The organism is Flaviflexus equikiangi, assembly GCF_014069875.1.
In the GTDB taxonomy this organism is placed as follows: domain Bacteria; phylum Actinomycetota; class Actinomycetes; order Actinomycetales; family Actinomycetaceae; genus Flaviflexus; species Flaviflexus equikiangi.
Genome location: NZ_CP059676.1, coordinates 857,170 through 914,840 on the forward strand (window position 1 = coordinate 857,170; position 57,671 = coordinate 914,840).

49 protein-coding genes and 1 other RNA gene (2 of these 50 only partly in view) are annotated in these 57,671 nt (G+C 61.6%); 25 read left to right on the top strand and 25 right to left on the bottom strand.

The features are described from left to right. Positions 1-245, bottom strand: partial view of a DNA-processing protein DprA gene (locus H2O75_RS04100; RefSeq protein WP_182174013.1) — the beginning only. 823 nt of this gene lie to the left of the window's left edge; the window shows 245 of its 1,068 coding nt (coding positions 1-245); it begins with the start codon at positions 243-245; its stop codon lies beyond the left edge, outside the window. Between the two features lie 154 nt (positions 246-399). On the opposite strand from H2O75_RS04100, the gene H2O75_RS11000 reads away from it, so the two are divergent. The 3 genes from H2O75_RS11000 to H2O75_RS04115 all read left to right on the top strand — a co-directional run bounded on the left by H2O75_RS11000 (position 400) and on the right by H2O75_RS04115 (position 3,110). After that, positions 400-603 carry a helix-turn-helix domain-containing protein gene (locus tag H2O75_RS11000; protein WP_182174016.1) on the top strand — a complete coding sequence of 68 codons (204 nt, stop codon included), beginning with the start codon at positions 400-402 and terminating at the stop codon, positions 601-603. A gap of 108 nt (positions 604-711) precedes the next feature. Then, positions 712-2,232: a ParB/RepB/Spo0J family partition protein gene (locus H2O75_RS04110; RefSeq protein WP_182174019.1), complete on the top strand. Its 1,521-nt coding sequence runs from the start codon at positions 712-714 to the stop codon at positions 2,230-2,232. Beyond that, positions 2,229-3,110 carry a DNA adenine methylase gene (locus H2O75_RS04115; protein WP_034511003.1) on the top strand — a complete coding sequence of 294 codons (882 nt, stop codon included), beginning with the start codon at positions 2,229-2,231 and terminating at the stop codon, positions 3,108-3,110. The genes H2O75_RS04110 and H2O75_RS04115 overlap by 4 nt, the downstream gene beginning before the upstream one ends. A 34-nt stretch (positions 3,111-3,144) precedes the next feature. Here H2O75_RS04115 and H2O75_RS11005 read toward each other — a convergent pair whose 3' ends face one another. After that, positions 3,145-3,669, bottom strand: coding sequence for a helix-turn-helix domain-containing protein (locus H2O75_RS11005; protein WP_374971577.1), 525 nt, complete (start codon positions 3,667-3,669; stop codon positions 3,145-3,147). 1,256 nt (positions 3,670-4,925) lie between these two features. Between H2O75_RS11005 and H2O75_RS04125 the strand changes: the two genes are divergently transcribed. Beyond that, positions 4,926-6,386 carry an NAD(P)/FAD-dependent oxidoreductase gene (locus tag H2O75_RS04125; RefSeq protein ID WP_259365307.1) on the top strand — a complete coding sequence of 487 codons (1,461 nt, stop codon included), beginning with the start codon at positions 4,926-4,928 and terminating at the stop codon, positions 6,384-6,386. Between the two features lie 665 nt (positions 6,387-7,051). Here H2O75_RS04125 and H2O75_RS04130 read toward each other — a convergent pair. Continuing rightward, the gene (locus tag H2O75_RS04130; RefSeq protein ID WP_182174022.1) at positions 7,052-8,770 is read right to left on the bottom strand and encodes an ABC-F family ATP-binding cassette domain-containing protein; all 1,719 of its coding nucleotides are present in this window, start codon (positions 8,768-8,770) and stop codon (positions 7,052-7,054) included. 235 nt (positions 8,771-9,005) lie between these two features. Between H2O75_RS04130 and H2O75_RS04135 the strand changes: the two genes are divergently transcribed. Then, positions 9,006-9,635 carry a GyrI-like domain-containing protein gene (locus H2O75_RS04135; RefSeq protein ID WP_182174025.1) on the top strand — a complete coding sequence of 210 codons (630 nt, stop codon included), beginning with the start codon at positions 9,006-9,008 and terminating at the stop codon, positions 9,633-9,635. 48 nt (positions 9,636-9,683) lie between these two features. Here the strand turns inward: H2O75_RS04135 and H2O75_RS04140 are convergent, their stop codons facing one another. The 3 genes from H2O75_RS04140 to H2O75_RS04150 form a co-directional block, all read right to left on the bottom strand. Beyond that, on the bottom strand, positions 9,684-11,123 hold the full coding sequence (locus H2O75_RS04140) for a basic amino acid/polyamine antiporter (protein WP_182174028.1): 1,440 nt from the start codon (positions 11,121-11,123) through the stop codon (positions 9,684-9,686). Positions 11,124-11,143: 20 nt separating this feature from the next. Then, a complete protein-coding gene (locus tag H2O75_RS04145) occupies positions 11,144-11,503 on the bottom strand; it encodes an META domain-containing protein (RefSeq protein ID WP_220462784.1) in 360 nt (119 codons plus the stop codon). 196 nt (positions 11,504-11,699) lie between these two features. Then, positions 11,700-12,665: a DUF5692 family protein gene (locus tag H2O75_RS04150; RefSeq protein ID WP_182174031.1), complete on the bottom strand. Its 966-nt coding sequence runs from the start codon at positions 12,663-12,665 to the stop codon at positions 11,700-11,702. A gap of 190 nt (positions 12,666-12,855) precedes the next feature. Here H2O75_RS04150 and H2O75_RS04155 point away from each other — a divergent pair, with 190 nt between their 5' ends. After that, entirely contained in the window at positions 12,856-13,443 is a 588-nt protein-coding gene (locus H2O75_RS04155; RefSeq protein WP_182174034.1) for a TetR/AcrR family transcriptional regulator C-terminal domain-containing protein, read from the top strand. Between the two features lie 11 nt (positions 13,444-13,454). Here H2O75_RS04155 and mgtE read toward each other — a convergent pair whose 3' ends face one another. The 5 genes from mgtE to H2O75_RS04180 form a co-directional block, all read right to left on the bottom strand. Further along, entirely contained in the window at positions 13,455-14,813 is a 1,359-nt protein-coding gene (gene mgtE, locus H2O75_RS04160; RefSeq protein WP_182174037.1) for a magnesium transporter, read from the bottom strand. Positions 14,814-15,020: 207 nt separating this feature from the next. Next, positions 15,021-15,599: a hypothetical protein gene (locus H2O75_RS04165; RefSeq protein WP_182174040.1), complete on the bottom strand. Its 579-nt coding sequence runs from the start codon at positions 15,597-15,599 to the stop codon at positions 15,021-15,023. 139 nt (positions 15,600-15,738) lie between these two features. Continuing rightward, the gene (locus tag H2O75_RS04170) at positions 15,739-18,360 is read right to left on the bottom strand and encodes an MMPL family transporter (RefSeq protein ID WP_182174043.1); all 2,622 of its coding nucleotides are present in this window, start codon (positions 18,358-18,360) and stop codon (positions 15,739-15,741) included. A 29-nt stretch (positions 18,361-18,389) separates the two neighbouring features. Next, positions 18,390-19,007: a TetR/AcrR family transcriptional regulator gene (locus tag H2O75_RS04175; RefSeq protein WP_182174048.1), complete on the bottom strand. Its 618-nt coding sequence runs from the start codon at positions 19,005-19,007 to the stop codon at positions 18,390-18,392. 214 nt (positions 19,008-19,221) lie between these two features. After that, the gene (locus tag H2O75_RS04180; RefSeq protein WP_240161714.1) at positions 19,222-20,178 is read right to left on the bottom strand and encodes a bile acid:sodium symporter family protein; all 957 of its coding nucleotides are present in this window, start codon (positions 20,176-20,178) and stop codon (positions 19,222-19,224) included. 202 nt (positions 20,179-20,380) lie between these two features. On the opposite strand from H2O75_RS04180, the gene H2O75_RS04185 reads away from it, so the two are divergent. After that, positions 20,381-21,106, top strand: coding sequence for a zinc ribbon domain-containing protein (locus H2O75_RS04185; protein ID WP_182174054.1), 726 nt, complete (start codon positions 20,381-20,383; stop codon positions 21,104-21,106). Here the strand turns inward: H2O75_RS04185 and H2O75_RS04190 are convergent. Next, on the bottom strand, positions 21,096-21,848 hold the full coding sequence (locus H2O75_RS04190) for a YaaA family protein (RefSeq protein ID WP_182174057.1): 753 nt from the start codon (positions 21,846-21,848) through the stop codon (positions 21,096-21,098). The two genes, H2O75_RS04185 and H2O75_RS04190, sit on opposite strands and share 11 nt — an antisense overlap. A 1,231-nt stretch (positions 21,849-23,079) precedes the next feature. Next, on the bottom strand, positions 23,080-24,324 hold the full coding sequence (locus H2O75_RS04200; RefSeq protein ID WP_182169453.1) for an IS256 family transposase: 1,245 nt from the start codon (positions 24,322-24,324) through the stop codon (positions 23,080-23,082). A 302-nt stretch (positions 24,325-24,626) separates the two neighbouring features. Here H2O75_RS04200 and H2O75_RS04205 point away from each other — a divergent pair, with 302 nt between their 5' ends. The 4 genes from H2O75_RS04205 (at position 24,627) to H2O75_RS04220 (ending at position 31,650) form a co-directional block, all read left to right on the top strand. Next, on the top strand, positions 24,627-27,593 hold the full coding sequence (locus H2O75_RS04205) for a YhgE/Pip domain-containing protein (RefSeq protein ID WP_182174063.1): 2,967 nt from the start codon (positions 24,627-24,629) through the stop codon (positions 27,591-27,593). Further along, positions 27,590-29,776: a YhgE/Pip domain-containing protein gene (locus H2O75_RS04210; RefSeq protein ID WP_182174066.1), complete on the top strand. Its 2,187-nt coding sequence runs from the start codon at positions 27,590-27,592 to the stop codon at positions 29,774-29,776. The genes H2O75_RS04205 and H2O75_RS04210 overlap by 4 nt, the downstream gene beginning before the upstream one ends. 719 nt (positions 29,777-30,495) lie before the next feature. Continuing rightward, positions 30,496-30,838, top strand: an RNA gene (gene rnpB / locus H2O75_RS04215) — RNase P RNA component class A. Positions 30,839-30,927: 89 nt separating this feature from the next. Beyond that, positions 30,928-31,650: a Nif3-like dinuclear metal center hexameric protein gene (locus H2O75_RS04220; RefSeq protein WP_310650323.1), complete on the top strand. Its 723-nt coding sequence runs from the start codon at positions 30,928-30,930 to the stop codon at positions 31,648-31,650. A gap of 8 nt (positions 31,651-31,658) precedes the next feature. On the opposite strand, the gene ppgK is transcribed toward H2O75_RS04220, so the two are convergent. Both ppgK and map read right to left on the bottom strand, forming a co-directional pair. Next, positions 31,659-32,411 (bottom strand): polyphosphate--glucose phosphotransferase, encoded by a 753-nt coding sequence (ppgK, locus tag H2O75_RS04225; protein WP_182174069.1) that lies wholly within the window; start codon positions 32,409-32,411, stop codon positions 31,659-31,661. Then, the gene (map, locus tag H2O75_RS04230) at positions 32,408-33,313 is read right to left on the bottom strand and encodes a type I methionyl aminopeptidase (protein WP_182174072.1); all 906 of its coding nucleotides are present in this window, start codon (positions 33,311-33,313) and stop codon (positions 32,408-32,410) included. The genes ppgK and map overlap by 4 nt, the downstream gene beginning before the upstream one ends. Here map and H2O75_RS04235 point away from each other — a divergent pair. After that, positions 33,312-33,503, top strand: a complete 192-nt coding sequence (locus H2O75_RS04235) for an SPOR domain-containing protein (protein ID WP_182174075.1) — start codon at positions 33,312-33,314, stop codon at positions 33,501-33,503. The two genes, map and H2O75_RS04235, sit on opposite strands and share 2 nt — an antisense overlap. A 31-nt stretch (positions 33,504-33,534) precedes the next feature. Here H2O75_RS04235 and panB read toward each other — a convergent pair whose 3' ends face one another. Beyond that, positions 33,535-34,356, bottom strand: a complete 822-nt coding sequence (gene panB, locus H2O75_RS04240) for a 3-methyl-2-oxobutanoate hydroxymethyltransferase (protein ID WP_182174078.1) — start codon at positions 34,354-34,356, stop codon at positions 33,535-33,537. A 224-nt stretch (positions 34,357-34,580) separates the two neighbouring features. On the opposite strand from panB, the gene glnA (H2O75_RS04245) reads away from it, so the two are divergent. From glnA (H2O75_RS04245) to H2O75_RS04255, 3 genes are read left to right on the top strand one after another with little or no spacing between them, the layout of a single operon-like run. Beyond that, a complete protein-coding gene (glnA, locus tag H2O75_RS04245; RefSeq protein ID WP_182174081.1) occupies positions 34,581-35,918 on the top strand; it encodes a type I glutamate--ammonia ligase in 1,338 nt (445 codons plus the stop codon). Position 35,919: 1 nt separating this feature from the next. Further along, positions 35,920-38,853, top strand: a complete 2,934-nt coding sequence (locus H2O75_RS04250; RefSeq protein ID WP_182174084.1) for a bifunctional [glutamine synthetase] adenylyltransferase/[glutamine synthetase]-adenylyl-L-tyrosine phosphorylase — start codon at positions 35,920-35,922, stop codon at positions 38,851-38,853. Positions 38,854-38,880: 27 nt separating this feature from the next. Beyond that, positions 38,881-39,468, top strand: a complete 588-nt coding sequence (locus H2O75_RS04255; protein WP_182174087.1) for a histidine phosphatase family protein — start codon at positions 38,881-38,883, stop codon at positions 39,466-39,468. Between the two features lie 24 nt (positions 39,469-39,492). Here H2O75_RS04255 and H2O75_RS04260 read toward each other — a convergent pair whose 3' ends face one another. Further along, the gene (locus H2O75_RS04260; RefSeq protein WP_182174089.1) at positions 39,493-39,888 is read right to left on the bottom strand and encodes a hypothetical protein; all 396 of its coding nucleotides are present in this window, start codon (positions 39,886-39,888) and stop codon (positions 39,493-39,495) included. A gap of 123 nt (positions 39,889-40,011) precedes the next feature. Continuing rightward, positions 40,012-41,436, bottom strand: a complete 1,425-nt coding sequence (gene glnA / locus H2O75_RS04265) for a type I glutamate--ammonia ligase (RefSeq protein WP_182174092.1) — start codon at positions 41,434-41,436, stop codon at positions 40,012-40,014. A 133-nt stretch (positions 41,437-41,569) separates the two neighbouring features. On the opposite strand from glnA (H2O75_RS04265), the gene H2O75_RS04270 reads away from it, so the two are divergent. Next, entirely contained in the window at positions 41,570-41,920 is a 351-nt protein-coding gene (locus tag H2O75_RS04270; RefSeq protein ID WP_182174095.1) for an RDD family protein, read from the top strand. A gap of 99 nt (positions 41,921-42,019) precedes the next feature. Here the strand turns inward: H2O75_RS04270 and H2O75_RS04275 are convergent, their stop codons facing one another. Genes H2O75_RS04275 through lpdA form a run of 4 tightly spaced genes read right to left on the bottom strand, consistent with a single transcriptional unit; the run spans position 42,020 to position 47,119 of the window. Next, positions 42,020-42,739: a DUF4191 domain-containing protein gene (locus H2O75_RS04275; protein ID WP_182174098.1), complete on the bottom strand. Its 720-nt coding sequence runs from the start codon at positions 42,737-42,739 to the stop codon at positions 42,020-42,022. Positions 42,740-42,749: 10 nt separating this feature from the next. Then, a complete protein-coding gene (locus H2O75_RS04280) occupies positions 42,750-43,940 on the bottom strand; it encodes an MFS transporter (RefSeq protein WP_182174101.1) in 1,191 nt (396 codons plus the stop codon). A 54-nt stretch (positions 43,941-43,994) separates the two neighbouring features. Next, positions 43,995-45,719 carry a 2-oxoglutarate dehydrogenase, E2 component, dihydrolipoamide succinyltransferase gene (gene sucB / locus H2O75_RS04285; protein ID WP_182174104.1) on the bottom strand — a complete coding sequence of 575 codons (1,725 nt, stop codon included), beginning with the start codon at positions 45,717-45,719 and terminating at the stop codon, positions 43,995-43,997. Between the two features lie 20 nt (positions 45,720-45,739). Beyond that, positions 45,740-47,119, bottom strand: coding sequence for a dihydrolipoyl dehydrogenase (gene lpdA, locus H2O75_RS04290; RefSeq protein WP_182174107.1), 1,380 nt, complete (start codon positions 47,117-47,119; stop codon positions 45,740-45,742). 141 nt (positions 47,120-47,260) lie between these two features. Here lpdA and H2O75_RS04295 point away from each other — a divergent pair, with 141 nt between their 5' ends. Beyond that, positions 47,261-47,563 (top strand): oxidoreductase, encoded by a 303-nt coding sequence (locus tag H2O75_RS04295; protein ID WP_182174110.1) that lies wholly within the window; start codon positions 47,261-47,263, stop codon positions 47,561-47,563. 188 nt (positions 47,564-47,751) lie between these two features. Here the strand turns inward: H2O75_RS04295 and H2O75_RS04300 are convergent, their stop codons facing one another. Continuing rightward, a complete protein-coding gene (locus tag H2O75_RS04300; protein ID WP_220462785.1) occupies positions 47,752-49,233 on the bottom strand; it encodes a leucyl aminopeptidase in 1,482 nt (493 codons plus the stop codon). Positions 49,234-49,268: 35 nt separating this feature from the next. On the opposite strand from H2O75_RS04300, the gene H2O75_RS04305 reads away from it, so the two are divergent. Continuing rightward, entirely contained in the window at positions 49,269-49,706 is a 438-nt protein-coding gene (locus H2O75_RS04305; protein WP_182174113.1) for a hypothetical protein, read from the top strand. 17 nt (positions 49,707-49,723) lie between these two features. Further along, on the top strand, positions 49,724-50,740 hold the full coding sequence (locus H2O75_RS04310; protein ID WP_182174116.1) for a quinone-dependent dihydroorotate dehydrogenase: 1,017 nt from the start codon (positions 49,724-49,726) through the stop codon (positions 50,738-50,740). A gap of 49 nt (positions 50,741-50,789) precedes the next feature. Here H2O75_RS04310 and H2O75_RS04315 read toward each other — a convergent pair whose 3' ends face one another. Both H2O75_RS04315 and H2O75_RS04320 read right to left on the bottom strand, forming a co-directional pair. Continuing rightward, complete coding sequence (locus H2O75_RS04315) at positions 50,790-51,812, bottom strand: aldo/keto reductase family protein (RefSeq protein ID WP_182174119.1); 1,023 nt, start codon at positions 51,810-51,812, stop codon at positions 50,790-50,792. A 56-nt stretch (positions 51,813-51,868) separates the two neighbouring features. After that, positions 51,869-52,450 carry a DUF3043 domain-containing protein gene (locus H2O75_RS04320; protein WP_182174122.1) on the bottom strand — a complete coding sequence of 194 codons (582 nt, stop codon included), beginning with the start codon at positions 52,448-52,450 and terminating at the stop codon, positions 51,869-51,871. Between the two features lie 37 nt (positions 52,451-52,487). Between H2O75_RS04320 and H2O75_RS04325 the strand changes: the two genes are divergently transcribed. The 6 genes from H2O75_RS04325 to ctaD form a co-directional block, all read left to right on the top strand. Then, complete coding sequence (locus H2O75_RS04325; RefSeq protein ID WP_182174125.1) at positions 52,488-53,846, top strand: dipeptidase; 1,359 nt, start codon at positions 52,488-52,490, stop codon at positions 53,844-53,846. After that, positions 53,843-54,802 carry a glycerate kinase gene (locus tag H2O75_RS04330; protein ID WP_182174128.1) on the top strand — a complete coding sequence of 320 codons (960 nt, stop codon included), beginning with the start codon at positions 53,843-53,845 and terminating at the stop codon, positions 54,800-54,802. The genes H2O75_RS04325 and H2O75_RS04330 overlap by 4 nt, the downstream gene beginning before the upstream one ends. 115 nt (positions 54,803-54,917) lie before the next feature. Continuing rightward, positions 54,918-55,262, top strand: a complete 345-nt coding sequence (locus H2O75_RS04335) for a HesB/IscA family protein (protein WP_182174131.1) — start codon at positions 54,918-54,920, stop codon at positions 55,260-55,262. Next, the gene (locus H2O75_RS04340; RefSeq protein WP_182174134.1) at positions 55,262-56,254 is read left to right on the top strand and encodes an FKBP-type peptidyl-prolyl cis-trans isomerase; all 993 of its coding nucleotides are present in this window, start codon (positions 55,262-55,264) and stop codon (positions 56,252-56,254) included. Before H2O75_RS04335 ends, H2O75_RS04340 begins: the two co-directional genes overlap by 1 nt. A gap of 209 nt (positions 56,255-56,463) precedes the next feature. Continuing rightward, positions 56,464-57,348 (top strand): aa3-type cytochrome oxidase subunit II, encoded by an 885-nt coding sequence (gene ctaC / locus H2O75_RS04345; RefSeq protein WP_182174137.1) that lies wholly within the window; start codon positions 56,464-56,466, stop codon positions 57,346-57,348. Beyond that, a protein-coding gene (ctaD, locus tag H2O75_RS04350; protein ID WP_182174140.1) for an aa3-type cytochrome oxidase subunit I crosses the window boundary here: on the top strand, positions 57,335-57,671 show its beginning. It continues 1,379 nt past the right edge of the window; 337 of the gene's 1,716 nt are visible here — the first part of the coding sequence; the start codon lies at positions 57,335-57,337; its stop codon lies off the right edge, out of view. Before ctaC ends, ctaD begins: the two co-directional genes overlap by 14 nt.

Sequence of the window (57,671 nt, forward strand, 5' to 3'; positions counted from 1 at the left end):
CGTTTACGCCACAGCTGAGCTTCCACGTTATCCAAACCGGGAACCGGTGCGTCGTCGGCAAGCAGCATGACAGTGTTGACTGCGCCGTGAACCGCAAGGAGATGCCCCGTTGTCGCATCAGTGGGGTCCATGATCACGGTCAGGGCGATCCGTGCCGCACGTTCATCCGGCGCGAATGTCAAGAGCGTGTCCAAGTTCCCGGTCCCTTCGTCGTTGAAGGGAAGGTGAGCTACCAACGCCATCATTACCTAACGTTCAGAATCTTTCATCAGACATTATTTGGCCATACTCGCATCGAACAACCGCCCCAGTTTTTACAGCGGCTGGCTGTCAGGCTGGTGGGAAAATCTGTCGTCCAGTAGGGTGAAGGTAAGTCCAGTTCACGGAAGATGCGGGAAGATGCCAGAAGACAACGAAATCTTGACGGCTGACGAAGCTTCGGCTTTGCTGCGGGTGTCGACTAAGACAGTCCTTGCGCTTGCACGAGCAGGTACATTGCCTGGCGAAAAAGTAGGACGTGCTTGGCGTTTTTTGAAGAGTGACGTTTTGAGATACGTGAGTGGGTCAAGTGAGTCGAGGGGTGGAGTGGCGGATGATAAATAGATTCAGGTCGACTTTTCGACGCTACGACACCACAAACCTTTGCAGAATACCTCTCTGTTTTCAGCGTCCGATTCTACCCACCTTTACTCTCGGAAGAGGCTGCTGCTCATGTTAGACACTTCGACTTGGCCAATCGTTGAACTTGATGTGCTGAAAGACATACGTTTAGATCCGAAGAATGTTCGCCTCGAAATCGCTGATGCGAAAGTCGAGGCAGATATTATTGAAGACCTATTCGTCAATGAGGACGCTCTAGGACTTGTTGAAGGCATCTGCAAAATTGGGTATCTGACGCATGAAACGCCTGTAGTTCTTGATCGGCAAGGTAAGTACGTGATGGTCGAGGGGAATAGACGACTTGCCGCGCTTAAGTCAATTCAAAACCCTATGTTGGTGCCAGATTACCAAGCTCGAATTAGCGCTTTGGCAAAACAGTTACCTGATAGGTCGTCTCTGGCGAAAATTCGGGTCATGATTGCTCCTAGTCAAGACGAAGCGGACCAACTTATCGCTGCCATACATACTGGAAACTTAAGGCGAGCATGGACCCCCAGCAGGCAGGCAGCGTTTTTTCAAGCTCAGATCGACTCTGGCCGCACTCTGAATGAGCTGGTTTCTCGCTATCCGACGATTGACGTCACTAAGTTTGTTCGTCGCGCGTTATTCATTAACTTGTTCAAGTCCGTGCAATTTGACGATCCTGAGTTGCAAGACTTCTTGAATACTAAGAAGTGGGCTCGCGGACTTTCTACACTCGCGCGTATCTATGAGTCGAAAGAATTCGTTGAGCTGATTGGCCTGACAATGCAGTCAGATGGGACGCTCTCGAAAATAGTGTCCGACGAGGTTTTCAAAGAGGTGGCGACCGAAATTGTACGAGGCATGTTCGAAGAGAACATCAACACTCGAAGCCTGAATTCAGTAAAAAGTCCTCGATACACCCAATTAATGGCCGAATTGCGGCGAATAGTAGCATCAGCTCCAGATACCCAGCTCGCCGGTTCGTCTTCAGGAGATCCTGACCATACTGTCGGGGCTGGTGCCAACTTGGGTGTCGCGCCGAGTGGAGGGGACGGCAGCTCATCTGCGGCAAGAGCCACAGGTAGTGGATCGTCGCCTACCGCGAATACCTCCCGGACAAAGTCACCTGCGAGAAATTCACCGGTGAAGAAGAAAGCTAAACCCCGAAACTTAGATTTGGGTCAAGTAAAGGCCCCAGATGCCTACCCGGAAGCCTTAAAACTTCTCCTAGGAGAGCTGTCTGAAGTTGACGTGCAAAAGTTTCCGAATGTGACATTTCTGGCGATTCGAGCAGTCCTAGAAAAATCAATCAAGGCTTTCGCGGAATACAAAACGATCGACATAGGTAAAACTAAACACAACAATAAAGGTCGCGTGCAATTAGGTAACGCGTTGAGTTGGCTTCTCGACCACGTAAACACCAACGGTCCGAGTCATTTGAAGCAACCAATCAAGAGGGTCCAAACCGGCTTCCTTGTAACCTACACCTCGACCGCTGACTCGTTAAACGCTATAAATCACAATCATCATTTTAATGTTGACAGAGATCAAGCATTTGCGATGTGGTCGTCGATTGACTCAATCATGAGATATTTGATGAAACCATGAGCGCTGTAAATATTAGTGTGACGAGCAGGCGCCCCCGCATTTCCCCGCTACGTTACCCAGGCGGGAAGTCCGCCCTATATTCCCGACTGAGGAAACTCATTCGAGACATGGACATGGCGGGCTGTACTTACGTTGAGCCTTACGCCGGTGGAGTTGGGGCAGGTCTAAGCCTACTTGTTACAGGGCAAGTGGAGAAGGTCGTCATTAATGATCTCGATCCGGCGATTTACTCGTTCTGGCTGACGGTCAAGGAGCATCCAGAGTACTTGATCGAACAGATTCAAAGCGTCTCTTTAGACGTGAACGAATGGCGTAGACAACGCGAGATATATCGAGCCGTCGACACAAGCAATACCAAAGAATTGGGTTTCGCTACATTTTTCTTGAATCGAACTAATCGTTCGGGCATCCTCAACGGTGGCCCAATCGGTGGGCTGGAACAAACCGGAAATTATAAGATCGATGCTCGGTTCAATCGCGACGGTCTCACAGAGCGAATGCGAATTCTGGCACTTTACGCCGACAGTATCATCGCAACTAGACAAGACGGCAAAGATGTGATCGCCCAATTTGCAAGCCAGAATGATGCTTTTATATATGCCGACCCACCCTATTTCGAGAAGGCTGGCTCTCTCTATCTCAACGCTTTTACAGCAGAGGATCATGTTCACTTAGCGGAGATATTAAATAATTTCGCTACTAGTCGATGGATTTTAACCTACGATAACGCCCCTCAGGTCGCTGAACTATATGCCGAGCGACGTCGGAGAGAGTTCCAGTTGAATTACTCCGCTCACCGAGTCGTGAAGGCTACTGAAGTAGCAGTGTTATCTGACAGCCTTCCAGAGATTGGAGAAGGTTGGAAGATTGACGCATAACACTAGAAGCTCCTACTTTAGAGTGTTGAGTTATCTAGAAATATGCACTCATCTTTCGACGACCTTTGGGTCGAATTGTGCCCCCATTAGCTACCACTGCTGAGCGAACTGCTTCGTCGCCGATTCCCAACTGCGCTGCTACTTGACTGAGCGTGAGGCCCCCGGCGTAGAGGCGTGCCGCCTCACTTCGTAGCTGTTGTGAATGTTCCGGTGCTCTGCTCGGATGACCCGCTCGCCGAGCAATCTCTCGCACCGTCGCCCGATGGACGTTGAACCTTGTTGCCAGCTCCTGAACCGGTACCCCCTCGGCGTACCCAACGAGTAGTTCTTCACGATTCGAGGCACTCAAACGGGTTTGAGACTGACTCGAATTTTCACGCACTGGACCCCTAGAATCTGTCGTGTGAGGGGTACCAGTGCGCTGCCGCTGTGTCTTCGATCCCTTGAGGACACGCGAAATCAACGTTCTTCGCGGTTTGCTGGGGTTTGAGAAGTACCTACGAAGGCCCACTGTGAGCACCCTGGTATTGATACCCGGGTGCTTTTCATTTTTCTGCATGGGCGCAGCGAATCTGATCTGACGGGATAGTCCGGCCTGGTTTAGTCGCTGGATATCGTCACACGTGATGGGGTCGAGTCGATATTGAAGTTGAGTAGCCGACTCCTATGACACCGGTCCTACGACTGTCTTTTCCCATGTTCTAGCGTGAACGATCTGGTCCACGTCGTCAGTGGGTTAATGCACCTCACTGCCGCCAGTGCGGGCAGGCGCTGGTGCATGGGAAGACCAGCGCTGGATGTCAGCGCTACCGGTGCTCGTTCTGCGGTACGGGCCAGCATCTTCGCCTCGCTGAAAGCCCCAGTTTGTGACCTTCCTATTCTCGTGCCAGCATCGACGCGGCGCTTCGGAAACGGACCCTCAATCGGTTGACGGTGCGATTCTGGCCGCTACAGCCATTCCCCCACGCTGTCGACGAAGTCGACCGCGTGGGGGCAACGTCGATGGCGTCAACCTTGGGCGCTCAGCGGTGATCCTGGTCCGTCGCACCGACCTTTTTGGGTTGGTATCTGGCGCGAGGGGAGCGCAGCGGTGCATGGGTGTGCTCTGGCCCGGATCATACCGCCCGATGTGGTGAGGGTGCCTCGTTGCCAAAGCCCGTCGAGAGCACTGCGGCCGGACAAGGGTCCAGCTCTGCGCCTGGCGCAGCCGGGCACTGACCATGGACAGCGTTCCCGGAGTGCAACGACCAGTTCTTTCTCTCTCTCTCTCTCTCTCTCTTTCATCGTCGATGTCCTGGCGCTGCAGGCGTTGGAGATGGCTGCCCGGCATTGGAGTCATCCGCCGCAACGATCATGGCTCGATCTGCATGTGCCTCATGCCCACCAGCCGAGTCGACGGGCGCGGAGCGATGACATCGGTGCAGGGAATGCGATAGTCCAGGCTGTGAAGACGATCTGCAAAGCGAAGCCCATTCGTCAATGTGGGCCACGGAAGACCGTGGAGGAAGTCAAGATGGCAATCCTGCCATTCGTGTGGTGGTGGAGCAGCACACGCTCCCACGGTGAGATCGATCTATGCATTCCTCTCACGGTCGAATCGGCCTGCTCTTCTGAACGAGAGTCCCTTCTGGCTCCAGTGACAGGAAGAACAGTCGGGCCAAAGCGCTTGCCGAATCAGCAGCTTCCGGGTGGCAGGCCAAACCCTCCGCAAATTTTTCAAAACCAACACAATTAAATGCCCCCGGGGGTATACTGTTTTTGTAGGTGCCTGCTGATCAAGGCCACCTATTCACGTGTACATCATCAAGGGAGAGGATGCGCATGTCCAATGTAGTGGTGCTTGGCGCCGGCGTCTCCGGGCATACAGCCGCCCTGCATCTGCCTCGGATGCTGAGCAAGAATGACAATGTCACCGTCGTCACGCCGAACAGCAACTGGAACTGGATTCCATCGAACATTTGGGTTGGCGTGGGCACAATGCCTCAGTCGAAGGTGCTTTTCCCACTCGCCCCTGTCTACAAGAAGAAGGGCATCGACTTCGTTCAGGCCAAGGCTACCGAGATTTGGCCAAATGGTGGGGAAGGGGTTGAGTCAGGCTTCATCGAAGCCGAAAGCACTCTCCCCAGTCAGGCCGGTGCGAAGGTTCGAATCCCGTACGACTTCTTAATCAATGCCACGGGCCCAAGGCTCCGCTTCGAAGCAACACCGGGGCTCGGCCCTGATGGCGGCGAGACGGTCTCCGTATGCACGGCGGACCATGCGACTCACGCAGCGAAAGAACTGGAGGCATTGATCGTCCAGGCCCGCGCTGGTAAGAAGCAGGTAGCAGTCGTAGGCACCGGACATGGCACGTGCACCTGCGAGGGTGCTGCCTTTGAGTACGTCTTTAATGTGGATGACCGGCTTCGCAAGGCGGGCGTGAGGGACATGGTTCGCCTCGTCTTCCTGACCAACGAAGCCCAGCTGGGCGACTTCGGTGTTGACGGAATGACTTTTGTCGATCGTGGATTCGAGACCTCGTCAGAGCTATGGACCGCTTCGCTGTTCCGAGAACGAAATGTTGAAGCGATCGTGGGCACAGCTGTGGAGAAGATCAAGGATGGTGTGATCACCTACGAGACTCTCGATGGGGAGAAGCACCGGCTGTCCTTTGACTTCGCCATGCTCCTCCCGCCTTTTGGTGGGGTGCCGCTCAAGGCATTCGACTCAGATGGAACAGAGATCACCGCGCGGATGTTTGCCCCTTCTGGTTTCATGAAGGTCGACGCAGACTACTCGCCGAAGCCCCATGAAGAATGGAGGGCTGAGGACTGGCCCAAGACGTATGAGGCTCCCGGCTTCCCGAACGTCTTTGCCGTGGGCATTGCCTTTGCCCCGCCGCACCAGATCTCTCGACCGAGGACAACACCGAATGGGACGCTGATTGCACCCGCCCCGCCACGTACCGGCATGCCGTCCGGTGTCATGGGTAAGGCGGTCGCCGAAACAATTGCCAAGCGAATCAAAGATCCGAAGGCCGCGGCAGTGTCCGCTTCGATGGCGAACATGGGTGCTGCCTGTGTCGCTTCTGCCGGAACCGGCATGACGAAAGGTTCCGCTGCCGCGATGACCATGATGCCCGTGGTCCCTGACTACGTGAAGTACCCGACCGGTCGCGATATCAAGGACACCCGCGGAGACATCGGACTGTCGGGCCATTGGGTGAAGCTGATGCTTCACTACCTCTTCATCTACAAGGCCAAAGCCAAGCCCTTCTGGTTCCTGATTCCGGAGTAATTGCGATGACAAAAGAAATAGAAGAAACAATCTCTGATCATCCCGCCGCGCCACGGTATGAGGGAGGTCCAGTAGCTGACCTGTCCGCGGCCCCCCTTCCGACTCCTCAAACTCTTCGGGCAAGGCAGTCCCTAGTGCCGCAGTTCTTCAAGTTTGTCGGTTTCGACCTCACCATCATGCGCATGGTTCTCAAGGGGCATGCTCACGACTAACAGTTCATTGAACGTGCGGGCGGACGGTCAGTCCCTTCGAGCCCACCCGTCGGGTGCGGCGATGAGTGAATATGACCGTCCGCTCGTTCTCGCCAGCGGTAAACGCCACACTCTGCCGCCGTTCGTGGAGAACCAGTGTCGTCTGGACACGAGGGTCGAAGCCTGCGCTAAACCATTCCAACGGCTCGCAGTCTGCGTCGAGGATGACCGGTGTGATCGTGTCATGCACCAGCGTGAGCGTTGCGTCGATGCGTGCGAGGTCTCGGCCGGGCCAGTCACGTAGAGCGCAGGTGGACACGTGCTGCCACATCCGGGAGACATCCGCGCAGAGTCATCAGCTTTGACACACCAGACGAAGCTCTGTTGACAACGATGATCCAGGGGGCGGCACACGCCGTCCGGCAACCATCAAGACCGCACCAGGTGACGATGCTGGAGAGAATCACACGCTTCCTATGTACCTTCGAGGTGCAGGCGCTGCCCCGACCATCGCCCGCGCAGCCACCGGTCGTGTGATGCGACGATGACGGTTCCGGGGTAGTGAGTCAGCGCGCTTTCGAGAGCTGTGACCAAGCTGAGCGAGAAATGGTTGGTGGGTTCGTCGAGGAGCAGGATCTCGGGCGGGTCCGCCAGGAGGATAGCGAGAGCCAGTCGACGCTGCTGGCCGACACTGAGGTCGAGCACGCTGCGGTTCTGGTCTCGCCCTGCGAGTAAGCCGAAAGTGCTGAGGGGAACCTTTTCTGCAAGGTCCACTCCGACGAGATCGCTGTAGGTCTCCCGTGCGGTGCGTGATGATCCGCGATCGCTCGGGTCTGGAATGAAGATGTCTTGCGACAGGAGACGGACTCGATCCTCGGGGGAGTGGGTGACCTGACCGTGTGACGGCTCGAGGGTGCCTGCGAGCAGCCGAAGCAGGGTGGACTTGCCGGACCCGTTGGCGCCGGTGATGAGCCACTTCTCGCCCCGACTGATGCTGACCGACGTCGCCGGGAGACGGCCTGTCACCGCCGCATTGACCGCGGTCAGGACAGGCCCGGGAGGTCTGTTGTCTCGCGGGTTCCCGCCGGCGGTCAGTCCGCGGAACTCCAGGTCCACAGGAGGCTTGCGGATCTGTCGTTGCTCGAGATCGGACAGGCGGCTTCGAGCGTCATTCACTCTCCGAGAGACGACGGTGGCATTGCGATCGGAATAGAACTTCCGTGCTGACCGCGCCTCCGTCCGAGGACCCCGATCCGAGTGCCCAACAGTCTGCTGTTCCCGGACCGCGGCTCGCAGGCGGGACAGCTCCTCCCGTTCATCCCGATACTGCCGTTCCCAGCGCGCGTGCTCCTTGGCGCGTGTCGCCAGGTAGTGACTGTAGGTGCCGGTGAACCGGGTGACCCCGATTCCCGTTCCCGTACCGTCGTGGACGAGTTCCCCAGTCAGCGCGTGTGGCAGCGGTGACGGGTCGAGGTCGAGGAGAGAGGAGGCAGTCGTATCGAGGAACGCACGGTCGTGACTAGCGATCAGTACCGGCCCCCGCCATGCAGTGAGGACGCGGGCGAGGTAGTCAGCCGCACTATCATCAAGATGGTTCGTCGGCTCATCGAGAAGCAGCACATCCGGTGCGCTGAGGAGGAGCCACGCCAGGGCAAGTCGAGCTCGTTGCCCGCCCGAGAGCGTCCCGACCTGACGGTTCCGGTCAACGGCGCCGAGTCCGAGACCGGTCAGCATGGTGGATATTGTGGCATCGACGCCCCAGGCGTCGAGACGCTCGGCCGTGTCGAGTGAGCGTGCGAAAGCGTCTGCCGCCTCGTGATCGTGAGGCCGGGAGGCCAGTGCGCTGGCGAGAGTCCCCACGGCTTCTGCCGCGTGGCGGGCCGGGGCAACCGCCGATTCGATAGCGTCAGAGACCGACGCATGCTCGGGGAACGGGGGTTCTTGATGGAGGAGGCCGACGGACGGCGGATGGACCGCATTGACGGTGATCGTGCCAGCATCCGGCTCCAAGGCGCCGGAAATCAGCCTGAGCAGTGTTGATTTGCCGCAGCCGTTCTCGCCGATGAGGCCAACTCTGTCGCCTGCGGCGGCGACGAACGAGACGTCTGTGAGTACTCGGCGATCACGGTAGGAGAATGACAGTCCGTCCACACGCACGTGGGTGGACATGGGAGAAGGGAATGTGTGAGACATGGGATCCTCAGGCGTGACGAAACCTTCCGGGCCATAGCCTCGGAAGGTCAGGAGCGCGCTCACATCTTCACCCGTGCAGTGTATCAAGTCGTCCCCATTCTCGCGATGGTCTTTGTGTATCGGCCTGGCCTGTCGCAGTCCCCGAGAAGTGCTTCAACCTCCGCCCGCACCCTGTCGAGCATTCGCCCCTGATCCGTCCGTTCGCGCTGAGACTGGAGAGATCTACGATAGGGAAATGAGCGTGAAGATCGATCTCAAGAAGATATGCCCGTCCTATCGGGCGAAGCGCGGCGTCGTCGACATCATCGAGGTGCCGACCATGAGGTACCTGACCGTGACGGGGCATGGGGATCCGAACACGGAGCAGGGCTATCAGGAAGCGGTCGAAGCGCTCTACACCGTTGCCTACAAAATCAAGTTCGCCAGCAAGAGGGAGCTGGAGCGCGACTACGTCGTGCCGCCTCTCGAGGGACTGTGGTGGGCAGACGATATGGATGCCTTCACGGGCAGGCTCGACAAGTCGCAGTGGACATGGACCATGATGATCCTCGTGCCCGAATGGGTCAGCGACAGCATGGTCGCCCATGTCATCGCGGCAGTCGGCGAAAGCAAAACGCCGCCGCCGCGCCTCATGGACGTGAGTCTTGACCGGCTTGACGAAGGGCTCTGCGTCCAAACCCTCCACGTCGGCTCTTTCGACGATGAGGGGCCGGTACTCGACGCGATCCACCACGATGTCATCCCGCGCCACGGTCTGATCATGACGGGAAGGCACCACGAGATCTACCTCAGCGATCCGCGCCGCACGGCTCCCGAGAGGCTGAGAACGATACTCCGCCAACCCGTCGCACACGCGTTGTCATAGACAGCTGCTCGATGCCTAGAGGGATCTCGGCAAGGGAGATGTTCAGGTCTACAGGACGACCCATCCCGCACTGAGGCTCACGATCGCACCGACCGCGAGTGCGGTGATCATCGCGAAAGTGGCGAGTTCGCCCCTCGCGAAGGGACGCTTGCCAGCCTCTTTGCGCGTGAGGATGAAGAGGATGGAGACGGGGGCGTAGAAGATGAAGGAGATGAGGAGGAGGTGCGGGCCTGCCGCGACGACGAGGAAGCCCGTGTAGGCGACCGCGAGGCTTGCCACGATGAGGTCGTTGCGGCGAATCCTCTGGTTCTCCGTCTCGTATGTCTCGTTGCGCAGTCGGATCTTGAAGGCGTAGAGCGCGGCGAGGAAGAAGGGGATGAGGGTCATGACGGCCGACATGTCGAGTGCGAAGTCGAAGGCGTCAGTCGAGAAGTAGGTGAGGATGAGGACCACTTGGGCGAGACTCGAGGAGAGCAGGAGTGCATTGACCGGTGCTTGACGGTGGTTGAGCTTCGAGAGGAAGCGCGGCATGTCGCCCCCGCGGCTTGCCATATACAGCACCTCGGCCGCCATGAGAGTCCACGCCAGGTAGGCGCCCAGCACCGTGATGATGAGGCCCGCTGAGACGAAGCCGGATCCCCAGGGGCCGACTGCCTCATTGAGGATCCCTGCCATGGAGGGCTGGTTGAGTGCGGCAATATCAGCCATGGGCATGGTGCCATAGGAGACGATCGTGACGGATGCGAAGATCGAGAGGACTGTCAGGAAGCCGAGGACGGTGGCCCTGCCGACGTCTTCTCTCCGCCTCGCATACCGTGAGTAGACGCTTGCTCCCTCGACGCCGAGGAAGACGAAGACCATGACGAGCATGGTGCTACGCACCTGGGTGAAGAACGAGCCGGTGTACTCTGCGCCGTGCATGTTCCCGACGAACGTGTCCCAGTCGAAGATGGAGACTGCGAGAACGATGAAGACGAGGATGGGGACAACCTTCGCCACCGTCACGACGCGGTTGATGGAGGCGGCCCTGCCGGTTCCTCTCTGCACCATGAAGAAGAACAGCCACAGGCCTGCCGAGGAGAGGGCGATCGCGGGGATCGTGCCGCCGTCTCCGAGGGCTGGTATCCACTGTCCGAGGGTGGACATGATGAGGACCCAGTAGACGACGTTGCCAATGCAGGCACTGGCCCAATATCCGGCTGCCGCGATGAAGCCCGTATATTCGCCGAAACCTGCCTTCGCGTAGGCGTACACGCCGGCGTCGAGGTCTGGTTTGCGCATGGCGAGGCGCTGGAAGACGAAGGCAAGCATGAGTGTGCCGGTGCCGGCAATCGCCCATGCTGTGATCGCCCCGAGGGCGCCCGTTTCTTGCGCGAAACGTCCGGGCAGGGAGAATACTCCCGCTCCGACCATGGATCCGACCACCATGGCGGTCAGAGTGAAAACAGAGACGCGCGGCACGCTGGCCGTGCCGACATCGCTCGTCATAGCAGTGCCCTTACGGTGGGTTAACGCTCCAGTGTGCCGATCGTCGTGCCAGCATCATCAAGCACGGTCATCGTGTCACCATCGATCTCGGCGGTGGCGAGGCCCGATAGCCACGTGTCGACACCATCGCAGAACATCTTCGTCGAGGCGACTTCGCTGAACGTGATGACGCCGTCAGTCTCGGACCAGGTGCCCATGAGCCGGTTGCATCCGTCCGTACCGGACAGCGCACCCTCATCAGCAAGCACGAGTTCGCTGCCGGCCGTGTCAGCCCACGTGCCTTTCGCTGTTTCGCCCGCTTCAGCATCGGATGAGCATCCTGACATGAAGCTGCCCGCGAGAAGCGCAGCAACACTGACCATATACAGATTCTTTTTCACGAGTTGTGTCCTCTCCAGCAGTGGCGGCGCCATGCTCTTCACCCAAGACTACCCTCGAGCGATCCCAGTTCCGAACAGAATCCGGGGGGATCTGTGTCTCGCAATCACATCGTGATATTCACTGGTGATCTCGCGATTTCGGGGACCATCTGCCGGCCGCACGACGTGCAGCCGGCAGATGCCCAAAGATAGGGTTTCAGACGCGTTCTGGAACCTTCGCGGTGGGAGCCTCGACCGCGGCCGTGTTCGCCGCGACGATCGCCTTGTACTGGGGGAGGTGGGTGTAGAGCTCGTCGGTCAGCGGGTTGAGGCGCTTCCTCCGGATCGTCGCGATCTGGTAGATGATGACCGCGATGTTGACCGCGAGGGACAGTGCGGAGATGACGAAGAGCGCGACGGGGCTGCGCGAGGTTTCGACGGAGAACATCGAGTCCGACACGAACATCGGCACCGCCATCGTGAACATCATCCACAAGGCAAGCGTGTTGGCGCGATGCTGGAGCCAAGCGCCCTTCTTGATGAAGAAGGCAGGAATCGTGCACGAGATGAGGAGGGCGGCACCGGCGTAGAACGAGTGGTCACCGACGCAGTTGTAGACGTAGGCGAAGTTCCACAGATCGTAGGCGATGATCCAGAACCACATCATGTCGGGCCAGATCATGTCCTTCGACTTGTCGCTCGAGATGAAGATGCCGAACCAGCCGCAGATGGCGACGAGATTGAGCAGGCCTGCGATGCCGTTCATCCAGTTCCACGAGCCGGAGAGCATGTAGACGCCGTCGACGATGCCGTCCGCTCCCATCGCACCCACCTGGAAGTCGCGGATGCAGGCCTCGAGGATGTTGATCGCGAGAATCGCTGCGGGGAAGATGAGGACCTTCTTGTTGGCGGCAACCTTGGGGAAGTAACGGATCGCCATGAAGCCGAGCGAGCCGGCCAGCGCCGAATAGACCTTCACCCAGTGGAACCAGGTCCCGGTCGATGAACCGGCGCCCGCCGTCGTCGGGAACACGAAGATCGTCAGGACGATCGGGAGGATGATGAAGAAGGCGATTCCGCCCCACTTCCAGCGGCGAGTCACCTCGTTGAGGCCGATGAGTGCGCCGAGAACGACGAACCACATGAGCCACGAATACCATGGGATCGATTCATAGAAAAACACGGTGTATCTCCTCAAGTACTATCGCGACTTCCTTGCCGCGCTTCTCCCTGAGCGTAGAATCGGGTGGGTGAAGCCGGATATAGACACAACGCGAGAGGTGTCGTAAAACGGCCTCCCGGCATCGCATCGATCATCGCCGCATGCCCACCATCGGGACCTCCGTCCCACAGAATGACCAGCGAGGGGGAGAATGTCACTGTCGACGAGGGAGCTTCTCTCCCGCGCCCTCAAACAGCAGCTCCTGACCACGCGGCTCAATCGCGTGACCGTGTCGAGCCTGTCGGCCCAGGCCGGCATCAACCGGCAAACCTTCTACTACCACTTCTCGGATGTCTACGACCTTGCGGCCTGGGTCTTCGAACAGGAGATCGCCAACCACATCCTCGACCACGCCACGTACGGGGAATGGGCGGAGGGCTACCGGACGCTCCTGCGATACATGCAGGACCATCGCGAGGAGACGCGGGCCGTTCTCAACTCCATCACCCACCAGCGCAGAGACGAGTTCTTCCTCGGCCAGTTCCGGTTCATGATGGAGGCGATCGTGACCGAGCTGCAGGGCGATATTGTGCTCCGCGATGAGGACCGCCAGTTCATCATCGATCACTATGCCTCGAGCATCCACGGGCACTTCCTCAGGTGGCTGGCGCGCGACGGCCAGGACGATCCGGATATCCTCGTGAGCAACATCGAGAAGATCCTCAAGGGATCGGTGACAGAATCCCTCGAACGGTTCGCCCAGCCGCGGCCGTCCACGAGCCGCACCCAATCCGGCTAGCGTCTCGCGGATCAGATTCCGAGGATCGCTTTTGCGATGAGGAAGTAGATGATGAGGCCCGTGGCATCGACAAATGTTGTGATGAACGGGTTGGAGAAGACTGCCGGATCGACGCCGATGGCTTTCGCAATGAGGGGCATGACGCCGCCGACGGTTGCCGCCAGCGTGCAGACAGCCACGATCGTGAGGCCGATGACGACACCGAATCGGGGTTCGAAGACGATGCCGACGATGAGGGCTCCGACGGCTCCGAGGAGCAGGCCGAGACTGAGCCCGACCATGAACTCTCGTCTGAAGACCCGGGCAAGATCGCGCAGGCCCACATCTCCGAGAGCCATCGCCCGCGTCACCGTTGTGGCGGCCTGGTTGCCGGTGTTGCCGCCGGTGCCGATGAGGAGGGGCACGAAGAGAGCGAGGGCGGTGACCTCTGCGAGAGTCGCCTCGAAGAGGGACAGCACCTGCACGGTGAGTGCCGCGCCGATGGCGAGAACGAGCAGCCACACGATACGGGACGTGACAAGGCGGCGCACCGGGGTCGCGAAGTAGGGGCGGCGGAGGGGTTCCACTCCGCCCTGGCGGGAGGAATCTTCCGTCTCCTCGTGCTCGAGTATGCGTACCGCATCGTCGATCGTCAGAATGCCGACCAGCCGATTCTCGCGATCGACAATGGGCAGGGCAAGGAGACCGCGGTCCGTGCAGGCACGCGCCGCATCCTCATCCGAGTCGTATGCTGTGCGCACGGCAGGCTTGTGCATGATCTCGGCGATTGTCTGCGCCGGCTCGGCTTTGAGGAGGTCTCGCAGGCTGACGACTCCGACGACGTGCCGCGTCTCGTCCAGGACCGGCAGGGTGTAGATCGTCTCCGCATCGTCCACGTGTGCGCGGACCCGCTCCATCGTCTGCGCCACCGTGTAGGTCGTCTTCGTCGAGACATATTCGGGAGACATGCGCCTCCCGACAGAACCTTTCGGGTAGCCGAGTACCTCGTTCGTCAGCTGACGTTCCTTGGCTGTCAGGCCGTGGAGCATCCGTGAGGCGAGAGCGGCGGGGAGCTCTTCCAGGATCCAGGCGCGATCATCGGGATCGAGTCCCGCAAAGATGTCGGCGACGTCAGCAGCCTGCAGCCCTGAGATGATATCGCTCTGCTGGCCGGGGCTCAGCCGTTCGAAGACTGACATGGCACGGTCTTTCGGCAGGAGCCGGAAGACGATGGCCTGATGGGTGATGGGAAGGCGTTCGAGCAGGGTGGCTGTCAGGCCAGCATCGAGAGGTTCGAGGTGGCGTGAGAGTGCCTCCAGATCCCCGCTGTTGACCAGTGCAGTCGTCGACACAAGAATGTCGGAGGGATCGAGTCGTGGCTGAGAGGGCATGGTGGTCCTTCATGGTCGACGTCGTCGACCGGCGGTTGTCACCCTCCGCCGACACGAATCGCGTGCACGGGGAGGGAGGCGAACGGTCTGTGAGGCGAACTGTCACTAGGCACTGCATCCACCTCGCTTTCCGTCACTCGCACCTTCACCGTATCAGGATCTGCCCGTCAGGTCTCGGTGGCCGGGACCCCCTGTGATGAGTTCCTGTCAGAAGGCGATGTCTGTCGCGCCCTCGGGAAGGAAGAGGACGCCCACGACAGCATCATCCTTGTCGAATGCGACTCGTCCCATGATCTCCCCAGCCTCGAGCCGGAGAGTCGTCACGCCGATGGCGATCCCGAGGAGCTTGCCGTTGATCTTCCCGAGCAGATTGCCTTCTGGTTCGGTGCTCTTCGGGGTGGTGACGAAGGTGTTGTCACACCCTTCCAGCTCGCCGTATTCGCCGACGACGCTCGCCCACACCTCGATGATCGTGGGCCATGGGAGCTCCTTTCGCGTGCGGTGGTGAAGCATGCCCATGGCCGCCTCCTCGTCTCCTTCGGCGACGAGGGTGAAGAACTTCTCCGTGAGTGCGGGCAGGTGATCTGTCATGCGAGCTGACATGGTCTCTCCAGTCGTCGGATTCTTGGGTTTGCCGAAGCGTTTGAACGCGGCCTGCCGTGACATCCCGAGGGCTGCCCCGATCTCGGCCCAGGTTGAACCGTCGAGCCGTGCACGGGCAACAGCCTCATCGAGGCGGCGGTGTGCTTCGGCGACGTCTCGGTGCGCGGCTCGTATCCTCTCCATGCCACAAGTCAACCAAAGGTTGACAACACTGTCAACTGTTGGTTGACGTCTTGTGGCTGTCTTGAGCGGTTTCTTCGACGAGTGAGGGGCGCGGTCTCAGCGACTGCGCCCCTCAGCAATGCCCTACTGCTCTATGTCGTCACACCTCTATGCTCACATTGTCCGCCGGGCGCGCGTGCTTGCCGCCCCGCGACGCGGTCTCTCGGTCGATCGATGCGCCTTCCACATCGACCTGCGGGAGGATCTTCTCGAGCCAGGAGGGGAGCCACCAGGCCTTCTCGCCGAGGATGGTGAGAAGGGCGGGGATGAGTGTCATCCGGACGACGAATGCGTCGAGGGCGACGCCGATCGCGAGGCCGAAGCCGATGGGGCGAATCATCGGCATCTCCGAGAAGATGAATCCGGCGAAGACGGAGAACATGATGAGGGCTGCGGCGATGACAACGGCGCGTCCTGCGTACAGTCCGTCCACGACGGCCTTCTTTGCGGGCCTGCCGTGTGACCAGGCCTCCCTCATGCCAGTCGTGAGGAACAGCTGATAGTCCATGGCCAAACCGAACAGGATGCCGACGAGGATCGTGGGGAGGAAGGACAGGATCGGGCCGGGGGTATGGACGCCGAACAGGTCACCCAACCAGCCCCACTGGTAGATCGCGACAACGGCTCCCATCGCCGCGAGCGACGAGAAGAGGAAGCCGAGAGTCGCGGCGAGCGGGACGAGAATGGAGCGGAACACGAGGACGAGCAGGACGAATGAGATCGCGATGATGATTGCCAGGTAGACGGGTAGGGCGCCGGCAAGGTTCTCCGACACGTCGATCTGCATCGCGGTCTGTCCCGTCACCTCGAGTTCGACGGTGCCGCCGTCGACAGTGAGCGGGGACATGTCGCGAATGTCGTGCACGAGGTTCTCTGTCTCCACGTCTGACGGGCCCGTCGTGCCGATGACCTGGAAGACTGCCAGGTCGCCGCTGTCCGAGGCGCCGGCGGGAAGCACTGACACGATCTCGTCGAGGCCGGCGAGCTGTTCGCCCACCTGGAGGATGGTCTCCGCCCGCTCCTCGTCCGTCAGATCGGAGGGAAGGTCGGCGGCCACGATATGGGGCCCATTGAAGCCGGGCCCGAAGGCGTCGGCCGTGATCATGTAGCTCTCGTACGCGTCAGTCCCCGGATCTTCGGTCGATCCATCAGGCAGGCCGAGCCGCATGGAGAAGAACGGGATCGCAAGGACCGCAAGGAGGGCGATCGCGGAGACGGAGGTGAGCCACGGGTGGCGTGCAGGGATCGGCACCCGGCGGGAATCGTTATCCTCGTGGGGCGCGACAATGCTGTCGAGGGACTGCGCCTGCGCACGCTTCTTGACGGGCAGAACCCGGTATCCGAGGAAGTGGAGCAGTGCCGGGGTGAAGGTGATCGTCAGCGCGACGGCGAAGAACACCGCCATGGCTGCCACGTTTCCGAGAACCCCGAGGAAGGGGATGCCGACAACATTGAGGGACACGAGGGCCGTGATAACGGTCAGGCCGGCAAAGACGACCGCATTGCCGGACGTTCCCACAGCCAGGCCGATCGACTCATCGATGCCGTGCCCGCGCATGAGCTGCTGCCGGTGCCGGTTGACGACGAACAGGGTGTAGTCGATGCCGACCGCGAGACCGAGCATGATGCCGAGAATCGGGGAGATCTGGTGCATGTCGATGAACCCTGCCAGTCCCATCGTCACCATGACGGTGAGCGCGACGCCGACAAGGCCGGTCAGGATCGGCAGGGCCGATGTGACGACGGTGCGGAGCATGATGAAGAGGACGAGGCCCGCCACCAGCAGGCCGATGATCTCGGATGGGCCGACGATGTTGGAGATGTCGGAGGCAATGGCCTGAGAGTAGTAGACCTCGACCGTGTCCAGCTCAGAGTTGATGGCATCCTGCAGGCCCGTCTTCGTTTCCGTCGTCACCGACATGGCGTCGACATCGAACGTGACGGTGGCGATGGCAGTCGTCCCGTCGTCGGAGACGACGGCGTAATCCCCGAGAATCTCGAGCGTCCGCATGCCGTTCTCAAGCTCGACCCGCCCCTGTGCGAGCTCCGCTTCTCCCGCCTCGAGTTCCGCAAAAGCTGCGTCAAGCTCTGCCTGCTGGGCAGAGAGTTCCGTCTCTGCCGCGCTGAGCTCTGTCTCGGCCGCGTCCAGTGCGCCGACCTGGGCGGCAACCTCCGGAGGCAACTGATCAGCCGGAACGTCCGGAATCTGTGCGCGTGCCGCGTCGATCTCAGCCCGCGAAGCCTCGAGCTGGTCCCGGCCAGCATCGAGGGCCGCCTGTCCCTCCTCAGCCTGCTGACGTGCGGCGGCCAGTTCCGCCGCACCCGCGTCCAGCTGCTGGCCGGCGGCTTCAGCTTCGGCGATCTGCGCCGACATCTCAGCCTGCGTCTGGAACGGATCAAGCGTGTCGTAGCTGCCCTCGACGGACTGTGCCGCGACAAGTGCGTCAGAGATCTCGGCCCGCTGCTCCTCCGTCAGGGACGCCCCGTCTGGAGACGTGAATGTCATGGTTCCCGTGCCGCGAGCCGCGTCGGGCAGTTCGTCTTCGAGACGGTCGGCCAGATCCTGCGAGCGGGTGCCCGGAATCGTGAGGTTGGTGGAATACTCCCCGCCGCCCACGGTGCCGAAGAGGATGGCGGCAACGAGTGCTACCACCCACAGGACGATGGTGACAGGTGCATGCTTGGCACTTGAGCGGCCGAGCCGCTGCAAGAGTTTCGCCATGATGGGGGACCTTTCGGTTGAGTCGAGAGCTAGGAGAGTGCGCGGTGGCCCACGCGGACGAGCTCGAGGGCGCGAATCAGAAGAGCCGACCATTCTTCCCTCGTGCGTTCGTTGGGATAGTCCCGGAACCACAGAGTCTGAGAAGTCTGCACGGCGGAGATCAGGGCGTGGGAGATGAGCTCCACATCCCGCCGATCGATCGACGGCAGCTGGTCGCCGACGACGTCGCTGAGCAGACCGGCCGTCTGGTCGACGATCTGGCTCGCCCACAGCACCGTATCGGTGCACCGGCTGTCTCGCGACAGCACGTCACCGACGTGATGCAGGATGGTGTAGGCCTCCTCGCTTCGCGCCATCTCCTCGAAACGGATGATGAGTTCGTCAAGGGACGTGAAGCTGTGGGGGAGGGCGCCGAGAGTGGCGATGAGGGGGTCGATGCAGGACGTGAGATAGGCGTACACGGCGTCGTCCACTGTCGGGAAGTGGTTGAAGATCGACCGGCGCGATGTTCCTGCCCGCTCCGCGAGCTCGGTAACCGTGAAGCTCCCCATTCCCCGCGTGCTCGCAAGCTCACCGGCCGCGCTGATGATGGCGCGCCGGTTGCGTTCCTTCACCGTCTCGCGGGGCAGGGTCTTGTCGTCTGGCACGCGGTTCACTATAGAGAGCGATTTGCACTCAGTGCAATGTGGTGCCCGGTGCGTTACCCCACTGTTCGCGGAGAGTGGAGACGCGGGGCCTTCCTGCAGTCAGTCCGATCTGCCATCTGCCACTCCGACCACGCGCGACAGGCATGCAGGTCGGGTTGACGTCCCGGCGCGGCATGAGGAGCGCGCCCCACATATCGCCGCGTCGAGAGCCCCGCTACTCGCTGACGGCTTCCTCGGGCGTCGGCTTGGCACGGTAGATGAGGGAGAGGATGCCGCCGGAGATGTTGTGCCACACCGAGAACACGGCCGCGGGAAGCGCAGAGATCGGTTCGAAGTACTGGCCTGCAAGGGTTGCCGCCAAACCCGAGTTCTGCATGCCGACCTCGATGGACATCGTCCTCGACTGGCGCTCGCCCGTCTTGAAGAGCCTGCCCGCGCCGTAGCCCAGGAGGTAGCCCAGGCCATTGTGGAGGATGACGACAATGAACACGAGGAACCCTGCCTCGACGATCGAATCGGCGGAGCGGGAGACCACGGCGATCACGACGTAAGTGATCCCGAGGACGGAGATCCAGGGAAGGGCCGGGAGTGCTCGGTCGATCCATGACCTGGCTGCGTAGCGGACTGCGAGACCTGCGACGATCGGGATGATGACGAGCTTGACGATCGACAACGCCATGTCTGATGCCGACACATCCAGCGTCCGGTCCGCCAGCCACAGCGTGAGAAGCGGCGTGAGGAGGGGAGCAAGCAGTGTGGACACGGACGTCATGGTGACAGACAGCGCCACATCGCCCTTCGCCAAGTAGGTGATGACATTCGAGCTCGTTCCGCCGGGTGCGCAACCCACGAGGATGACGCCGACAGCAAGCTCGGGGGACAGGTTGAAAGCCCACGACAGCAGCACCGCAAGGCACGGCATGATGACATATTGGGCGACAACCCCCAGCAGGACCGGCAGCGGATGCTTCACGACGAGCACGAAATCGGGCAGGGTCAGCGTCAGTCCCATGCCGAACATGATGATGCCGAGCGCGATCTGAGTCTGGCCCGTCCACGGGATCGCCGCCTCTGGCGCGATGAAGGCAAACAGGAAGCCTGCGATGATGATGAACGGAAAGACCGTCACCGCGAGCATTGATGATCGATCCTCAGAAGTGCGCTGAACCATGCCACTATCCTCCACCATCACCGCCGACCATCACCGCGCACCTCCCCTCACGTCTCACGCTGTGACATGCGGCAGGCGGGCGAGAGGCGGATGTCCACACCGGGCCTCGTCCCGTACCATGGCCTGTATATCCACGTTCGCGGCGGGGCACACCTGCACGAACGCCATCTAGCCGTGCGCAGCGAAGCGCTTCGAGGGGATCATGAAGGCAACACGCGAAGAACAGCAGGCACTCCTCACCCTCGCGGAGATCGACCGCGAGGCGGGAAAACTCAACTATGCCCTGTCGGCCCTGCCGATCTACTCCGAACTCGAGGCCGCGGAAGCGGCGCTCTCCTCACACGCGAAGCGCGCGCGAGAGACCGCCGACAGAAGGCCCCACATCGAGACCACCATCAATGACTGCGGGGCCAGGGTCGAGCAGCTGAGCGCCACGATCAACCGCAAGCAGGGCCAGCTCGAATCGGGCGAGAACATGGACTCGCGTCAGCTCATCGTCCTCCAGGGCGAGATCGACGGGCTGAAAGAGAGCCGCGAGAGGATCGAACTCGAGGAGCTGGAGGCGATGGAGAGGCTCGACGCGCTCGAGAGCGAGATCGAATCCGACGCCTTAGAGCTGAGCCGGCTCGCTTCGGTGCGCGATGATCTGTCCGGCCGGCGAGATCGCGATGTCGCATCGCTGCAGTCCCAGATCGACGAGGTCCGCTCCCGGCGCGATGCGCTCGCGCGAAGGATCCCTTCTGACATCCTCGATGCCTACGAGGAATCTCGGAGCGTGGGCGGATCCGGTGTGGTCGTCATGAGAGAGGACGGCAGCGTAGACGGGGGGATGGACCTGTCGATGATCGAGATCGAGCGTGTGAAGGCGCTGCCGGCCGACCAGGTCTATGTCACGGAGGATACCGGCGCCGTCGTCATCAGAGGCTAGATTCCACCACCGTCAAGACGAAACTGCTTCCGCTTCCGGTGAGCTCGACCGTGCCGACGCGGCCGGCTTCATGGGCGAGATCATCGGCTGTCCGCGGGGGCGTCTCCGCCTCGAGTGCGAGCCGCGCGATCAGGCCCCGGTAATGCTTCGCATTGTGGGTGATGACCTTGCGTTGACCATTCGTGTCCCGAACGGCGTTGATGGCGACACGAACGGCCGTCACGGGAGGCTTCCATGCCGCATAATCGGCTGATCTGCCGTCGATGACAAGCTGCCCATCGGCCCGCTCGTCCAAACGCCGCCACAGGGGGCGCCACCTGGATGCCGGAGTGCCCCCGGGAAGCTTCACTCCCATCGTCAGCCTGTACCTGGGAATCAGATCGCGGGGGGAGACTGCGCCGAACAGTGCGGAGAAGATCAGCACCTGATCGTCTGCCCGCGCCCTGGCCGCGTCGCTGAGCGTCGAGAAGTCCGCCGCCTGATAGAGCACTCCCGTATAGACATCGTGGGCGGGTGCGCACGGCAATGCCGTAAGGTTGCGCTGCGCATGGACCTCGTGCTCGACGCGGGCACCCACGCCCAGCAGGTCAGTCGCGGACGGAAGCTTGCTGACCTCTTCGAGTTCACGGACGAGTTCGCGCCGCTGAGCGGTGAACGGCGGGATGCTCATGGAATCGAGATCGAGCGGCGGTCCCGACTGGGGAGCCGCCTTGCCTTGGGAGGGTGGTAGGGCGATAAGCACCGAAGTATTCTACGACGAAACGGTTACGCAGTTTCCTCCCTGCACGGTGTTGGGCACGGACGTTACGGTCCCGGCTGGGGCCGGCAGTAGACGGTGCGATTATGTGGCATCAGCACTCGGCGCTACCACGAAGATCGTCACCGCGCTGGCAAGAGTAGTTTCCGCGTCCGAATCGGAACCCGCCTCGAAGATCATGACGGACCCTACGTTCGGACACTCGCATCCCGCGTCGCCTACTACGAACGCTGGGCGAAAGACTAGGAAATCCAGGCACGCCCCAAAGCACGCGCCGTCGCAGGAGACCCCGACCTCGGCGCAGCCTTCGTCGATGCCATCCAGCCTTTCATCTGGTCCGCCTCGGGTCGAGACAACGCGTCATATGAGGGGGTGCGTCGAATCGACCATCGCCAGTAGAGATACCGCGCGACAGATCAAGCTAGGCGCCGGGGGATTGAGGAACGTCGAGTTCACAGTCCAGCTACTCGACAAGGATGGTGGCCTCGGTCGAGTGGCGATTCCATGAACTCCGCCGGGCAGTGAACAACTGTCGTCAAGCTCAACACGAAGATGAGTTGTTCCGACACTTTTGAGACAAAGAATCACCGAACGCACTTCGTTGCCGAGACTGCGTGGATCGTTGCATAAGTTAGCAAGATCGGGGGCCACCCGGCCGAGAACGAGAAGCGACAGGACGCGCGTCGCGGAGAGTCGCAGCTTCTTCGACGCGGACGGTTCACAGTTCCAGCATATGTGGCACGAAAGGGCTCCGAGGAATAGCGATATCTGCGTTAGAAACCTGCCTGGTCTCCAGCAATAGTTGAAACGATTGAGACCGCCGGGATTTGCCGGACCGTCATTGCGGGCTTATCACGAAGAATCACGGCCGTCATCAGACGTGAGTCGTCAGAAAGGAACGGGAGGATGCCGCCTGATTCAACGAACACTACGATGCCTTTCCCCGCAGGGCTGAGACGAGACCTGTCACCACTTTTCTCCCATTCTTCCAACCTCTTGAGCATATGGATAGATCTGCCGGTTGATTCTTCTTGCCACTGTGTGAGGGCAGTTTCAGCATTTCTCAGCTAGTCCGACTCTCGATGGCGGGACAGGCATTCAGCATCGAGGGAGAGAGAAAGCGCTTAACCGTGCTCAATGAAAGAAACAAAGAGTAGCGTCGGTCAAGTCCCTTTGAGTGGTGTAGCCGGTGTTCCTTCGGTTCTTCAATTAGTGGTTAGGCGGTCAGTTCGAGAGGATCGTCGCTCACCTCGTCTGTGGTCTCGGGAAGCATGTGGAGGCGGCTTCTGGCGAGAACGTCGAGGCTGAGGTAGCGGCGCCCTTCGGCCCATTCATCGGTCTGCTCGGCCAGGACCGCACCGACCAGGCGGATGATCGCCTCTCGGTTGGGGAAGATCCCCACCGAATCGGTGCGGCGACGGATCTCGCGGTTGAGGCGCTCATTGGGGTTGTTGGACCAGATCTGGGCCCACACCCCGGTCGGGAAACCGGTGAAGGCAAGGATATCGGCACGTGCGCCGTCCAGATGATCGTGAGCTTCAGGGAGCTTATCGCCGACGTAGTCCAAGAGCCGGTCGAATTGGGCGTGGACACTGGCTGCGTCGGGCTGGTCGTAGACCGAGTGCAGCATCGCTTTGACTGCCGGCCAGTAGCTCTTGGGGCACACGCTCATCAGGTTCGCGGCGTAGTGCGTGCGGCATCGCTGCCAGGACGCACCCGGCAGGTTCGCTGCGACCGCCTCGATCAGGCCCGCATGAGCATCAGAAGTCACTAAACGCACGCCGGTCAGGCCGCGTGCGACGAGGTCGGCGAAGAAGGAGTTCCATGCCGCCCCGGTCTCACTGGTCGCAACCCGCAGGCCGAGGACTTCACGCCTACCATCGGCATTGACGCCGGTAGCGATGAGGACGACCGCGTTAATCACACGCCCGCCCTCGCGGACCTTCATGGTCAGCGCGTCAGCAGCGACGAACGTGAACGGGCCGGCCTCATCGAGCGGGCGGTGACGGAACTGGTCCACGTGCTCGTCCAGGTCAGTAGCCATGCGCGAGACCTGCGACTTCGACAGGGAATGAATACCCAGGGTTTTCACGAGCTTATCCATCCGCCGAGTGCTGACGCCGGCGAGGTAGCAGTCAGCCACGACCGTGATCAGTGCTGTTTCGGCTCGTTTTCTGCGCTCGAGCAGCCAGTCGGGAAAATATGTGCCCGATCTGAGTTTTGGGACAGCAACATCCACTGTGCCGACCCGGGTGTCCAGGGGCCGGTGGCGGTAGCCGTTGCGCTGGGTGCGGCGGTCGGGGCTGGGCTTGCCCCATTCCGCCCCGACCACGGCATCGGCGTCTGCTGAAAGCAGGGCGTTGATCATGGCCTGCAGCAGATCGCGCATCAAGTCCGGGGATGCTTCGGCCAGGGCTTCACGGAGCAGGCCTGCAGGGTCGATAATATGAGGAGCGGTCATCGTGGCGATGTCCTTTCGAGTGGGAAGTAGAGAGCTTTCTCGAAGGATCCCACGGTGACCGTGTCCACGTCAGCAACGACGCTCACGACCACCCCGGGGGCTACACCACTCTAAGGGGCACTACTGTAGCGTCGGCCAGGCAACTCGAGGAGGGGCTCGTCCTAACCTATATGGCGGCCAGTGAGTACGTTACCTATATGGCGGCCAGTGAGTACGTTCGTGGAGCTCGTCGTCTGTCCACGGTGAATGCTTGGTTGCGATAGGACTGGCGATCGGAGGTCGATACTCCATACAATCAGCGCGTGTCCAATATATGGAAAGTTTTTTCACGAGACGCTGCACGTTTGTTCCGGGTGCGGAAGGCTTGGATCGTTATTATCGGCGTTATCGTCACGCCGGCACTGTACGCCTGGCTGAACATCAATGCATTTTGGGATCCGTACTCGAATACGGGAAATATTGAGGTTGCTGTCGTCAACCTGGACGAAGGTGCGTCATCGGACCTCACTGGGCCCCTCGATGTGGGCGCGCTCGTAGTTGACGAGCTCGACGCCAACGACCAGCTAGGCTGGCAATTCATGGCGGAGGACGTCGCTCTTGAAGCTGTGAAGCGTGGTGAGGTTTACGCCGCGATCGTCATTCCGACAGATTTCAGTAGAAATCTCCTCAGCATCACGACTGGTGACTTCGTTCAGCCGCGCCTGGAATACCACGTTAATGAGAAAGTAAGTGCGATCTCACCCAAGATCACGGACGTGGGGGCCTCGAAGCTCGACAGCCAGATCGCAAGCGCCTTCTCAGAGCAGGTTGCGACCGCCGCCGCCGATGCCCTGAGAGATGTTGGATATTCGGCGGAAGCACAGCTACTCGAAACTCAGGACAGCACGTTGAGCGCAGTAGGCGAGGCGGAGTCAAAGATAACATCTACACGCGAGCGCCTCGGCATTCTGCGATCTGATGTGGGGTCTTCCCGTGAAGCGCTGGCTCTGGCGGGCAGCACGTTGGCCAACGTCGATACAGTCCTGACTGATGTGCAGACAGCGGTCGTCCAAGCTCAATCAATTGTCGCCGGGGTTCAGTACGAGGTTATTGCGTTCGGCGATGCGGCCACGGGCGCCTATCTGAACGGCACGATACTCCTCGCAGAAGGAACGTCGGACGCGAACGTCGCAGTCACGGGAGTCGTCCAGGCTCTCGAGCAGCTTAGCTCGAAGGTCGACAGCGCAATCACCGACGTGTCGGAAGCCGCTGAGGCCAACGGCGTGGCAATAGAACGGCTCCGGACCCTTCTGGAGAGCGCCGATACCGATTCCGCAGTAGCTCAGCGGATGGTCGGGTTGTTGGGTGCTCTTGAGGAGCGTAACGCGACAGATCAGCAACTGCTTTCAGACCTTCAGACGCTCAAATCCAGTGCCGATACTGTTGCGAGCGCGATCCAGGTCACGACGGGCCAGCTGGACGGTCTCGCTCAGGATTCACAGAATACGGCAGTCCAGATGCGCACCGTCCTGGCAGACACACTTCCAGGCCTCAACGAGTCGATGAGCGCGTTGACGACGAGCGCCGGTGCGTTCTCAGCCGCACTCGATGTCCAGAAGGATCAGCTCTTCCAGGCCCAACAGCTCTTGACCGGTATCGATGAACAGCTGGTCGCGACTTCAGACCTTCTCGACAGACTTGACGAGAACCTAGATCAGATCGACGATGGCATACAGACAGCCCATAGCGATCTTGTCGCGCTCAGCCAGGCATCCATTTGGAGCGACGTCAGTTCGTTGACGGGGCTGGACACGGAACAGATAGCTCAGTTTGTCGCCTCACCCGTTTCCATAGATGAGCACGTGGTCTTCCATGTGAACTCCTACGGCTCGGCGATGGCAGCCCTTTTCACCAATCTGTCGCTATGGATCGGTGCTTTTGTTCTCATGGTCATTTTTAAGCTCGAGGTCGACACGGAAGGTGTTGACGGGCTGACTGTACGTCAGGCGTACTTCGGGCGGTTTCTACTCGTCGGAATGATCGCCGTGGTACAGGCCCTTGTTGTCTGCATTGGAGACCTTATGATCGGGGTTCAGACGGTCAACAGTGCGGCCTTCATTGCGACAGGTGTTTTCACAGCTTTGACATATCTGAGCATTATCTACGCTCTGTGCGTTGCCTTCGGCCATGTCGGACGAGGACTATGTATCCTCCTCGTTATCATGCAGATTCCCGGCGCCTCCGGACTCTACCCGATCGAAATGATGCCCGGATTCTTCCGAGACCTCTATCCATTCTTGCCATTCACTTATGGCATTGACGCGATGAGGGAGACCATCGGCGGCTTCTACCAAGGACATTATTGGTTCTACATGGCGGCGCTGGCAGCTTTTGTTGCGGCCGCCTTCCTCCTTGGCCTCGTTCTACGCCGTAGATTTGCGAATATCATCTTGATGTTTAACCGTCAAATCGGTGCGACCGACCTCCTCATCAGTGAGACCGTACACGTGACGGGGTCCGGTTACAGACTCTCGGATATCATCTATGCTCTCCAGAACCGACAGAAATACCACGAGGATGTCGCTCGGAGATCCGAGCAGTTCGCGCAACGCTATCCGATACTCCTTCGTGCCACACTGCTTACCGGGCTCATCTTCACTATCATCCTGGCCGGTGCCGGTCGGCTGTATCCATCCGCCAATGCCACTCTTCTCGCCACATGGCTTGTGGTCAGCCTCATCTTAATTGGAGTCATCGTCGCCCTCGAATATGTTAAGGAGTCGTTGGACCGCGCGCAGGAGATTGCGAGTCTCGACGACTCTATACTTAGCAGTGCCGCGCGGGCTGATACCGGGAGGGTATGGAGTACCAGTGGTGACGGCTCTGCTGATGCGATTGGGGCGGTCGTTGCGGCTTCGCCGATGTTGCAGGTACTTGTTGCAGAGCGCGAGGGGGTAGAGGATGTCCTTCCGGAGGCCGGAAAAGAGGACGAGGCAGTCACAAGCACTTTTGAAGAGCCCGATGACGAAGCAGTCTCAAATGACGAGATAGCGGGCATTGGTGACGTTGAGAGCACACACATTGAAGAGAGCTCGGACAAAGACGACGGGGACGACGCTGGAGGGCGAGGCATCGGGTCGGAGACCGATCGTGTGACCGATCCTCATCTCCCTCTCTTGTTTGAGAATGAGGACCAACTGCATGAGGGCACCGAGGTGGCTGGTCAACGTGGATCTGGACGACATCGAGCAGGCGCCGACACTGTCGGCCAGCAGGAGGAGAGCGAATGAGAGACATACTTCGGCTCATACAGCGCGACCTTCATCGTGCTACAAGCAGTGTTCTGGCGTCGATAGTCATTTTCGGGCTCATCATCATCCCTGCTTTATTTACCTGGTTCAATGTGATTGCGAGCTGGGATCCGTTCTCGAACACCAAGAACCTAAAAGTTGCCGTCGCGAGCTCTGATGCTGGATACGAGAGCGATCTCATGCCCATTCGCATTAATGTTGGCGAACAGGCACTGTCCGCTCTTCGCGCCAATGATGATTTTGACTGGGTCGTAACATCAGAAGAGGAAGCGATCGACGGGACTGAATCAGGCGCATATTATGCCGCTATCGTCCTTCCCGAGTCCTTCAGCGCCGATATGGTGACCTTCTTCGCGGACGGCCACGACAGCGAGCCGATTGCCTACTACACAAACGAGAAGAAAAACGCCCTTGCGCCGACTCTCACCCAGCAAGGCGCCGAAGGCGTGTCAGCTCGCATAACGGAGGTTTTCACCGAGACGCTCAGCGACCTCGCTCTTGGATTGATCTCATCGCTGTCAGATTTTCTTACTGACGACGAGACGCGGGTAACTCTCGCAAAGCTTGAGCTTAGGGTTGGCAATGTTGGAAGCGACCTTCGCGGCGCCGCGCAAACCGCAGAGATCTTCGGTTCCGTCATTGAAAGCTGTATCGCGGTAGTCCGCGGTGCCAGTGACCTTGTCAGTGGATCCGGCATTGCGTTGGAGGGCGTGTCTACCGCTGTTTCGGATGGATCCGCGGCGATCGAAGGGCTCCGCTCGAGCGTGCAGACAGCGACCCAGGGGCTCGCGAATGCACTCGCGTCCACATCGGATGCCTATGACGATGTGAGCGTGAGCGTTGATAGCCTATTTGCCGAGCTCGATTCTGGTAGCGTCGCACAGGCCGACGTCATCGACACGCTTGCCCAGCAGGTCCAGCTTCAGATCGACAGTTATATTCGCGCGCGCGACACGCTCCGGGATGAAATCGCCCCGATGTTGCCAGACCCCGCGCTCGACGGACTTAATGCCGTCATTGGCAAGCTCGATACAGCAATATCCCGTCAGCAGGATGTCTATGACAGGCTCGCCTCCGCGGCACAGGCTGTCAGAGACAACAACAGCGAAGCTCAAGCCTCTCGTCAGGAAGTCCAGGAGACTGTTGCGCAGGCGAAGCAGGCGATCGATAGTGCCGAGAACGCCTACATTTCCAATCTCAAACCACAGCTCGATGAGCTGTCGACGACGCTTGACATAATCAAGGTAGATATCGAAGCCATTGGCGCTGACCTGGCCTCAGCATCGTCGAAGCTGTCGGCCCAATCCGGGTCAGTGCTGGCATCGCTGTCAAGCGCTTATGCGGCCACCGCAGAGATCTCCGACTCCCTCGAGGAAACGGCAGACCAGTTCGACGAGCTTGCGGCAGCGCTCGCGCGCGCAGCCGACACCGGGGAGCTCGACGAGATCAGTGCGATCATCGGAGCGGATCCGAGCGTTCTCGCAAGATCCCTAGCGCAGCCTGTTGGCATAGAGAGGATAGCGGTATTCCCAGTTGCTAGCTTCGGTGCTGGAATGGCTCCTCTGTACATGGTCCTCGCGCTCTGGGTGGGAGCGCTGCTCATGACTGTTGCTATCAGAGTCGATGTCAAAGCGGACGTGCTACCTGGCAGGCCCAACCTCACGCCAGCACAGCAGTATCTGGGCAGATATGGCATATTTGCCCTGGCGGGCCTTGCACAGAGTAGCCTCGTTACTGTTGGCTTGATTCTGTTTGTCCAGATCGAGGCGAGTCATCCTCTTTTGTTGATACTGACAGGATGGGTCATTTCCCTTGTTTTCACGCTACTGATCTATACGGCAGTCGCCGCATTCGGCAATGCCGGTAAGGCCCTAGCTGTTCTCCTGCTCGTCATCCAGATCTCTGGCTCAGGCGGGGCCTACCCACTCGCGGTGCTCCCAGAGTGGTTCCGGCAGATCAGTCCTTTCCTTCCTGCAACGCACGCGATCGATGCTGTACGCTCAGCGATCGCAGGGGTCTATGGCGGTGACATGTGGACCTCCCTTGGACTGCTTAGCCTGTTCGCTATCCCGGCTCTCCTTGTCGGGCTTGTGCTACGACGACCGCTCATCCAGTTTAATCGCGGTCTGACCGAGGCTTTGGAGTCGACAAAGCTCATGTAGCTGGGAAGAGCTTTCCGAAGGGCAAACGCCGAGCAAACTGTCCAAAAAGTTCAGTCGCGAGCCGTGTGAGCGTGCCATGCGTATGGTCTACGATCGGCAGGCAGTCGAAGGTTGCTCAAGAACAGAGTCGATCCATGTGGTGGCACCCCAACTCGCCGTTGGTGCGGAGATGGTAAGTCGGGGTGCAATCGTCGTTGGTCATGCGAGTCCGCGGTTGGCACTACGACAACGCTTGACAAGAAGAACCTCTTGTTGTGTCCCGCAGGATCTCGCCGTGCCAGCGAGAACGTCAAGGATGCATCAGTTTTTTCGCCATGGAACTCGACCGCCCCACGACTAATGATCGCTGTTGTTGAGAGTCATGACGCTCATCTCGGAATCGAGGCCATCGGCCGGTGTGACCTGCGACGAGATGCTCGTCGCAGGGGTCCGTCGAATCCGCACGAACAGCTACGTCTCGTTGACCTATTCTGATGAATCGATCACTGCAGACGCCCAAGTTTCGGTGCAATCCGGCGGTGACATATACGACAAAACGCTCTGACTGGGTCACCCGGTGGAACTTTAGTCGGATACAGCACGTTCGCAGAAATCGAAGCAACGTACCCTACTCTACGACGAAGGTTCCCGCTACCTTTCAACGCGGATCGAAACCTCGGGCGCTTCTACCGGGCGCTCTGCTAGTGGTTGGGGCAAGCAGTGAGTAGACTGAGATTGGACAAGCTGGCCAGGCGGCCGCGGCACTTCGGTGTCGAGGAACGTCCGGGCTCCATAGAGCACGGTGGTGGGTAACGCCCACCCGAGGCGACTCGCGGGACAGTGCCACAGAAAGTAAACCGCCGAAAGGTAAGGGTGAAAGGGTGAGGTAAGAGCTCACCGCGGACCGGGTGACCGGGACGGCATGGTAAACCCCACCGGGAGCAAGACCAGACAGTCGGCCAAACGCTGCTCGTGACGGGCTAGTCCCGGGCCGACGGGTGGGTCGCTAGAAGTGCGCGGCAACGCGTACTCGAGATGGATGGTCGCCCTAGACAGAACCCGGCGTATCGGCCAGCTTGTCCCCTCGACGCCCTAGACTGGATTCATGCTCACACGCGACGTCATCTCCGCCATCGAATCCCTCTGCCCGCCCCGACTCGCCGAGGATTGGGATGCCGTCGGCCTCGTCGCCCGGGAGCCCCTCCTGGGAAGTGAAGCGGATTCTTCTCGCCGTCGATCCCTGCGAGGCGACCGTGACGGAAGCCCTCTCGGGCGGATACGACATGCTCGTCACCCACCATCCGCTCTACCTGCGCGGCACGTCGACGGTTGGCGCCCACACGACGAAGGGCGCATGGGTGACGGACCTCGTCCGCGGGGGAGTGTCCCTCTACGCCGCGCACACCAACGCCGACTCGTGGGGCACAGCCCAGGCCATGGCGGATCTTGTCGGCCTGCAGGCGGCCCGTCCGCTCGTTCCGAACGCTGATGATCCGACGCTGGGTCTCGGCCGGATCGGCACCATCGAACCGACCACGCTGGGTGAACTCGCCGACAGAGTGGCAGAGGCGCTCCCGCGCACGCCCGCGGGTATCCTCGTCGGCGGCGACGAGAATCGGATCATCGAGACAGTGGCTGTGAGCCCGGGATCAGGCGACTCGTTCCTCTGCCTCGTCAACGAGGCAGGAGCAGATGCCTACATCACGGCAGACCTGCGCCACCACCCCGCGACTGACCACCTATGGTCCGGGGGCGCCGCACTCATCAGCCCCACGCACTTCGCCTCCGAGTGGCCGCTTCTCCCGAAGCTGGCCGATGCTCTCACATCGCTGATGCCGGGCCTGCAAGTCGATGTGTCGACGATCGTGACCGACGCGTGGGGAAGCAGACGATAGCAGACTGACTAGGCGTGAGACTCGCGCGCGCCCAGTGCCGCGGCACCGATGATCCCTGCGGAATTCCGCATTGTCGCAGGCACGATGGTGGCGCGAGTATCCAAGAGCGGCAAGTATTTGTCTGCGTTCTTGGAGATCCCGCCCCCGACAATGATGAGATCGGGGTTCAGCAGGAGCTCGTACTGGGAGTAGACGTCCTGGAGTCGCTTGGCCCAGGCCTTCCACGAGAGCTTCTCCCGATCCTTGACTGCAGACGAAGCCCACGCTTCAGCTTCTTTGCCGTTCGGGAGGGTGAGATGACCGAACTCGGTGTTGGGGACGAGCTCATGGTTGACGACGAGCGCTGATCCGATACCCGTGCCCAGGGTTGTGACGAGGATGGAACCCGGTACGCCGTGAGCGGCCCCGTACTCCGCCTCACCATACCCGGCGGCGTCAGCATCATTGACAACCGTCACGTGTCGGCCCAAGGCCTCGCCCAAGAGCGAGGCTGCGTCGATTCCGAGCCACGACTTGTGCAGGTTCGCCATGAGGGCGACCGTTCCGTGCACGATCGGCGCGGGAAGTGCCACACCGACAGGCATGCTGTCGGGGATGCCGAAATGGTCGACAAGCTGTTTGACGATGTCAGCGACATTGCCCGGAGTGGACTTCGCAGGGGTGGGGATGCGATGGCGGGGCTGGGCTAGGGCTCCCTTGTCGAGGTCCACCGGGGCGCCTTTGATGCCGGACCCGCCGATGTCGATACCGAAGGCGATCATGAGACTGTGAGGATCTCGGCGCCGTCTTCGGTGACGACGATGGTGTGCTCGAACTGTGCGGTGCGCCCGCGATCCTTCGTGAGGACCGTCCACCCATCATCCCACTGATCCCAGGCGATCGTCCCCAGCGTCAGCATGGGTTCGATGGTGAAGACCATGCCGGGCACCATGATCGTGTCGTAGCGGGGAGCCGTGTCGTAGTGGGGGACGATCAGGCCGGAATGGAAGGCTTCACCCACACCATGCCCAGTGAAATCCTCGACGACACCATAGTTGAATCGCTTCGCGTAGGCCTCGATGACACGGCCGATGACGTTGATGGCGCGGCCGGGCTTGACGGCTTTGATGCCGCGCTCGGTCGCAATACGGGTGCGTTCGATCAGGAGGGCTGACTCCTCATCGATGTCGCCCACCGGGAATGTTGCATTCGTGTCCCCGTGCACTCCGTCGCGATATGCGGTGATATCGATATTGACGATATCGCCCTCGTGAAGGACGGTCGAGTCGGGGATGCCGTGGCAGATGACTTCGTTGATAGACGTGCACAGCGACTTCGGGAAACCCATGTAGTCGAGGCTCGATGGATATGCGCCGTGATCGATGAGGAAATCGTGCCCGATGCGATCGAGCTCGTCGGTCGTGATCCCGGGCCGGACGGCCCTCCCCACCTCCTCGAGAGCCTGAGCCGCGAGTTTCGAGGTGCTGCGGATCCGCTCGAGGGTCTCATCATCCTTCACATCTGATGCAGTGACCACCTCCGGTCCGTCATGGAACAGATACTCGGGTCGTTCGATCGACGCAGGGACATGCCTCTTCGGGGAGAGCTTTCCAGGAACGAGGGTGCCAAGGGGGGCGCGCTGTGCAAGCATGGAATCTAGCTTAGCGTCGAGGAGGTAGGTCATGGCCAATCCTGAGTATTGGTACAACACGAAAACGGGCGAAGTGGAGAAGGGCCGACAGTCCGGCTGGACGGACCTCATGGGGCCCTACCCCACGGAAGAGGAAGCCCGCAACGCACTCACGACGGCAGCGAAGAGGAACGAAGCCTTCGAATCCGAGGAAGAGGCCTGGGAAGAGGACTGGGAGGACTGAGCAATCAGCCGCGGAGGGCGGGAGCTCGCGCCTAGAACGAATGCTCCCGGGTTGGGAACGCTCCTGACTTGACCGCGTCGACGTAGTCCGTTGCAGCATCATGGAGTGCTGCACCGATCTGCCCGAAGACGCGGACGAAGGAGGGCTGCCAGTCGGTCAGCGCCGCCATGTCCGACCAGACGAGAACCTGTCCGTCAGTCCCCGGGCCCGCTCCGATACCGATCGTCGGGATCTCGAGAATCGACGTGATCTTACTGGCCAACTCTGCGGGCACCATTTCGAGGACGACGGCAGACGCACCCGCTTCCTGGACTGCCACAGCATCCTCGATGACCTTATCTGCCGCCTCATCGCCCCGGCCCTGGACGCGGGGCCCCGACAGGGCGTTCTCCGACTGAGGGGTGAAACCGACATGGCCGACCACGGGAATACCGTGAAGGACAAGCTGTGTGATCTGTTCGGCGATGCGGACCCCGCCCTCGAGCTTGACGGCATGGGCGCCAGCCCTGATGAGCTGCGCGGCGGACATGAACGCCTGCTCTGGGCTCGTCTCGTACGTGCCGAACGGAAGATCTGCGACGACGAGAGCACGCTGGGTGCCCTTCGCGACTGAGGCTGTGGCCCTCACGAGATCGGCGAGCTCGACACCCAGTGTGTTGGATTCGCCGAAGACGGTCGTGCCGATCGAATCGCCGACGAGAAGCATGTCGACACCCGCACGATCGAAGATGCTGGCGATCATCGCGTCGTAGGCGGTAAGCATCGTCAACGGCTCACCATGGGTTTTCGCTTCGAGAAGGTGGGCTATGCGGACACGTCGGGGACGATCTGTCTTCTTGGCGCTGTCAGTCATGGGGAACATCCTACCGCGATGGCGGGACGGTGTTGAGGTTAACCGAACCAAGCTCTTGCCGTTCGAGACTCCCGGCGCATCCGATGGGATGCAGATCGCGGCACGCGACGTCGGCATGGCGCAACATCTCGGGACAGTAGTCCGCCTCCCGCGAAGCCGCGTGGCGGCTTTGGCGTGTCCTCGGCGATAGGCCTGGCAAGATAGGTTCAGAGGAAGGGAGCGGTATGAATCGTCAACAGGAGCACGTTCTACAGACCATCCACGACAGGGATGTTCGATACATACGCCTATGGTTCACGGATGTCATCGGAACGCTCAAGTCTGTGGCGATAGCGCCCGCCGAGCTCGAGGAAGCATTCGCTGAGGGGATCGGTTTCGACGGTTCCTCGATCGAGGGCCTGGCCCGCGTCGTCGAAGCCGATATGCTTGCCCACCCGGACGCCTCCACGTTCCAGATCCTGCCGGGCAAGTCTGAAGGCGGTCTTGTGGCACGTCTCTTCTGCGACATCTCGACGCGAGACGGTGAGCCGGCGCGATCCGATCCCAGGGCCGTGCTACGGCGCGCACTGGAGCGCGCCAGCAACATGGGATTCGGTTTCTATACCCACCCTGAGATCGAGTTCTATCTCTTCCATCCATCGTCCGACCCACATGCCGAGTTCCGTCCCATCGATCGGGCGGGCTACTTCGATCACTCAGCTCGGTCAGCGGCCCAGGACTTCCGCCGCGTGGCTGTTGCGACCCTCGAGTCGATGAACATTCCCGTCGAGTTCTCGCACCACGAATCGGGCCCCGGCCAGAACGAAATCGACCTGCGCTACACGGATGCTCTGTCGATGGCGGACAACATCATGGCCTTCCGCACCACGATCCAAGAGGTGGCGATCTCCCAAGGCGTCTTCGCCTCCTTCATGCCCAAACCCTTGATCAACCATCCGGGAAGCGGCATGCACACCCACATGTCCCTCTTCGAAGGAGATAGGAACGTCTTCTACGATCCCTCCGGCACCTACCTCCTGTCGGCAACTGCACGAAAGTTCATGGCCGGCCTGCTCGAGCACGCGAGCGCGATCACCGCGATCACCAACCAGCATGTCAACTCGTACAAGCGGCTCTGGGCAGGGGACGAGGCGCCCTCCTACGTGTGCTGGGGCCACAACAACCGCTCAGCGCTCGTCCGGGTGCCAGCCCTGCGCGTAGGGAAGCCGCAATCCGCTCGCATCGAATATCGTGCCATCGATTCCGCAGCCAATCCCTATCTCGCCTTCGCCGTGCTCCTCAATGCAGGACTCGACGGCATCGAACGAAATCTCGAACTCCCCGACGAAGCAATCGAGGACGTGGCCGCCATGACACGCAACGAACGCCGAGCCCTGGGCATCCTTTCCCTCCCGGGCAACCTCGACGAAGCGCTCGCCGTCATGCAAGAATCTGAGCTTGTTGCCCACACTCTGGGCGAAGAAGCCTTCTCCTATTTCATCCGCAACAAGGAAAACGAATGGGAAGGCTACCGTCACCAGGTGACCCCGTTCGAAAGGGACCGGTTCCTGCCGGTGGTCTGACATGCGCAGAGAGAGCCCGACAGCAGCCCTCCGAAGGCTCGGATTCACCGACCCGGCACGCGCCCAGCGGCTCACCGAGGGACGAGATTTCGCGGCCGTGCTCGAAGCACTGGGAGAGAGTCCCGATCCCGACCAGGGCCTCCTGGCGATGCTGCGCATGGCCGATGGGGCGCCGGAAGCATTCCAGCGGATCACGGCAACACCCCGGCTTCTCTCCGCCGTCTCGCAGCTCTGCGGCATGTCGACAGCGCTTGGCGACATCCTCATCACCCACCCCGACTGGATCGACGGACTCGGCGCAGAGCCCACCATCAACCCGGACGCCTTCCTCACCATCGGACAGCATGCCGACACCCCGTGGGACACCGGCGTCACCCGGCTTCGCGAGGAATACTATCGGCAGCTCCTCAGCATCGCCGCCTGGGACCTCATGGCCGATCACCCTCTCGAACGCTTCGACACGGTGGCGGCACTCCTCTCCGACCTGGTGTCCGCAGCCCTCTCCGGGGCCCATGCCCTCGCAAGGGCAACCATCCCCGGATCGGACACGGTCCGCCTCGCGATCATCGCCATGGGGAAGACGGGCGCACGAGAACTCAACTACATCTCCGACGTCGATGTCATCTACGTGGCGGAACCCGCGGGAGACAATGAGGCGGCGGCCCTCGACACCGCCACGAAGATCGTCACCGCACTGACAAAAGCAGTATCCGCGCCCGGATCTGCACCCGCACTGTGGCCGCTCGATGCGAACCTCCGCCCCGAAGGACAGGACGGACCCCTCGTTCGAACACTCGCATCCCACGTCGCCTACTACGAACGCTGGGCGAAAGACTGGGAATTCCAGGCACTCCTCAAAGCACGCGCCGTCGCAGGAGACCCCGACCTCGGCGCAGCCTACGTCGACGCCATCCAGCCTTTCATCTGGTCCGCCTCGGGACGAGACCAGTTCGTGGAGACGACACGCCACATGAGGGGGCGCGTCGAATCGACCATCGCCAGCAGAGACGCCGCCCGACAGATCAAACTGGGCGCCGGGGGATTGAGAGACGTCGAGTTCACAGTCCAGCTGCTCCAGCTCGTGCACGGACGAGTCGACCCCAGTCTGCGCGTCCGGTCAACGCTCGACGCGCTCGCGGCACTGCGCGACAACGGTTATGTGGCGCGAGTGGATGCCGACAGGCTCGAGCAGCACTATCGCTTCCTGCGTACGCTCGAGCACCGGATCCAGCTCCAGAAGATGAGGAGAAGCCAAGTCCTGCCGGAGGACGATGGGCAGCTGCGCCGTATCGCACGCGCCATGAAAATGCCGGGGATCACGACAGGGGAGGAGCTGGAGAGTGCCTGGCGAGACGTTCGAGCCGAAGTCAGGAGCCTGCACCAGGCGATCTACTACCGTCCCCTGCTCCCGGAAGCCGCACGGCTGAGCGATGACGATATCAGCCTCGATCGGGATGCGGCCGCGGATCGTTTGGCAGGAATCGGCTACCGGGATCCGACGCGCGCCGTTGGACACATTGCGGCACTGACCGAAGGCGTGTCGCGTACGGCGATGATCCAGCGCCAGCTCCTGCCAGTCCTGCTGGGCTGGTTCGCGGAAGGCCCCGAACCCGATTCCGGTCTCCTTCACTTCCGTATCCTGTCGGAGACGATGGGCCGAACCCACTGGTACATGAAGCTGCTGCGGGACTCGAGCATGGCGGGGCACCGCCTTGCCCACATACTCTCCACGTCCCGCTATCTTGCCGAAGAGATCCCGAAGCTGCCCGAGTCGGTCCGCTGGCTCGAAGGTGACAGCGAGCTCGAACCGCGCAGCATCGGAGCGCTGCGCAGCGAACTCGATGCACTCATCTCCCGCCGCACCACCCCGGAGGGCATTGCGATGGCGGGGAGATACCTGCGCAGACGAAGCCTCCTGCGAACCGGTCTCGGCCTCGTCCTCGGCTTGATCGATACCGAACGCGCGCAGGACTCGATCACCAACGGCGCGGAGATCGCAGTCCAGGCGGCGCTTCAGGCTGCGACGAAGAAGATACTCGCAGAGTTCAACCTCGACGAGGCGCCGTCGTCCTATCTCATTGTCGGCATGGGGTCTTTCGGTGCGCGAGAGATGAGCTATGGTTCCGACTGCGATCTCCTGTTCGTCCACCAGCCGCACGGCGATGAAGAGCTGGCGCAGCGTGTTGCCGTCAGCATCGCCTCCGCCGTGATGGCCATGCTGTCGGAGGGAACAGAGGAGCCGGCTCTTCGATCCGATGCGGACCTGCGCCCGGAAGGCCGGAACGGCCCCCTCGCTCGTACCCTCGATGCCTACGGTGAGTACTATCGGCGCTGGGCCGAGACGTGGGAGCGTCAATCGCTCCTCAAGGCGCGTCCGATCGCCGGCGATGCAGAACTCGGACGACAATTCATCGCACTCATCGACCCCGTGCGGTATGGCCAGGGCCTGACTGATGCCGAAGACCGTGACGTGCGGCGGATGAAAGCGCGGGTCGAGACGGAACGTGCCCCGCGTGGTGCGTCCAAGGCCCGACATCTCAAATTGGGCCCCGGTGGCATTTCGGACGTCGAGTGGACAGTCCAATACCTGCAGCTGCGCTATGCGGGGCAGCAGTCGACCCTGCAGACGACGTCGACGATGACGGGGCTCGACGCGGCCATGAGCGCAGGCCTTCTCTCGGAGGATGATGGCGTGAGGCTTGCGGAAGCGTGGCTCTATGCCCAACAGCTGCGTTTCGCGATCGCTCTCGGAACTGGCCGCACATCAGGGCCGCGGCTCGATGTGGTCCCCACGGATTCGACGGAGCTGGCAAACATCGCGGCCCTCCTATCCCACGACCTGACCGCTCGCCACGAGGTGGAGGAGATCTATCTGCGTCTCGCGCGTCGAGCACGCGCTGTCGTCGAACGCATCTTTTTTGAGAATGATCGATAGTGGCGGTCACGCCGGCTAGGAGAAACGATGAGACTGTATGTGGCACGGCATGGCGAGACGACGTCGAACGTCATGAGAGCGCTGGATACTGCCGCGCCAGGCGCCGACCTGACAGACAACGGCCGCGCTCAAGCACAGGATCTTGCACGTCGGTTGAGCGGGTTTCACCTGGATGGGATTGTCGTCTCCCACCTCGTGAGAACCCAGCAGACAGCTGAGCCGACCGCATCCGAGCGCGGCCTCATCCCGCGCATCGACCCCCGCGTGGCTGAAGTGCCCGCGGGGGAGTGGGAGATGAGGACGGACATGGAGACCATCATGAGCTACGTCCGTGTCGTCATGGGATGGATGGCCGGCGACTACTCCCAGCGCATCCCGGGCGGAGAGACGGGCCAGGAAGTCCTCGACCGCTTCACTGCCGCGATCGAGGACGCCGACGAGGAATCCCTCATGGTGGTGTCTCACGGAACCGTCTCCCAACTGTGGGCCAATTCCGTCATCGGCGGCTCGTCAGCAGGGTCGCTGCCCCATTTGGACAATTGCGGCACCGGGATCTTCGAGCGCACGGGCGGCACGTGGCGGCTCGTGGAATGGAACCACCGCCCCACGGCCTGAAGTCATGCCCTGTCTCTGGGCCTTCTACAGCAGGAGCAGGGCGATGACGATGAGAGCGACACCGAGCCCGAGACCAGTGAGAAGTGCACTGCGGAAGTTTGTCGAATGCTCCTGCGGGTCACCCCGGTACGGGTTCTGCTGATAACGCCAGGCCGCATGGTTGGTGAAAGGATTCGTCTCGTCGTAGGGCGTCGACTCGCGCGGAGGATTCGCATCCCTGTCGTCGAAATCCTTCCACGGGCTCTCCGTCGCGCCGTAGGGGCCAACAGCATCGGCAGAAGGCTGATCGACAGGCGGCTGATCGGGTTCATGCCGGGTAATCGGCTCCGGCCGACCGTCACCAGCGTCGGGAATGGCCCAGTCGTCGCGCTTGTTGACGAACTCGGACCAGTCCTGGGAATCCTCGGGGTGCTTCTTCATGTGCCCATGCTAAGCGAGTCAAGCGCCGAGGGCATGGCCCAACCCGGATCTCGCGCTCTCGGCAGAAGGCTCGAGACGTGTGGGGCGGTGAATGCTCACCGCCCCACAGAGGATCAGATGATCCTAGATGTCGAAGTACAGCTCGAACTCGTGCGGGTGCGGGCGCTGGCGCAGCGGAGCGATCTCGTTGGTGTACTTGTAGTCGATCCAGGTATCGATGAGATCCTGGGTGAAGACGTCGCCTTCGAGGAGGAAGTCGCTATCGTGACGCAGCGCTTCGAGTGCTCCCTCGAGGGACGCCGGGACCTGCTCGATCTGTGCGTGCTCCTCCGGCGGCAGCTCGTAGAGATCCTTGTCGATCGGGTCAGCGGGCTCGATACGGTTCTTGATGCCGTCGATGCCGGCCATGAGCATCGCCGAGAACGCCAGGTATGGGTTCGACGACGGGTCGGGGACACGGAACTCGAGACGCTTCGACTTCGGAGACGTTCCCGTGACGGGAATGCGGATGCAGGCGGAACGGTTGCGTGCCGAGTAGACGAGGTTCACCGGGGCCTCGAAGCCCGGAACGAGGCGGTGGAACGAGTTCACCGACGGGTTCGTGAAAGCGAGAAGGGCAGGGGCGTGCTTGAGCAGGCCGCCAATGTACCAGCGTGCCATGTCCGACAGGCCGCCGTAACCCCTCTCATCGGCGAACAGGGGTTCGCCGTTCTTCCACAGGGACTGGTGGCAGTGCATACCCGATCCGTTGTCGCCGAAGATGGGCTTGGGCATGAACGTGGCGGTCTTGCCAGCTTCCCACGCCACGTTCTTGATGACGTACTTGAACTTCATGAGGTCGTCGGCGGCGGCGAGCAGGGTGTCGAACGTGTAGTTGATCTCCTGCTGGCCGGCAGTGCCGACCTCGTGGTGGGCTCGCTCGACGCGAAGGCCCGTCTCGGACATGACACGGCACATCTCGTCGCGGAGATCAACGAACTGGTCGTTGGGGGAGACGGGGAAGTATCCGCCCTTCATGCGGGTCTTGTAGCCCCTGTTGCCGCCCTCTTCCTCGCGCCCGGTGTTCCACCACGCCTCGTTGGAGTTGATGTGGTAGTACGACTCGTGCTCGTTCGTGTTGAAGCGGACGTCATCGAAGATGTAGAACTCGGCTTCCGCGCCGAAGTAGACGGTGTCGGCGATTCCGGTGGAACGCAGGTAGTTCTCGGCCTTGGCGGCGATGTTGCGCGGGTCGCGAGAGTAGGACTCACCCGTGAACGGGTCGACGATCGAGAAGTTGACGATAAGAGTCTTCGCCTTCCGGAACGGATCGATGTAGGCGGTCGTGACATCGGGGATCAGCTTCATGTCAGACTCGTGGATAGCCTGGAAGCCGCGGATAGATGAACCATCGAACATGAGACCCTCGGTGAAGACGTCCTCCGAGAACGTCTCTATGGGGATGTTGAAATGCTGCATGATCCCGGGCAGGTCACAGAACCTGACATCGATGAATTGAACGTCGTGTTCCTTTGTATAGGCAATAGCCTCGTCAGCATTTGCGAACATGTTCTCTCCTCATGTAGTGGATTCACCCGCAATGGTATAGCGCAAATATAGATTTGTGCACAATCTGTTCATATTTTGTCTAGCACGTCTGTAAAACGCTGGATACACATATGCACCTACTAGGATAGTGGCCATGACCCAAACTCTCGCATTGGCGCCGTTAAGCCGCAGAATTGTTGCCCTTGTCATCGACTGGCTCATGGCAGTGGCGATCTCGGCAGGCTTCTTCTCCTACAACGAGTTTGCCACTCTCGGCGCCTTCGCGCTCATGTCAGTCGTCCTCATCGGCACGATCGGTGGCACCATCGGGCACGCCATCATGGGGCTGGGAGTGCGCTGCCTCGATGGGTCCGCGCCGGGTCCCACCAAGGCTCTGGGAAGGACAGTTCTGCTCTGCCTCGTCCTGCCGGGGATCTTCACCGTGCCAGATGGTCGGAGCTACCACGATGCCATTATGCGGACGACGATCACCAAGGTTCGCTAAGGCAAGGTTCGCTAAGACAACGTCCGCGATGATCCCGGCCACGGCCAGCGATTCTGCGGTAGATATGCGTCATCCCGCCGGCTGGCGGGATGACAGACTTCAGCGGCCTCGTGTGGCCTTGCGGTCTGGCCTCATCTTGTAGGGGTCGATGCCCTTGGGGATGGGGAGCTGGTTCGTCTTGATGGAGTCGTAGCGCTTCGTCACGGCCCCCACCTCATTCGTGTTGAGCTTCTTCGGGAGCTTCTTCAACGACTTCATGAGCTTGCTCAGGCGAACCTGATCTTCACCCGTGCCGACGTTGATCGTGTGAACGGGAACGTTGGGGGCAATGCGGCGGGCCTGCCGCTTCTCCTCTTCGACAAGCTTCGCCACGCGGCTGACGGGGCCTTCGGTGACGAGGACGATGCCGGGCTTGCCGATGAGACGGAACACCATGTCCTGGTGGCGGGCATTGAACCTGACCGGTTCCTCCTGGAAGGACCAGCCTCGGCGGATACGGCCGATCACAGCTGACGCCGCCCCGGGGATCCCTTCCATCTGCTTATAGGACGCGCTCTCGATGAAGCGAGTCAGTGTCACCATCGTGAACATCGGGGCGAGAACGACGCCCGAGATCGTCCAAAGGATCCAGTTGTCGAGAAGAATGCCGGCGCCGACGAAGACGACGAGGGTGACAAGGAAGACGCCGATGAGGATCCACGGCAGAGCAGGGTAGCTCTTCCGCGCGATCTTAAAGCCGTCGCCTAGGAGCTGATACCACCTGCGCTTGCCCTGAGGGTTCTTGTCCTTACCCTGAGAGTCCTTTTTGTCCTTAGCCATGGATACCAGTCTACCGTCCCTGATGCCGGAGGGCCGCCAGGAGTCCTATGAGACCCATGACTGCGCCCGAGGCCGCGGCCACCCAGAAACCGTAGGCCAGTTCGAACTTGAGAAGCTGCCCTGCAGAGGCGGCACCGATGGCGACACCGCCCACGTTGGCGGCACCCAGAAGAGTCATTGCGACACCATCCCCGCCCTTGGGTGCGAGCTTCGACGCGAGCGTGAACATCGCCACAGAGGCGGGCCCGATCGCCAGACCGAAGACGAACAGCATGCCAGCGAGCTGCCAGGGAGTGTGTGCGAGCGGGGCGAAAGGAATGAGGATGGCAAGGGCCGCACCGGATACGAAGATTCGGGTTCCCTGCGAGATCCGCTCGGGAATAGCCACAGCGCCGAGAGCGGTGATGGCGGCGCCCGCTCCCATCGCGGAGTAGATCAGTCCGGCATAGCTGGCCGAACCGAAGCCCTCAGCCGCCGCAGTCGTCGACGTCTGCATGGACCCGAAGTACGACCCGAGGCAGAGCATGGAGAACAGTGCAGCCCACACAAGCACGATGGTCGTGCTCAGCGCCGGTGCCTTGTGGCCGCCTTCGTGCCGCGTCGAGGCCGGCGTGGAACGATGGAGGCCGAGCGCCGTGATACAGGTGCCGGCGATGACGGCGGATACGATCAGGGGAGTCTCGGGCGAGATCGTTGAAGCAAGAACGCCGACCACGGCGGGGCCGAGAACAAAGTTCAGTTCATCGGCAACCGTCTCGTAGGACATCGCCGTCGTCAGAGCCTTGGGAGTGCGCGCGACCGGATACCAGCGGATCCTCATGAGAGCACCGACGGGCACTGTCGTCAGTCCGACCAGGGCGCAGAGGACGAGGACGATCGCGAACGACAAGTCTGCCATCGTGACGAGCACGAGTCCCGCCGTCATCGCCGCATTGACAGGGCCGAGGACAAGGAACGGCAGCCGTTGGCCCACACGGTCGGTCCACTGTCCGATCAAAGGCTGGCCGATACCGGTGGCGATGGCAAGCGTGGCGGAGCTGATCGACGCGGCGGCGATGCCGTGGTAGTTCGTCACGAGCGTGAGGACGCCGATGATGATCATCGATGTGGGGAGCCTGCCGACAAAGGCAAGCGGCATGAAAGCACCTCCCCACAGGCGGGGGAGGTCCTTATAGTTCGAGAAGGAAGCCAGAACGTTCATAGCAATTAGTGAGGGGCTCGCACGAGCAAGCCCCTCACCGAATCTCCCTCTGGCCTAGAGGCCGACCTCTGCAGCGAAGTCGCCCTCTTCGAGGCGTGCCTTCACGGCAGACAGGTACCGGCCCGCGTCAGCACCGTCGATGAGACGGTGATCGTAGGACAGCGCCAGGTAGATGAAGCTGCGGATACCGATGGACTCGTTGCCGAACTCATCCTTGACGATGGCGGGACGCTTGACGATCGTGCCCACACCGAGAATGGCAGACTCGGGCGCGTTGACGATCGGAGTGTCGAACAGTGCACCCGAGGAGCCCGTGTTCGTGATCGTGAACGTGCCACCCGACAGTTCGTCCGGTGAGACCTGGCCGGAGCGCGTACGGGACGCGAGATCTCCGATGGCCTTGGAAATGCCGGCGATGTTGAGATCGCCCGCGTTCTTGATGACCGGGACCATGAGGCCGCGCTCGGTGTCGACAGCGATGCCGACGTTCTCGTGATCGAAGTACTGGACGGACTTCTCATCGACGATGCGAGCATTGATCTTCGGGTGTGCCTTGAGAGCCTCGGTCGCGGCCTTGACGAAGAACGGCAGGAACGTGAGCTTGACGCCCTCGGCCGCCTGGAACCTGTCCTTCGCTGCCGTGCGGATGGCGACAACCTTGGTCACGTCGACCTCGACGACCGTGGTCAGCTGTGCGGAACCGTGGAGCGACTCCATCATGCGCTGGGAGATCACCTGGCGCAGGCGCGTCATCTTCTCGGTCGTGCCGCGGAGCGGGGATGCGGCAGCGGGCTTGGATGCGGGGGCGGCGGGAGCAGCCGGCTTCTCGGCTGCCTTCGCCGCGTCCTCAGCAGCCTTCTTCGCGGCCTCAGCGGCCTCTTCGACGTCCTGGCGGCGAATTCGACCGCCGACGCCGGTGCCCTTGACGGAGTCGAGATCGACGTCGAGTTCGCGTGCGAGCTTGCGGACGATCGGGGTCACGTACGAGCCGGACGCGGATTCCGCGGCCGAGACGGAAGGTTCGACCTTCGTCGAGGCCGTGGCCTTGGGCTCGCCGAGCTCAGCTTCTTCAGCAGGCTCTTCCTTCACCGCTGTCTGCTCACCCGAGGGTGCAGCTTCCTCTGCCTTGTCGTCAGCCTTGGCTTCCTCCTTGGGGGTCTCGCTCTTGGCGCCGGGGGTACCGATGATGGCGAGAGCCGTGCCGACGTTGACGGTCTCATCTTCCCCAACGAGGATCTCGAGGAGCGTGCCGGCGAACGGGGAGGGAACCTCGGTGTCGACCTTGTCGGTCGAGACTTCCAGAAGCGGCTCGTCGAGCTCGACAGTGTCGCCCACTTCCTTGAGCCACTGCGTGACTGTGCCCTCGGTGACGGACTCGCCCAGCGCGGGCATCGGGACCTCGTCGCCGGAGCCTCCCGCCGGGGCCTCTGCGGACTCCTGCGCGGGTTCCTCGACGGGCTCGTCGGATGCTTCTTCCGCGGGCTCCTCGACGGCCTCCTCCGCGGCCTCTTCTGCGGGCTCTTGGGCGGAGGAAGCGCCGGAGCCGTCGCCGATGTAGGCGAGAACCGTGCCGACCTCGACCGTCTCATCTTCCTCGACGACAATCTTCTCGAGGACGCCCGCCACGGGGGAGGGGACCTCGGTGTCGACCTTGTCGGTGGAGACCTCGAGTAAGGGCTCGTCGAGCTCGACCGTGTCGCCCACTTCCTTGAGCCACTGCGTGACTGTGCCGTCTGTGACGGACTCGCCCAGAGCGGGCATCTTTACTGGTTCAGACATGATGTAGTCTCCTTGAGCTCTTAGTTGTGGGTGTGCAACGGCTTGCCGGCGAGGGCGAGGATAGCCTCTCCGACCGCTTCGTTCTGTGTCGGGTGGGCATGGATGAGGCCCTCGAAGTCCTCTGGGAAGGCTTCCCAGGCCACCATGAGCTGGCCTTCGCCGACCTGCTCGCCCATGCGGGCGCCGATCGCGTGGAAGCCCACGATGGGACCGTCCTTTTCGCGGACGACCTTGACGAAGCCAGCGGTCCCCAACATTTGGGACTTACCGTTGCCCGCCAGGTTGAACTCGACGGCTTCGACGGTCTCCTTGCCGTACTTCTCTTCAGCAGCGTCCTGGTTGAGGCCGACCGAGGAGATCTCGGGGTTCGTGTAGGTGACGCGGGGAATCAGGTGCTCTTCGATGGTCTTCGGGTTGAGGCCAGCGATCTCTTCGGCCACGAAGATGCCATGGAGGAAGCCGCGGTGTGCGAGCTGGAGGCCGGGGACGATGTCGCCGACGGCGTAGATGTTGCCGACTCCCGTGTGGAGGCGATCATTCGCGGTCACGAAGCCGCGCTCCATCGGAATGCCCTGCTCTTCGTAGCCGAGGTTGGCGGTGGAGGGGCCGCGTCCGACGGCCACGAGAAGGTAGGAGGCATCGTATGACTTGCCGTCCTGGGTGTAGACGGTGACGCCGTTCTCGTTCTGCTCGACACGGTCGAACATCGTCTTCGTCTTGAACGCGATCTTGCGCTTGCGGAAGGCGCGCTCGAGCGCCTTGGAGATCGCGGGATCCTCGTTGGGGACCAGGTTCGGCAGACCTTCGATGATCGTCACCTCGGAACCGAGCGACCGCCATGCGGATGCCAGCTCTGAGCCGATGACGCCGCCGCCGAGGACGATGACGGATTCGGGGACCTCATCGAGCAGGAGCGCCTGATCGGACGTGATGACCCTGCCCTCGATCGCGAGGCCGGGGAGGGACTTCGAATAGGAGCCGGTCGCGAGGACGATGTTCTTGCCCTTGAGGACGCGGTCGCCGACCTGGACGGTGTCTTTGCCGGTCAGGCGGCCCCAACCCTCGATCGTGTCGATGTTGCGCGAAGATACGAGACCCGTGAGGCCCTTGTACATGCGGGAGACGACGCCGTCCTTGTAGGCGTTGAGCGCCGTCATGTCGATGCCCTCGAAGCTCGACTTCACGCCGATGCTCGCGCCCTCGCGGACCTCGTCGGCCACGTCAGCGGCGTGCAAAAGCGCCTTCGTCGGGATGCAGCCGCGGTGGAGGCACGTGCCGCCCACCTTGTCGCCTTCGACGAGCGCTACTGTCATTCCCAGCTGTCCGGCACGGAGGGCGGCCGCATAGCCGCCCGAGCCCGCTCCGAGGATGACGATGTCATATTCCTGCGTGTCAGCCACGTAGATCTCCCTCAATCTTGGTTAAGCCAAGCGGCCGCACGGCCGCGCTACTCACCTGTCATTGTTCCACTTTCTAGGCCGAACGTCATGGCACTTGATAGATGTTCGCCTCACTGCGGAAGAAGAAAGTACAATTTGCCCATGGGAATCTTCTCGCGGTTCAGCAGCGGCTCGTCCAGCCAGCGCCAACAGGCCACCGTCCAGCACTTCACGGACTTCGTTGCCACACGCAAAGGCGTCGAAGCATATCTGGAGCCTGCGGGAGCACGCGAACCCATGTCGATGATTCTCGTGGCCCGCGATGGTGAGTGGACTCGCCGTCAGGTCCCGAATCCCAAAGAAGCCGCCGATCTTGCGACGCGCCTGGGATTGCCGTTTTACGAGATTATCCGGACAGGCTATCCGCAGCGCATGAGGGAATGGTCGGCCAAGAACCGGCACTGATCGCCACGGCGGGACAGCGGGCTCCGTCGGGCCTCGAGTCGGGGCGACAGCCGTGACGTCTCCGGTCCTCCCCAGCGATCATGGCTGAGTGCTGGTCCGCCTGATACGAGAAGGGGGCGGGTTCCGAGCATCATCTTTACTCGAAACCCACCCCCAACGTGACCGAAAGAACATCGGTCACCTTGCTGCTATCGCGCGTCAGCCGTGTGCATGCTCGCCCATGTCAGCAGCGTCTGCACCGCGTGACCGGTGCCGCCCTTCGGCGTGGACCCGAAGGCACCGTCCTCGTTGAAGGAGGGCCCTGCGATATCGATGTGTGCCCATGGCGTAGACCCCACGTATTCGGACAGGAAGAGGCCCGCGGTCAGCATGCCGCCCCCACGCCCGCCCGAGTTCTTCGAGTCGGCGATGTCCGAGTTGAGGGACTGCTTGAGATGATCCGGAAGCGGCATGGGCCACATGTCCTCGCCGGCTTCGTCAGCCGCCTCGATGATCTCGTTGCGGGTCTCGTCGGTTCCCATGACGCCCGAGATCCGTCCGCCCAGCGCGACAATCTGTGCGCCCGTGAGGGTGGCGATGTCAACAACGGCGTCGGGGTTCTCTTCGATGGCGCGGGCCAGACCATCACCGAGGACGAGACGGCCCTCCGCGTCAGTATTGTTGACCTCGATGGTTCGACCCGTGTACATGGTCACGACATCGCCAGGGCGCGTCGCGCTGCCGGAGGGCATGTTCTCCGCGAGGCAGAGCCAGCCGACCAGGTGAACCTTGAGGGAGAGACGCGATGCGGCGACGACGATCTCGAGCACAGTTGCCGCTCCCGTCATGTCGGTCTTCATCGTCTCCATCGACTTCGCCGGTTTGAGGGACAGGCCGCCAGAATCGAAGGTGATCCCCTTGCCGACCAGGGCGAGAGTCTTCTCCGCGCCGCGCGGCTTGTATTCGATGCGGACGAGCCGGGGCGGGTTGACGGAGCCGCGGCCGACGCTGAGGATGCCGCCGAAGCCTTCCTTCTCCAAAGCTGCCTCGTCCCAGACCGTGACAGAGAGCGCACGGTCCGTCTTCGCGTAAGCAGTTGCGCGCTCTGCGACATCGACGGGCGTCATGTCTGCCGCAGGCATGTTCACCAGGTCGCGAACCTGGCAGACAGCGTCGGCAACAACGGATGCCTCGGTTGAGAGAGCCTCGAGCTCGGCCTTCTTCAGCTTGCCGGGGGAGACCACTGTAATGGTCTCTGCCGGTGCGGGGAGCACCTTGTACTCCTCGAAGACGTACGCGCCGAGCAGGCCGCCGAGACCCGCCTGGTAGACCGAGTCGGGATCGCCGTAGGGGGAGGCGAGGGCAATGTGGGTGACACCCGACAGGGCCCGCACGGCGGCCCCGAATGTTTCGCGAAGGTCGATGGAGGACAGAGTGGTGGCAGTCTTGCCGGTTCCAGCGAAGGCGAGTGTCGCCGCCGCGAATCCCGCGGGTGCGGGAATGCGGATCACGGAGCCGGCCTTGCCGGTGAATCCAAGGGTGGGAAGGAGACCGTCGAGTGACGCGCGGACCTTCGGCGCGAGGGAGTCCGCAAGGACATGAACCCCGTCATCACCCGTGATCACGGGCACAACGAGGACATCGGAAGTAGTCTTGTCAAGGGCTTGTTGAATAAAGTTCAGTTCAGACACGTCTATCATCATACCTGGGGCAGAAGGAGGTCGCCGTGGAACAGCACTCGCAGTCTGGTGGACTGCAGGACAGTCGTCGCTCGGCACTCGGATGGGCACGGGTGCTCCTCCTGCTGATCGGTGGCCTTGCCGCAGTCTTTCTCTGGCTCGCGATCGTGGGCGCCACGTCTGCCTTCCTCGATTCACGTCCCGGCACGGCCCTCCTCACACTCTCCGCTGCGATCGTGTGGGTGCTCATGGCGGTCGGTCTTCTGCACAATGGGCGCCGCATGAGGCGTATTGCCTGGGCAGGGGCAGGACTGAACGTTCTCATGCCCGTGATCGGGTTCTTCGCCGAGCTTCCGCTCTACACGTGGAGCCCCTGGCGGGAAGGCGGAGTGGCCTACTGGTATGTGCCGACCGTCCTCGCGCTTGTCTCCATGTGGTGGCTCCACCACTCCTCACCGGCCCGGCTGGCCCAGCACAACGGTTGAGCCGATAGACTGATCGCGTGCTCTACCGACTCCTCTTCGACACTCTCATCACGAAATCCGATCCCGAGCAGGCCCACGGTGCCGCCGTCAAGGCGATCGCCATGGCAGGCAGGTCGCCCCTCGCTCCGCTCATGAGGGCAAGCATCGGATGGCGGAAGTCCGCCCGGCAGACCACCGCCCTGCCGCGTCCCATCCCAGGCCTTGTCGGCTTGGCGGCGGGCATGGACAAGAATGCGGAAGCGATTGAGGGGATGGACGCTCTTGGGTTCGCCTTCGTCGAGATCGGAACGGTCACTCCTGAACCGCAGCCCGGAAACGAGCAGCCCCGCATGTGGCGCCACCTCGAGGATCGTGCGCTGCGCAATGCGATGGGCTTCAACAACGACGGTTCGGCTGCCGTCGCGGAACGGCTCGCGGAACTGCGGTCGACGGCCCGCGGGCGAGCGATCATCGTCGGAGTCAACATCGGTAAGAATAAGTGGACGAGCGAAGAGGATGCAGCGCGGGACTACGAGACGTGCGCGACCCGCCTCGCCGCATACGCCGACTACCTCGTTGTCAACGTGTCATCCCCGAACACTCCCGGCCTGCGGGATCTTCAGCGTGTCGAGGCTCTGAGACCAATCATCCGCGCGACACGCCGAGCCGCCACAGCCAGCGCAGGGCGCCCGGTCCCGCTCCTGTTGAAGATCGCTCCCGATATGGATCTGGAGACGGTCAGAGAGATCGCCGCACTCGTCGTCGAGGAGGGCCTCGATGGCGTCGTCGCGACGAACACGACGGTTGATCACCCCTATGGGAGAGGCGGAGTCTCTGGACGTCCGCTGACCGAACGCAGTCTCGAGATCGTACGAACCCTCCGAGATTGCCTACCGCTCGAGACGATCATCATCGGGGTGGGGGGAATTTCGACCGTCGACGATGCCTCCGCCATGCTCGGCGCGGGCGCGGACCTGCTCCAGATCTACTCCTCGTTTGTCTACGAGGGACCCCTTCTGCCGGGCAAGCTCAATAGGGCATTCTCGCACCTGTAAGGCTTTCGGGCCAGCACGGAGGAGCCGCCCCACGGGGCGGCTCCCTGTCTTAGTCCTGAATAGCGGGACGCTCGTGAGGTGCGTTCTCCCACGTGAGACGCGGATCATCGATGATGACATCCGCGAGGATGCCATCGATCCGGGCCATGACGTCAGCCGGGATGACCACGTCGGCGGCCTTGACATTCTCGAGGACCTGCTCCGGCCGCGAGGCGCCGATAATCGCCGAGGCGACATTGTCGTTCTGGAGGGTCCACGCAATGGCGAGCTGAGCGCGAGTCAGCCCGAGCTCTCGTGCGACGGGCTCAAGTTTCTCGACGGCCGTCAGGATCTCATCGGACATGAACCGTTGGATCGTGCGCGCCCCGCCCTTCCTGTCGGCGGCCCGGCTGTTCGACGGAACCGTGTGTCCGACCTTGTACTTGCCGGAGAGGACGCCCTGTGCCATCGGAGACCACACGATCTGCTGGATGCCGTACTTCTCGGACATCGGGATCACCTCGGGCTCGATCACCCGGTAGAGCATGTTGTATTGCGGCTGGTTCGAGATGACCTGGAAGCCGAGTTCGCGGGAGAAGTCGTGCGCGTATTCGATCTGTTCAGACGTCCACTCGGACACGCCGATGTAGAGGGCCTTACCGGCGCGGACAACGTCTGCAAACGCCTGCATCGTCTCCTCGATGGGAGTGTCCACGTCGTAGCGATGAGCCTGGTACACGTCGACATAGTCGGTCCCGAGCCTGCGCAGCGAGGAGTTGATCGACTCCATGATGTGCTTGCGGGACAGGCCTGCGTCGTTGTGCTTCTTCAGACCTGTCGGCCAATACACCTTCGTGAGGATCTCGAGAGATTCGCGCGGCTCAGCGCGGAGCGCCTTGCCGAGCACCGTCTCTGCCGCGCCGTTCGCATAGACGTCTGCTGTGTCAAAGGTTGTGATGCCGGATTCGAGCGCTGCACGCACGCATGCCAGCGCAGCACTCTCCTCGACCTGGCTCCCGTGGGTAAGCCAGTTGCCGTAGATGATGTTGGAGACTCTGAGGCCTGATCGGCCAAGGAAAACGTATTCAACCACGTCGAGAGTCTACAGGTGCGAAGGCATATCGCACCCGGAAAAAGACGGAGCCCGGCCTATTTGGCGCCTGCCGGCCACTCTCCCCGAGCCACCATCGGCACGGGACGGCGCCACCGGCGCGGGTAGAACGTGCGCCCGAACATCTGCCAGCGGATGCCGCCAGGAACCCTCTCGGGGCCGAACTTCGCATCCATTTTCTTCTTCATGGACCGCACGGCGATCAGCGAGTCGACGAGCATGACGATCATGAGGCCGTACAGCGCGAGCATGACGATAAGCGCGGCATCTGGGAACTGTGCCTGGATGAAGACGAGGAGGAGGACGGCGAAAGCCAGGAAGAAGAAATAGGACGCGAGATTGGTACGAGCATCGATGTAGTCCCGCGCCCATCGGCGCACCGGGCCCCGGTGGATGTAGGGCAGATGTGCCTCATCGCCCGTCTTCATGGCGATCTGCTCGCGCTGGAACTCGGCATCGCGCTTGGCTCGTGCCGCACGCTTGGCGGCCTTGCGGTCTTTGGGCACCAGCGGGCGCCGACGCGCGGCCTCCGCCTCCCTCCGACTCGGGGTGGGCCTGCCTTTGCCCTGCGGTTCCGGTTCGATGACCTCGGGCCTGTCCATGTCCTGTTCCTTGCTCACAGGCTAATCCTAGCCTCCCTGGAGTAGGGTTTGAAACATGACAGATCTTGCCTCCGTAACCTCCGCTCTTGATGCCGTCCTCCCCGGAGTGCGCGCTGACCTCGAGGAACTCGTCCGTATCCCGTCCGTCTCGTCATCGGCTTTCGACCAGTCCGAGCTTCAGCGCTCTGCCGCCAAGGTCGCCGATATTCTGCGATCTTCCGGCGTGACCGACATCGACATCGTGACACTCGAGACAGAGGACCACGGCACGGGCCGCCCCGCCATCCTGGCACACAAGAAGGGCCCCGCCGGCGCACCGACAGTTCTCCTCTACGCCCACCACGATGTCCAGCCCCCGGGCGAGCGCGACACGTGGGACACGGAGCCGTTCGAGCCCGTCGAGAAGGACGGCCGCCTCTACGGTCGCGGCACGGCCGATGACAAAGCCGGAATCCTCGTCCATGCAGGCGCACTGCGCACGCTCGAGCAGCTTGGCGATCTTCCGGTGAATGTCACCCTCTTCGTCGAGGGCGAAGAGGAGATCGGCTCGCCGACCTTCGTCGACTTCCTCACCGCTCACCGCGACAGGCTCGAAGCCGATGTCATCATCGTCGCGGACTCGAGCAACTGGAAGGTGGGTACACCCTCGCTCACGACGTCGCTGCGAGGGGTTGTCGGCCTCGAAGTCACCGTCGACGTCCTCGACCATGCCCTGCACTCGGGAATGTATGGCGGGCCTGTTCTCGATGCCGTCACGGTGGCCTCACGGCTGATCGCAACGCTGCATGACGATAGCGGGGCGGTAGCCGTGGAGGGACTGCACGGCTATGACGAGACGGACGCCGACTATCCCGAAGACCAGCTGCGTGCGGATATGGGTGTCCTCGAGGGCGTCCAGCTTGCCGGGCGCGGCTCTCTCGCCTCGAGGCTGTGGACCCAGCCCGCACTGTCCGTCATCGGCCTCGATGCCACATCGGTCGAGCGCTCCTCGAACACCTTGATCCCCTCGTGCCGCTTCCAGCTGTCCCTGCGGACCGCCCCTGGACAGGCCCCACAGGATGCGTATGACGCCCTGACAGCACATATCTCCAAGAATGTGCCATTCGGTGCGCGAGTCTCCTTCGGGAACGGCGAGTTGGGCCCCGCGTTCCAGGCAGTCGACAGCGACGTCATGGGAACCGCCAGGCAGGCTCTGGCAGACGCCTGGCAGACCGATCCCGTCGATATCGGAGTCGGGGGCTCCATTCCCTTCATCGCCGACCTGGCAGAAGTCTTCCCGCAGGCCAAGATCCTCGTGACCGGAGTCGAAGATCCCGATACGCGTGCACATTCGGGGAACGAATCCCTTCACCTCGACGATTTCCGCAAGGCGATCCTCGCGGAGGCGCTCCTGCTGTCGAGGCTCGGAGAGTGAATGTCCTCCTCGTGGCCTCTCGGCTCGGTGTTGCACCGGCCGAGGTCGTCCTCGAGGCCGTGGCGCAGCCCTGGCGCGATCGTGCCGAGGTCGAGAGCGTCCCAGTCAGCGACGGAGTCGGTGACCTGTGCGAGGTGATGGCCTTCTATACGGGGGCCGAGCTCGGCACGCTCGACGTTGGCGGGGATCCCGTTCCGGTTCTCGTCGGCGATGATGAGTGGATCGTTGATCTGTCATCCTCGTGGGGGCCCGATTCGGGCACCCTGGGGCGCGTGCTGGCTGCTGTCCTCGAGGAGGCGCCGCGGCGCCTGACGGTCAACCTTCCGGTTCGGGTGATCCCCGACCTTGGTCGCGCCATGATGTCCAGCCTTGGCGCCGCAACCGTTCGTGACGTCGCGGATCGTCTCGCCGACATTGATCTCGTCGTCACGGCGGCATCGGAGCAGGCACTGCTCGGGGTCAATGGTCTGCCGCGCTGGCTCGATCGCCATGGCGTCATGTCCGCGGCCGCGGCGCAGGAGCTCGAGCGGGAGCTCGGAGCAAGCCTGCCCACCCCGGCACGGAGACAGCTTCTAGGTGCGTCGGTCGATGCGAAATCACCGTCTTCCGGGGTGGGGGGAGGAGCGTCGCTCGTCCTCCAGGCCGCGGGGGCGCGCTTCGCATGGGCGGGGGATATCGTCGCTGGAGCGATCGTGCCCCGACTCGCCGGCGCAGACCTTGTCGTCTATGTCACCGGCGAGATCGAACTCGACCTGCCGCGTTCCCTCTTCACCATCTCTGAGCGTGCCGGCCAGGATGGCACACCCGTCATCGTGGTCTACGGTGAGGGCCGCCTGCTTCGGCACGAGCTGGCGCGCTTCGGACTGTCTGGCTCCTACTCGTATGCTGCGCAGGGCACTGACCTTGAGGCGGTGACTCGTGCCATGGTGCCGATCTCGCAGACCTGGGCGCGATGACCAGCAGGAATAAACCAGCACTGACCGTGTTAACAGAGTCATGGTCCTTGGATTGAGACCCTGTTCAACGTAATCTTGACGTAGCCTTCGGGCCAACCTTTTGAAGGAGAATTTCATGACCGAATCCGTATCAGTCCACGCTGTGGAGCTGACAGATGTTGCCGCCAACAAGGTGCGCAGCCTCCTCGCGCAGGAGGGCCGCGATGATCTGCGCCTCCGTGTCGCTGTTCAGCCGGGCGGCTGTTCCGGCCTCATGTACCAGCTGTACTTCGACGAGCGCACCCTCGACGGCGACCTGATCCGCGAGTTCGACGATGTCGCCGTCGTCGTCGACCAGATGTCGGCGCCCTACCTCGACGGTGCGACGATCGACTTCGCCGACACGATCGACCGTCAGGGCTTCACGATCGACAACCCGAACGCGGCCGGTTCCTGCGCTTGCGGCGATTCGTTCCACTGATGCGTATCTCGCGGCGAATCGCCGCTTCCCTAGCAGTGTCCGCCCTCGTCCTCGCCGGATGCTCGAACGATCCGGATGCCGAATCGTCAGCAACCGATTCGACATCGTCCGAAGAGTCAACCGCCGCGCCCACCGAGGAGCAAGCCTCCCAGGTCGATGCGCTGATCTCCGATGAGGGGATGCCGACGATTGTCGATACGGACGGAATCATCACCCTCGACTTCGAGGGCGCAACCGAGCCGGACGTCCTCCAGGTCGCGGTCATCGACGAGGGCGATGGCACTGCCGTCACCCGCGAAGACCTTGTGATCGTCAACTATGCCGGCATGGTGTGGGGCAGCGATACGACGTTCGATTCCTCCTTCGAACGCGGACAGCCGAGCTCCTTCTCCCTCAGCCAGGTCGTGCAGGGCTGGCGAGACGGTCTAGCGGGCCAGACCGTCGGTTCCCGGGTCATCATCTCCGTCCCTGCCGATCTGGGCTATGGCCCGATGGGTGGGAACGCGTCCGCCGGAATCGGTGAAGAAGACACGATCGTCTTCGTCGTCGACATCATCGAGACCATTGCCCCCGATTCTGCAGGCGATGCGGATGCCGAGGAGGTCACTCCTGCCGGTGATCTGCCGATCACGGTTGAGGGTGGCCTCGGCGAAGCAACGTCGATCACGATCAACGATGGCGCGGAGGAGCCGGACGAGGAGACCTCGATTCTCGTTGCAGAGTCTGACGGTGAACCCGTCGGCGGCGAGGGGACGACGGTGTACTTCCAGTACTCGGCCGCCACGTGGGACAACTCCCAGAGCGAGTCCTCGATCGACTACGGGGGCGTGCAGAACACGACGATCGGTTCCGGCACCGTCTTCGACAAGCTCGAGGGTGTCCCGGTCGGTTCGCGTGTCCTGCTGCTCGTGCCCGGCACCGAATCAGCCCCGGCCATGGCAGCGCTCGTCGATATCGTGGCCCAGCTCGAAGCGCCAGGCGACACCGAGTAGCCCACGATCGGTGATGACTGCATCACAGACATTTCCCCGCACCCGTCAGGTTGTGGGGAAATGTCCGTTTAGGGCTATGAAGACGTGGTTTTATCGCTCGGGAAGAGCCTCATTCCTGGAAAAACTATGTACAGTAGAGTGCTAGGACGATAGTCCCGAACCTTGTCGTGCAAACGGGAGGGCGGGAACGTGAAGGAAGGTACACTACCGTGCGTGAAACCCAGCACCGGCATCGCGGCCTTAAGCGCGGCGCCGCGCTTGCCGCAGTCGCGGCACTCGCAGCAGGCTGTTCAGACGCCTCGCCGAGTGAGCCAGGAAAAGGCATCGATGTCGGATTCTTGCCCTCCACGCGGGGGATGACAGATCGGACAGGCCAGCTCATTGACCTGTGGAACGGCGCCTGGTTCGCCGCGATCGGCGTCGCGATATTGATTTGGGCACTTGTCCTGTGGTGCGTCGTCGCCTACCGCAGGCGCAAGAACGACAACACGCTCCCTGTGCAGCTGCGATACCACGTCCCGCTCGAGATCATGTACACGATCGTTCCGATCATCATGGTGGGCGTGCTCTTCGTCTTCTCCACGCGTGCAACGGCAGAGATGAACGATGTCTCGGCCGAGCCGGATGTCGAGATCGAGGTCTACGGCAAGCAGTGGAGCTGGGACTTCAACTACACGTCGGACGACGTCTACTACTCGGGTGACCGCATCTCCTTCATCGGCAACGAGGTCGGTGCAGAGGAGACTCTGCCGACGCTCTACCTTCCCGTCGATGAGACGGTCGAGTTCACGGTCAAGTCGCGCGACGTCATCCACTCCTTCTGGATCCCCGCGTTCCTGTACAAGATCGATATGATGCCGGGCCAGGTCAACACCTTCCAGGTCACCCCTCAGGAAGAGGGAGTCTATTCGGGCAAGTGCGCGGAGCTGTGCGGCGAATACCATGCGGAAATGGTCTTCAACGTGGCCGTCGTCGATCGCGAGACGTACGACGCCGAGATGGAGAAGCTGCGCGCCGAAGGCAACGTGGGCACCCGCGGAGACGAGTACAACAGGCAGTACCAGGTAAAGGAGACCAGCGATGGCGACAACTGACGTCGACCCCCGCATCATCGAAGGTGATTTCGTTCCGGGCCTGAGGCCCGAGAAGCAGTCACTCGGACGCACGCTGATCTCGTGGACCACCTCCACGGACCACAAGACGATCGGGTACATGTACCTCATCACCGCGTTCGCGTTCTTCATGGTAGGCGGTGTTCTCGCCCTTATCATCCGTGCGGAACTGTGGGAGCCCGGCATGCTCCTCCAGTCGAAGGAACAGTACAACCAGTTCTTCACGATGCATGGCACGATCATGCTGTTCCTGTTCGCGACGCCCCTCTTCACCGCTTTCGGCAATGTCCTGGTACCCGTCCAGA

Coding starts and splice junctions, on each gene's coding strand:
- H2O75_RS04280 (WP_182174101.1), bottom strand. CDS start 43,940: ATGAACGTTCTGGCTTCCTTCTCGAACTATAAGGACCTCCCCCGCCTG.
- H2O75_RS04210 (WP_182174066.1), top strand. CDS start 27,590: ATGAGAGACATACTTCGGCTCATACAGCGCGACCTTCATCGTGCTACA.
- H2O75_RS04165 (WP_182174040.1), bottom strand. CDS start 15,599: ATGGAGAGGATACGAGCCGCGCACCGAGACGTCGCCGAAGCACACCGC.
- H2O75_RS04200 (WP_182169453.1), bottom strand. CDS start 24,324: ATGACCGCTCCTCATATTATCGACCCTGCAGGCCTGCTCCGTGAAGCC.
- H2O75_RS04220 (WP_310650323.1), top strand. CDS start 30,928: ATGCCGTCGGCCTCGTCGCCCGGGAGCCCCTCCTGGGAAGTGAAGCGG.
- H2O75_RS11000 (WP_182174016.1), top strand. CDS start 400: ATGCCAGAAGACAACGAAATCTTGACGGCTGACGAAGCTTCGGCTTTG.
- H2O75_RS04255 (WP_182174087.1), top strand. CDS start 38,881: ATGAGACTGTATGTGGCACGGCATGGCGAGACGACGTCGAACGTCATG.
- H2O75_RS11005 (WP_374971577.1), bottom strand. CDS start 3,669: ATGCAGAAAAATGAAAAGCACCCGGGTATCAATACCAGGGTGCTCACA.
- H2O75_RS04155 (WP_182174034.1), top strand. CDS start 12,856: ATGTCACTGTCGACGAGGGAGCTTCTCTCCCGCGCCCTCAAACAGCAG.
- H2O75_RS04140 (WP_182174028.1), bottom strand. CDS start 11,123: ATGACGAGCGATGTCGGCACGGCCAGCGTGCCGCGCGTCTCTGTTTTC.
- H2O75_RS04340 (WP_182174134.1), top strand. CDS start 55,262: ATGCGTATCTCGCGGCGAATCGCCGCTTCCCTAGCAGTGTCCGCCCTC.
- glnA (WP_182174092.1), bottom strand. CDS start 41,436: ATGTTCGCAAATGCTGACGAGGCTATTGCCTATACAAAGGAACACGAC.
- sucB (WP_182174104.1), bottom strand. CDS start 45,719: ATGTCTGAACCAGTAAAGATGCCCGCTCTGGGCGAGTCCGTCACAGAC.
- H2O75_RS04110 (WP_182174019.1), top strand. CDS start 712: ATGTTAGACACTTCGACTTGGCCAATCGTTGAACTTGATGTGCTGAAA.
- H2O75_RS04115 (WP_034511003.1), top strand. CDS start 2,229: ATGAGCGCTGTAAATATTAGTGTGACGAGCAGGCGCCCCCGCATTTCC.
- ppgK (WP_182174069.1), bottom strand. CDS start 32,411: ATGATCGCCTTCGGTATCGACATCGGCGGGTCCGGCATCAAAGGCGCC.
- H2O75_RS04135 (WP_182174025.1), top strand. CDS start 9,006: ATGAGCGTGAAGATCGATCTCAAGAAGATATGCCCGTCCTATCGGGCG.
- H2O75_RS04170 (WP_182174043.1), bottom strand. CDS start 18,360: ATGGCGAAACTCTTGCAGCGGCTCGGCCGCTCAAGTGCCAAGCATGCA.
- mgtE (WP_182174037.1), bottom strand. CDS start 14,813: ATGCCCTCTCAGCCACGACTCGATCCCTCCGACATTCTTGTGTCGACG.
- H2O75_RS04180 (WP_240161714.1), bottom strand. CDS start 20,178: ATGGTTCAGCGCACTTCTGAGGATCGATCATCAATGCTCGCGGTGACG.
- H2O75_RS04185 (WP_182174054.1), top strand. CDS start 20,381: ATGAAGGCAACACGCGAAGAACAGCAGGCACTCCTCACCCTCGCGGAG.
- H2O75_RS04235 (WP_182174075.1), top strand. CDS start 33,312: ATGGCCAATCCTGAGTATTGGTACAACACGAAAACGGGCGAAGTGGAG.
- H2O75_RS04250 (WP_182174084.1), top strand. CDS start 35,920: ATGCGCAGAGAGAGCCCGACAGCAGCCCTCCGAAGGCTCGGATTCACC.
- H2O75_RS04335 (WP_182174131.1), top strand. CDS start 54,918: ATGACCGAATCCGTATCAGTCCACGCTGTGGAGCTGACAGATGTTGCC.
- H2O75_RS04295 (WP_182174110.1), top strand. CDS start 47,261: ATGGGAATCTTCTCGCGGTTCAGCAGCGGCTCGTCCAGCCAGCGCCAA.
- H2O75_RS04325 (WP_182174125.1), top strand. CDS start 52,488: ATGACAGATCTTGCCTCCGTAACCTCCGCTCTTGATGCCGTCCTCCCC.
- map (WP_182174072.1), bottom strand. CDS start 33,313: ATGACCTACCTCCTCGACGCTAAGCTAGATTCCATGCTTGCACAGCGC.
- H2O75_RS04275 (WP_182174098.1), bottom strand. CDS start 42,739: ATGGCTAAGGACAAAAAGGACTCTCAGGGTAAGGACAAGAACCCTCAG.
- H2O75_RS04125 (WP_259365307.1), top strand. CDS start 4,926: ATGCGCATGTCCAATGTAGTGGTGCTTGGCGCCGGCGTCTCCGGGCAT.
- H2O75_RS04270 (WP_182174095.1), top strand. CDS start 41,570: ATGACCCAAACTCTCGCATTGGCGCCGTTAAGCCGCAGAATTGTTGCC.
- H2O75_RS04260 (WP_182174089.1), bottom strand. CDS start 39,888: ATGAAGAAGCACCCCGAGGATTCCCAGGACTGGTCCGAGTTCGTCAAC.
- panB (WP_182174078.1), bottom strand. CDS start 34,356: ATGACTGACAGCGCCAAGAAGACAGATCGTCCCCGACGTGTCCGCATA.
- H2O75_RS04130 (WP_182174022.1), bottom strand. CDS start 8,770: ATGTCTCACACATTCCCTTCTCCCATGTCCACCCACGTGCGTGTGGAC.
- glnA (WP_182174081.1), top strand. CDS start 34,581: ATGAATCGTCAACAGGAGCACGTTCTACAGACCATCCACGACAGGGAT.